Source organism: Ruegeria sp. ANG-R (assembly GCF_000813985.1).
Classification (GTDB): Bacteria; Pseudomonadota; Alphaproteobacteria; order Rhodobacterales; family Rhodobacteraceae; genus Ruegeria.
The window spans coordinates 1-55,634 of the sequence record NZ_JWLJ01000003.1 but is presented as its reverse complement, the minus strand read 5'-3'; the positions used below and the strand labels follow the sequence as shown (position 1 = coordinate 55,634).

At 56.6% G+C, this 55,634-nt stretch carries 65 protein-coding genes, 1 tRNA gene and 1 pseudogene (1 of these 67 running past the window's edge); 13 read left to right on the top strand and 54 right to left on the bottom strand.

Annotated elements, in window-relative coordinates; translation table 11 throughout:
• The 9 genes from RA27_RS10690 to RA27_RS10650 all read right to left on the bottom strand — a co-directional run.
• Positions 1-1,809 carry the 5' portion of a calcium-binding protein gene (locus tag RA27_RS10690; RefSeq protein ID WP_275451358.1) on the bottom strand. Its footprint begins 771 nt before the window's first position, so 1,809 of the gene's 2,580 nt are visible here — the first part of the coding sequence; the start codon lies at positions 1,807-1,809; its stop codon lies off the left edge, out of view.
• 77 nt (positions 1,810-1,886) lie between these two features.
• Positions 1,887-3,281 (bottom strand): UDP-glucose/GDP-mannose dehydrogenase family protein, encoded by a 1,395-nt coding sequence (locus tag RA27_RS10685; RefSeq protein ID WP_193746504.1) that lies wholly within the window; start codon positions 3,279-3,281, stop codon positions 1,887-1,889.
• A 182-nt stretch (positions 3,282-3,463) separates the two neighbouring features.
• Positions 3,464-4,882, bottom strand: coding sequence for a mannose-1-phosphate guanylyltransferase/mannose-6-phosphate isomerase (locus RA27_RS10680; protein ID WP_039539015.1), 1,419 nt, complete (start codon positions 4,880-4,882; stop codon positions 3,464-3,466).
• 99 nt (positions 4,883-4,981) lie between these two features.
• Positions 4,982-6,559, bottom strand: coding sequence for a glycosyltransferase (locus RA27_RS10675; RefSeq protein ID WP_039538370.1), 1,578 nt, complete (start codon positions 6,557-6,559; stop codon positions 4,982-4,984).
• Positions 6,552-7,988 (bottom strand): biotin/lipoyl-binding protein, encoded by a 1,437-nt coding sequence (locus RA27_RS10670; RefSeq protein ID WP_039538366.1) that lies wholly within the window; start codon positions 7,986-7,988, stop codon positions 6,552-6,554. Before RA27_RS10670 ends, RA27_RS10675 begins: the two co-directional genes overlap by 8 nt.
• A 719-nt stretch (positions 7,989-8,707) precedes the next feature.
• A tRNA-Arg gene (locus RA27_RS10665) sits at positions 8,708-8,784 on the bottom strand.
• Between the two features lie 64 nt (positions 8,785-8,848).
• Positions 8,849-10,231 (bottom strand): HAMP domain-containing sensor histidine kinase, encoded by a 1,383-nt coding sequence (locus RA27_RS10660; protein WP_039539012.1) that lies wholly within the window; start codon positions 10,229-10,231, stop codon positions 8,849-8,851.
• Between the two features lie 18 nt (positions 10,232-10,249).
• The gene (locus RA27_RS10655; protein WP_039538363.1) at positions 10,250-11,668 is read right to left on the bottom strand and encodes an FAD-dependent oxidoreductase; all 1,419 of its coding nucleotides are present in this window, start codon (positions 11,666-11,668) and stop codon (positions 10,250-10,252) included.
• Between the two features lie 3 nt (positions 11,669-11,671).
• Positions 11,672-12,403: a TVP38/TMEM64 family protein gene (locus RA27_RS10650; protein ID WP_039539009.1), complete on the bottom strand. Its 732-nt coding sequence runs from the start codon at positions 12,401-12,403 to the stop codon at positions 11,672-11,674.
• Positions 12,404-12,700: 297 nt separating this feature from the next.
• Between RA27_RS10650 and rpmH the strand changes: the two genes are divergently transcribed.
• The 11 genes from rpmH to RA27_RS10595 all read left to right on the top strand — a co-directional run bounded on the left by rpmH (position 12,701) and on the right by RA27_RS10595 (position 21,506).
• Positions 12,701-12,835 (top strand): 50S ribosomal protein L34, encoded by a 135-nt coding sequence (gene rpmH, locus RA27_RS10645; protein ID WP_005980833.1) that lies wholly within the window; start codon positions 12,701-12,703, stop codon positions 12,833-12,835.
• 25 nt (positions 12,836-12,860) lie between these two features.
• Complete coding sequence (rnpA, locus tag RA27_RS10640) at positions 12,861-13,283, top strand: ribonuclease P protein component (protein WP_039539006.1); 423 nt, start codon at positions 12,861-12,863, stop codon at positions 13,281-13,283.
• Entirely contained in the window at positions 13,280-13,507 is a 228-nt protein-coding gene (gene yidD / locus RA27_RS10635) for a membrane protein insertion efficiency factor YidD (protein WP_039538361.1), read from the top strand. Before rnpA ends, yidD begins: the two co-directional genes overlap by 4 nt.
• Before the next feature lie 44 nt (positions 13,508-13,551).
• A complete protein-coding gene (ttcA, locus tag RA27_RS10630) occupies positions 13,552-14,445 on the top strand; it encodes a tRNA 2-thiocytidine(32) synthetase TtcA (RefSeq protein WP_039538358.1) in 894 nt (297 codons plus the stop codon).
• A 70-nt stretch (positions 14,446-14,515) separates the two neighbouring features.
• A complete protein-coding gene (locus RA27_RS10625) occupies positions 14,516-16,057 on the top strand; it encodes a GGDEF domain-containing phosphodiesterase (RefSeq protein ID WP_039538355.1) in 1,542 nt (513 codons plus the stop codon).
• Positions 16,058-16,183: 126 nt separating this feature from the next.
• On the top strand, positions 16,184-18,007 hold the full coding sequence (yidC, locus tag RA27_RS10620; RefSeq protein WP_039538352.1) for a membrane protein insertase YidC: 1,824 nt from the start codon (positions 16,184-16,186) through the stop codon (positions 18,005-18,007).
• Complete coding sequence (locus tag RA27_RS10615; protein ID WP_039538350.1) at positions 18,004-18,741, top strand: MOSC N-terminal beta barrel domain-containing protein; 738 nt, start codon at positions 18,004-18,006, stop codon at positions 18,739-18,741. The genes yidC and RA27_RS10615 overlap by 4 nt, the downstream gene beginning before the upstream one ends.
• Positions 18,738-19,391: a ribosome biogenesis GTP-binding protein YihA/YsxC gene (yihA, locus tag RA27_RS10610; RefSeq protein ID WP_039538347.1), complete on the top strand. Its 654-nt coding sequence runs from the start codon at positions 18,738-18,740 to the stop codon at positions 19,389-19,391. The genes RA27_RS10615 and yihA overlap by 4 nt, the downstream gene beginning before the upstream one ends.
• A 60-nt stretch (positions 19,392-19,451) precedes the next feature.
• Positions 19,452-20,315, top strand: a complete 864-nt coding sequence (gene argB / locus RA27_RS10605) for an acetylglutamate kinase (protein ID WP_039538344.1) — start codon at positions 19,452-19,454, stop codon at positions 20,313-20,315.
• Positions 20,316-20,334: 19 nt separating this feature from the next.
• The gene (locus RA27_RS10600) at positions 20,335-21,012 is read left to right on the top strand and encodes a ferredoxin (RefSeq protein ID WP_039538341.1); all 678 of its coding nucleotides are present in this window, start codon (positions 20,335-20,337) and stop codon (positions 21,010-21,012) included.
• Entirely contained in the window at positions 21,009-21,506 is a 498-nt protein-coding gene (locus tag RA27_RS10595; RefSeq protein ID WP_039538338.1) for a histidine phosphatase family protein, read from the top strand. Before RA27_RS10600 ends, RA27_RS10595 begins: the two co-directional genes overlap by 4 nt.
• A gap of 44 nt (positions 21,507-21,550) precedes the next feature.
• On the opposite strand, the gene RA27_RS10590 is transcribed toward RA27_RS10595, so the two are convergent.
• From RA27_RS10590 to RA27_RS10410, 38 genes and pseudogenes are all read right to left on the bottom strand, one after another.
• A complete protein-coding gene (locus RA27_RS10590) occupies positions 21,551-22,342 on the bottom strand; it encodes an amino acid ABC transporter ATP-binding protein (RefSeq protein ID WP_039537380.1) in 792 nt (263 codons plus the stop codon).
• A gap of 12 nt (positions 22,343-22,354) precedes the next feature.
• On the bottom strand, positions 22,355-23,659 hold the full coding sequence (locus RA27_RS10585; protein WP_039538335.1) for an amino acid ABC transporter permease: 1,305 nt from the start codon (positions 23,657-23,659) through the stop codon (positions 22,355-22,357).
• 1 nt (position 23,660) lies between these two features.
• Positions 23,661-24,929, bottom strand: a complete 1,269-nt coding sequence (locus RA27_RS10580) for an ABC transporter permease subunit (protein WP_039538332.1) — start codon at positions 24,927-24,929, stop codon at positions 23,661-23,663.
• 129 nt (positions 24,930-25,058) lie between these two features.
• Complete coding sequence (locus tag RA27_RS10575) at positions 25,059-26,075, bottom strand: amino acid ABC transporter substrate-binding protein (protein ID WP_039539003.1); 1,017 nt, start codon at positions 26,073-26,075, stop codon at positions 25,059-25,061.
• Between the two features lie 206 nt (positions 26,076-26,281).
• Positions 26,282-26,989: an ATP12 family protein gene (locus tag RA27_RS10570; protein ID WP_039538329.1), complete on the bottom strand. Its 708-nt coding sequence runs from the start codon at positions 26,987-26,989 to the stop codon at positions 26,282-26,284.
• Between the two features lie 4 nt (positions 26,990-26,993).
• Complete coding sequence (locus tag RA27_RS10565; RefSeq protein ID WP_039538326.1) at positions 26,994-27,665, bottom strand: HAD-IA family hydrolase; 672 nt, start codon at positions 27,663-27,665, stop codon at positions 26,994-26,996.
• Positions 27,662-28,705 carry an RluA family pseudouridine synthase gene (locus tag RA27_RS10560; RefSeq protein ID WP_039538323.1) on the bottom strand — a complete coding sequence of 348 codons (1,044 nt, stop codon included), beginning with the start codon at positions 28,703-28,705 and terminating at the stop codon, positions 27,662-27,664. The genes RA27_RS10565 and RA27_RS10560 overlap by 4 nt, the downstream gene beginning before the upstream one ends.
• Positions 28,706-28,809: 104 nt before the next feature.
• A complete protein-coding gene (locus RA27_RS10555; protein WP_039538320.1) occupies positions 28,810-30,123 on the bottom strand; it encodes a replication-associated recombination protein A in 1,314 nt (437 codons plus the stop codon).
• A 3-nt stretch (positions 30,124-30,126) separates the two neighbouring features.
• Positions 30,127-31,512: a trypsin-like peptidase domain-containing protein gene (locus tag RA27_RS10550; RefSeq protein ID WP_039538317.1), complete on the bottom strand. Its 1,386-nt coding sequence runs from the start codon at positions 31,510-31,512 to the stop codon at positions 30,127-30,129.
• A gap of 197 nt (positions 31,513-31,709) precedes the next feature.
• Positions 31,710-32,132, bottom strand: coding sequence for a 50S ribosomal protein L17 (gene rplQ, locus RA27_RS10545; RefSeq protein ID WP_039538314.1), 423 nt, complete (start codon positions 32,130-32,132; stop codon positions 31,710-31,712).
• 130 nt (positions 32,133-32,262) lie between these two features.
• Positions 32,263-33,279 carry a DNA-directed RNA polymerase subunit alpha gene (locus tag RA27_RS10540; protein ID WP_010437127.1) on the bottom strand — a complete coding sequence of 339 codons (1,017 nt, stop codon included), beginning with the start codon at positions 33,277-33,279 and terminating at the stop codon, positions 32,263-32,265.
• 115 nt (positions 33,280-33,394) lie between these two features.
• Positions 33,395-33,784 (bottom strand): 30S ribosomal protein S11, encoded by a 390-nt coding sequence (rpsK, locus tag RA27_RS10535; protein WP_010437126.1) that lies wholly within the window; start codon positions 33,782-33,784, stop codon positions 33,395-33,397.
• Positions 33,785-33,799: 15 nt separating this feature from the next.
• Positions 33,800-34,168 carry a 30S ribosomal protein S13 gene (gene rpsM / locus RA27_RS10530; RefSeq protein WP_008757392.1) on the bottom strand — a complete coding sequence of 123 codons (369 nt, stop codon included), beginning with the start codon at positions 34,166-34,168 and terminating at the stop codon, positions 33,800-33,802.
• A gap of 201 nt (positions 34,169-34,369) precedes the next feature.
• Positions 34,370-34,945 carry an adenylate kinase gene (locus tag RA27_RS10525; RefSeq protein WP_039538310.1) on the bottom strand — a complete coding sequence of 192 codons (576 nt, stop codon included), beginning with the start codon at positions 34,943-34,945 and terminating at the stop codon, positions 34,370-34,372.
• Positions 34,942-36,306: a preprotein translocase subunit SecY gene (gene secY, locus RA27_RS10520; protein ID WP_039538307.1), complete on the bottom strand. Its 1,365-nt coding sequence runs from the start codon at positions 36,304-36,306 to the stop codon at positions 34,942-34,944. Before secY ends, RA27_RS10525 begins: the two co-directional genes overlap by 4 nt.
• Before the next feature lie 109 nt (positions 36,307-36,415).
• Positions 36,416-36,889: a 50S ribosomal protein L15 gene (gene rplO, locus RA27_RS10515; protein WP_039538304.1), complete on the bottom strand. Its 474-nt coding sequence runs from the start codon at positions 36,887-36,889 to the stop codon at positions 36,416-36,418.
• Between the two features lie 201 nt (positions 36,890-37,090).
• Positions 37,091-37,306, bottom strand: coding sequence for a DUF1127 domain-containing protein (locus tag RA27_RS10510; RefSeq protein WP_039538301.1), 216 nt, complete (start codon positions 37,304-37,306; stop codon positions 37,091-37,093).
• Positions 37,307-38,036: 730 nt separating this feature from the next.
• Positions 38,037-38,225 carry a 50S ribosomal protein L30 gene (gene rpmD / locus RA27_RS10505; RefSeq protein WP_039538297.1) on the bottom strand — a complete coding sequence of 63 codons (189 nt, stop codon included), beginning with the start codon at positions 38,223-38,225 and terminating at the stop codon, positions 38,037-38,039.
• A gap of 12 nt (positions 38,226-38,237) precedes the next feature.
• On the bottom strand, positions 38,238-38,807 hold the full coding sequence (gene rpsE, locus RA27_RS10500) for a 30S ribosomal protein S5 (protein ID WP_039538294.1): 570 nt from the start codon (positions 38,805-38,807) through the stop codon (positions 38,238-38,240).
• A gap of 115 nt (positions 38,808-38,922) precedes the next feature.
• A complete protein-coding gene (rplR, locus tag RA27_RS10495) occupies positions 38,923-39,282 on the bottom strand; it encodes a 50S ribosomal protein L18 (protein ID WP_010437103.1) in 360 nt (119 codons plus the stop codon).
• A gap of 11 nt (positions 39,283-39,293) precedes the next feature.
• Positions 39,294-39,827, bottom strand: a complete 534-nt coding sequence (gene rplF / locus RA27_RS10490) for a 50S ribosomal protein L6 (protein WP_039538290.1) — start codon at positions 39,825-39,827, stop codon at positions 39,294-39,296.
• Positions 39,828-39,839: 12 nt separating this feature from the next.
• Positions 39,840-40,232 carry a 30S ribosomal protein S8 gene (rpsH, locus tag RA27_RS10485; protein ID WP_010437099.1) on the bottom strand — a complete coding sequence of 131 codons (393 nt, stop codon included), beginning with the start codon at positions 40,230-40,232 and terminating at the stop codon, positions 39,840-39,842.
• A gap of 13 nt (positions 40,233-40,245) precedes the next feature.
• A complete protein-coding gene (rpsN, locus tag RA27_RS10480) occupies positions 40,246-40,551 on the bottom strand; it encodes a 30S ribosomal protein S14 (RefSeq protein ID WP_010437098.1) in 306 nt (101 codons plus the stop codon).
• A gap of 18 nt (positions 40,552-40,569) precedes the next feature.
• Positions 40,570-41,130 (bottom strand): 50S ribosomal protein L5, encoded by a 561-nt coding sequence (rplE, locus tag RA27_RS10475; RefSeq protein WP_039538287.1) that lies wholly within the window; start codon positions 41,128-41,130, stop codon positions 40,570-40,572.
• Positions 41,123-41,434, bottom strand: coding sequence for a 50S ribosomal protein L24 (gene rplX, locus RA27_RS10470; RefSeq protein WP_039538284.1), 312 nt, complete (start codon positions 41,432-41,434; stop codon positions 41,123-41,125). The genes rplE and rplX overlap by 8 nt, the downstream gene beginning before the upstream one ends.
• Before the next feature lie 2 nt (positions 41,435-41,436).
• Positions 41,437-41,805, bottom strand: coding sequence for a 50S ribosomal protein L14 (gene rplN, locus RA27_RS10465; protein ID WP_008757934.1), 369 nt, complete (start codon positions 41,803-41,805; stop codon positions 41,437-41,439).
• A gap of 77 nt (positions 41,806-41,882) precedes the next feature.
• On the bottom strand, positions 41,883-42,113 hold the full coding sequence (rpsQ, locus tag RA27_RS10460; RefSeq protein ID WP_039538279.1) for a 30S ribosomal protein S17: 231 nt from the start codon (positions 42,111-42,113) through the stop codon (positions 41,883-41,885).
• Positions 42,114-42,117: 4 nt separating this feature from the next.
• A complete protein-coding gene (gene rpmC, locus RA27_RS10455; RefSeq protein WP_039538276.1) occupies positions 42,118-42,324 on the bottom strand; it encodes a 50S ribosomal protein L29 in 207 nt (68 codons plus the stop codon).
• A gap of 166 nt (positions 42,325-42,490) precedes the next feature.
• The gene (locus tag RA27_RS10450) at positions 42,491-42,877 is read right to left on the bottom strand and encodes a hypothetical protein (RefSeq protein WP_152610692.1); all 387 of its coding nucleotides are present in this window, start codon (positions 42,875-42,877) and stop codon (positions 42,491-42,493) included.
• Between the two features lie 116 nt (positions 42,878-42,993).
• Entirely contained in the window at positions 42,994-43,614 is a 621-nt protein-coding gene (locus RA27_RS10445) for a 2OG-Fe(II) oxygenase family protein (protein WP_039538273.1), read from the bottom strand.
• 210 nt (positions 43,615-43,824) lie between these two features.
• Positions 43,825-44,238 (bottom strand): 50S ribosomal protein L16, encoded by a 414-nt coding sequence (gene rplP / locus RA27_RS10440; protein WP_039538270.1) that lies wholly within the window; start codon positions 44,236-44,238, stop codon positions 43,825-43,827.
• Positions 44,239-44,250: 12 nt separating this feature from the next.
• Positions 44,251-44,961, bottom strand: coding sequence for a 30S ribosomal protein S3 (gene rpsC, locus RA27_RS10435; protein ID WP_008758042.1), 711 nt, complete (start codon positions 44,959-44,961; stop codon positions 44,251-44,253).
• Complete coding sequence (rplV, locus tag RA27_RS10430; protein WP_039538267.1) at positions 44,961-45,341, bottom strand: 50S ribosomal protein L22; 381 nt, start codon at positions 45,339-45,341, stop codon at positions 44,961-44,963. Before rplV ends, rpsC begins: the two co-directional genes overlap by 1 nt.
• A 3-nt stretch (positions 45,342-45,344) precedes the next feature.
• Positions 45,345-45,623, bottom strand: a complete 279-nt coding sequence (gene rpsS / locus RA27_RS10425; RefSeq protein ID WP_010437056.1) for a 30S ribosomal protein S19 — start codon at positions 45,621-45,623, stop codon at positions 45,345-45,347.
• Positions 45,624-45,626: 3 nt separating this feature from the next.
• Positions 45,627-46,469 (bottom strand): 50S ribosomal protein L2, encoded by an 843-nt coding sequence (gene rplB / locus RA27_RS10420; RefSeq protein ID WP_039538264.1) that lies wholly within the window; start codon positions 46,467-46,469, stop codon positions 45,627-45,629.
• Between the two features lie 220 nt (positions 46,470-46,689).
• Positions 46,690-48,192 (bottom strand): ATP-binding protein, encoded by a 1,503-nt coding sequence (locus RA27_RS10415; protein ID WP_193746503.1) that lies wholly within the window; start codon positions 48,190-48,192, stop codon positions 46,690-46,692.
• A gap of 221 nt (positions 48,193-48,413) precedes the next feature.
• A pseudogene (locus tag RA27_RS23675) lies at positions 48,414-48,497 on the bottom strand (50S ribosomal protein L23); the annotation flags it as partial.
• A gap of 9 nt (positions 48,498-48,506) precedes the next feature.
• Positions 48,507-49,088 carry a YceI family protein gene (locus RA27_RS10410; RefSeq protein ID WP_039538258.1) on the bottom strand — a complete coding sequence of 194 codons (582 nt, stop codon included), beginning with the start codon at positions 49,086-49,088 and terminating at the stop codon, positions 48,507-48,509.
• 101 nt (positions 49,089-49,189) lie between these two features.
• On the opposite strand from RA27_RS10410, the gene RA27_RS10405 reads away from it, so the two are divergent.
• Positions 49,190-49,633 carry a MarR family transcriptional regulator gene (locus RA27_RS10405; RefSeq protein WP_241484046.1) on the top strand — a complete coding sequence of 148 codons (444 nt, stop codon included), beginning with the start codon at positions 49,190-49,192 and terminating at the stop codon, positions 49,631-49,633.
• Positions 49,634-49,805: 172 nt separating this feature from the next.
• Here RA27_RS10405 and RA27_RS10400 read toward each other — a convergent pair whose 3' ends face one another.
• From RA27_RS10400 to RA27_RS10375, 6 genes are all read right to left on the bottom strand, one after another.
• Entirely contained in the window at positions 49,806-50,840 is a 1,035-nt protein-coding gene (locus RA27_RS10400) for a fatty acid desaturase (RefSeq protein ID WP_052265254.1), read from the bottom strand.
• Between the two features lie 168 nt (positions 50,841-51,008).
• Positions 51,009-51,305: a 50S ribosomal protein L23 gene (locus RA27_RS10395; RefSeq protein WP_010437040.1), complete on the bottom strand. Its 297-nt coding sequence runs from the start codon at positions 51,303-51,305 to the stop codon at positions 51,009-51,011.
• Positions 51,302-51,919, bottom strand: coding sequence for a 50S ribosomal protein L4 (gene rplD / locus RA27_RS10390; protein ID WP_010437039.1), 618 nt, complete (start codon positions 51,917-51,919; stop codon positions 51,302-51,304). The genes RA27_RS10395 and rplD overlap by 4 nt, the downstream gene beginning before the upstream one ends.
• The gene (gene rplC, locus RA27_RS10385) at positions 51,916-52,641 is read right to left on the bottom strand and encodes a 50S ribosomal protein L3 (RefSeq protein ID WP_039538255.1); all 726 of its coding nucleotides are present in this window, start codon (positions 52,639-52,641) and stop codon (positions 51,916-51,918) included. Before rplC ends, rplD begins: the two co-directional genes overlap by 4 nt.
• 18 nt (positions 52,642-52,659) lie before the next feature.
• Entirely contained in the window at positions 52,660-52,974 is a 315-nt protein-coding gene (gene rpsJ / locus RA27_RS10380; RefSeq protein ID WP_008756422.1) for a 30S ribosomal protein S10, read from the bottom strand.
• Between the two features lie 196 nt (positions 52,975-53,170).
• Entirely contained in the window at positions 53,171-54,124 is a 954-nt protein-coding gene (locus tag RA27_RS10375) for a DUF2971 domain-containing protein (RefSeq protein WP_039538253.1), read from the bottom strand.
• A gap of 341 nt (positions 54,125-54,465) precedes the next feature.
• Between RA27_RS10375 and RA27_RS10370 the strand changes: the two genes are divergently transcribed.
• Positions 54,466-54,807, top strand: a complete 342-nt coding sequence (locus RA27_RS10370) for a RidA family protein (protein WP_039538251.1) — start codon at positions 54,466-54,468, stop codon at positions 54,805-54,807.
• A 168-nt stretch (positions 54,808-54,975) separates the two neighbouring features.
• On the opposite strand, the gene RA27_RS23145 is transcribed toward RA27_RS10370, so the two are convergent.
• Positions 54,976-55,326, bottom strand: coding sequence for an ion channel (locus RA27_RS23145; RefSeq protein WP_193746502.1), 351 nt, complete (start codon positions 55,324-55,326; stop codon positions 54,976-54,978).
• Between the last annotated feature and the right edge of the window lie 308 nt (positions 55,327-55,634).

Here is a 55,634-nt window from a genome sequence, read left to right as displayed (position 1 = left end):
GTCAGCTTCGGATCCACCGCGGAGTGTGTCATCGCCCAATCCACCGATAAGAATGTCAAAGCCTGAACCACCGTCCAAAATATCATTGCCGATCCCACCATCCAGCATGTCGTGCCCAGCCGAGCCCATCAGGTGATCGTCGCCCTGCCCGCCGAACAACGCGTCGTCGTCTTCTGTAAGAACATTGCCAAACTGGTCGTACCGCACACCGTCTTCGTCATATTGCGAGACAATGCCGCTGTTGGCGCCGACGCCGGCTCCACCGTGCAGCAGGTCGTTGCCGTCATCCCCTTCGAGCACGTCCCCTGAACTACCACCCGTCAGGGTATCTGTGCCAATCCCACCGTATAGGGCATCGCTACCTTCATTGCCCGAAAGGTCATCATCGTAGCTCAACGCGCCTTCGGTGGTCGCGACCAGTGTTAGATCCTTAACCAAAACGCTTGCATCCAAATCGACGGGCGCAAACGGACTGGTTGCTGTCGGGTCGGCGGCACCATCATTCGAATACGATTTCGGAGCTTCTTCGATAAGGTGCAGGCTGGCGTCACCCGTCACATCATCTACGATAACCTGGAAAATGGCGCCTGTTGCAGGTGTCGAGTCATCCATGTCGTGATCGCCTGAGTTACCACCAACAAACAGGTTTCCATCTGCGTCAATGATTGCAGCCCCAAAAGTCATCAACGGGACTCCGCTCAGGACTTCGCCGTTGATCACTGTCGATGTGACTGAAACCGTTCGAAATTCGGGTTCGCCCGAAGAGATGTCGACGATCAACATAACCGTAGCTGCACCTTCGGAACTTGGGCGAGAGACACCGTAGAACGACTGTGAGGCCGCGTCGAACGCAACATCGTAGACTTTAAAATCCACAAGATCGGATGGCAACTTGTACACTGTGGTTACCGGGTTTCCATCCACATCGACCTGATCAACATCAATGACTGCGATACGGTCCATACTGGATTGAAACGACCAAAGGTTTCCCTGATCATCAAAGTCTCCGGTCCAGGACCGATATGGCGTGCTGCCAACACGGTAGCTATTCCCTTCGGCGTCCAGCATCACCAAATCAGAGCGGCTAACCACCTGCCCCAGTGAATCCACTCCGTCGCCTACTGCGATGGCATACAGAAGGTCGTCTTCCGTATTGTAACCCATTGAGTTCACATTGACCGTGCCCTCGACGCCCGCCATTTCATAGGCTTGGGTTTCGACATCAAACACGTGCAGTGTTCCATTTAGAACCTGATAGAGATTTGATTGCCCATCGGCGAATGCGGAAACCGTCACGGTTTGCCCACCAATCTCGATATCCTTGTCATAGTGAAACGCAGGACCGGACATATCAATTGTTGGACCGTTGCCTGACACATCAATCGATCTGATCGATATGGTCGAGCGATCATCATCAGCTGTGAATTGAACGGAATGAGATCCGAAGGCACCGCTTTGAGAAGAAAACTCTGCCACCACCTCACCATCGACCAGCACTTCGACGGCAGCACCAGAACGACCTGCAGCAAAATTTGTCGCGAGCTCCAGGTTCAGTTCATAGACCCCGCCCGCTTCGGTCGTAATCTGCTGCTCCATCTGCTGGTGGCCGTTTGCGAGATCAACCAATCCCCATTCGCCGTTCTCGGCGTAGTCGGAAAAACTGACAGCACCTTCTGTGCCTTCCAGCAAGTTTGCCTCGGCATAGTCACCGTGCAACACATCATCGCCAGCTTGCCCATGGATCTCATCGTTTCCTGCAAGCCCTACCAGGGTCTCCTGCTCACTTCCGCCAACAAGTTGATCAGACAAACCCGTTCCTAAAATTACATTTGAAGATACCGCAGGCATCATTTCACCTCTTACTTTCAGCTATTTGGAGCAAAAATTTACCAACCGATGCCGTCGATCCGACGGTTCACCGGGTTCTGGGGGAACAAGCGCACCACATCCACGACCGGCATCTCTGGTTTGCTGGAAACGGCGTTCTGATAAGCGGGGTTGCGGTGGCAGACGATGACAGCCTCGGCCTGTTCCATTACATCTTCTATGCTGTCGCAAAGCATAGACTTGATGGAACCCGCGAGGGTTCGAATGCCAGAGCCCGCGTGATGCATGTAGGCTTGCAACCCGCTCAGAGGGGTTTCTTTTGTCACCGCTGGATCATGCAGGACCAACTCCACCCCCTCGGCATGGAGCTCGGCCATGACTTCCAGGATAGGGCTTTCGCGCAGATCGTCGGTGCCGGGTTTGAAAGCCAGCCCCAGAACGCCAACACGCTTGGCCCCCGTCTTTCGCAGCATCTCGGTCGCTTGATCGATCTGTTCCCGGTTTGAGCGGTCAAGGTTGCCGATCATGGGCAGTTCGACACCCAATTTTTCAGCTATGTGTGTAACCGCGCGCACCTCTTTCGGCAGGCATGAGCCACCATAAGCAAAGCCCGGCTTCAGATAGTAAGGTGAGAGGTTCAGTTTGGTATCTTGGGTAAAGACATCCATAACTGCGTGGCTGTCCACGCCCAGCGGCTTGCACAAGCGGCCGACTTCGTTGGCAAAGCAAACCTTGGTCGCGTGCCATACATTGTCGACATATTTGATCGTCTCAGCCACTTCGACCGTTGTCAAAATAGGATCTGGATCAACCGGTGCGAAGATGCGCTTCATGACTTCCGCCGTGCGAAAATCGTTGGTGCCAAGCACTGTTTTCGGAGGGTTGTGGAAGTCATCTATGGCGACGCCTTCCCGTAGAAACTCAGGATTGAAGCACACCCCAAAGTCCTGGCCCATCTTCTTTTCTGAAAGCCGCTCAAGGATCGGGACCAAAACGTTCATCGTGGTTCCGGGCGGGATCGAGCACCGCATGGCAAAGATGTGGAATCCATCTTTCTGACGAAGGCCAACTGCCATCGAGCGAGCCGCCTGTTCAATATAGCTATAGTCGCAGCCCCCGTCCGGAGCGGTTGGTGTTCCTACCGACACAAAGGTAACGTCGGTTTCACGTACAGCTGCGCTCAGATCGTCCGTTGCAGAGATCAGCCCCTTTTGAACGCCTTGCTTGAGAGTTGAACCAAGATTTTCTTCGTGGATCGGGCTCTCTCCACGCGCGATCTGGCTCACTTTGTCAGGGTCGATGTCAACACCTACGACCCGATGCCCAAGTGACGCCAAACATGCGGTTGAAACAGCGCCGACATAGCCCAGCCCGACAACACTGATCCGGGGTTTTTGCGAAGACGTCGGTATGACAATTTCGGCGTCTTTCTGAGTAATTTTTCTGAGTTCCATAGATTTACCTCCGATTTAAATCCAAGGTAACGCGCTGATAATTTTGATAAATGTATCGGCAGACTATCTGGAATGCGCAAATGACGCCGGATATATACGAATGGTCATCAAACCCATACGACAGAAAAAACCCGCGTGAAAATCCACGCGGGCCAGTCTTCAGGAGGGTGGTGCAAGTGAATCTAAGCTACAGCGACACGGTCATAGATATCCTCGTATCTCACGATGTCGTCTTCGCCTAAGTAACAACCGGATTGAACTTCGATCAGATGCAAAGGCAGTTTCCCCGGGTTCTCCAACCGATGGACAGCACCCAGCGGGATGTAGGTCGATTCATTCTCGGAAAGCAGGCTGACTCTGTCACCAACCGTCACGGTTGCTGAACCACTGACAACAACCCAGTGTTCGGCTCGGTGCATATGGCTTTGCAGGGACAGCTTGGCACCAGGCAGAACCATGATCCGTTTGACCTGAAACCGAGAACCCAGCGACAGCGTTTCGTAGTAACCCCAGGGACGATGGCACCGGCGGAACATCTCGGCCTGGTCGGAGCCTTCGTTGCGCAACGCGTCCACTACCTTGCCGACTTCAGCACTGTGCGACATGTCCGCGACCAGAATTCCATCGTCGGTCGCGACTGCAACGATGTCCTTCAAACCCAGTCCGACCAACTTGATATCCGGGTTTTCCGACCTCAGCAGGCTGTCGCGGCAATCAATGGCTGTCGAATTTCCAGAAGTGACATTCGCCCCCTCATCCAGCTGCCCCTGATCCTTCACCGATTTCCAACTGCCCAGATCGGACCACCCGCAGTCCAATTCAAACGCTACGACACCTTTTTCGACATGCTCCATTACCGCATGGTCAAACGAGAGGCTCGGACAGCGAAAAAAGGCGTTTTGATCGAGTCGGTAGAAACCCAGATCCTTTTGACCGAGAGCCACCGCGGCTTCGACCGGCGCAGACATCTCAGGGGCGTGCGCTTCAAACGCCTTTAGCACAGTATCGACCCTGAACATGAACATCCCTGCATTCCACAGCCAGTCACCGCTTTCCAGCATGACCTTTGCGGTTTGAGCATCGGGCTTCTCGGCAAACGTAGAAATCAGCAACGCCCCTTGGTACCCGCCCGCAACCCTCAGGTAGCCGAAACCAGTCGCGGCATGATCGGGTTTGATCCCAAAGGTGACGATCTTGCCGCGTTTGGCTGTTTTTTCAGCGCGCACCATAGTCCGGCGAAATGCCGACACGTCCTCGATCGCGTGATCGCTGGGCAGGACAAGCAGGATCGTTTCCGGCTCTTCCTTGTACCGCAACGCGGCTGCCAGAACCGCAGCGGCGGTATTGCGGCCAACAGGTTCCACGATCAGTTCAGACTTTTCGGCATCAACATCTGCCAATTGTTGTTGGGCAATGAACCTGTAGTCTTCGCCCGTCACGATCAGTGGTGCCGAAAATCCAGGCTCGGCCACACGTTCAACTGTTTTCTGAAACAGGCTGTTGTCGCCATCCAGTTCGACGAACTGCTTTGGGTAACTCTTACGAGAGACGGGCCAGAGACGGGTGCCGGAACCACCAGCAAGGATAATTGGCTGAATCATGTGAAACCTCATCATTACAAGTCTGATTTCAGATTATCGGCCCCCGCCCTTATTGCTGCGTGTCATAGGCTTAAGCTCGCTATCGAAAGGATAGGTCTATTAGCCGAACGGCATCTCGATCAGACCGACATAGATCAGGATGGCGGTTAAAAACGTCAGGATAGCGGTGACCATCTGGAACTTGGCAAATCCGCTTTTTAGTGTCTCGGCAAAGCCCGATCCACCGCCTGAGCTTTGGTTGCCTCTGTTCGACCATTTCTGTTTGGACAGGTGAAAGATCATGTAGATCTTGACCGTCGCGTTGATCACTTGATTGAGATACAGGATGAACGGCCAACTCATATCCGCGCGCCTGCTGTATCCGAACAGGAACAGGCACAGCACGATCCGTGAAAACAGCACCCAGATTATGCAGTTCCAGAAGTAACCCGGCGCAATCAGGCTGCCGACAACGGCCATGACCGGACTGACCATCATGGTCCACATGGCGATCCTTTGATCAACGACACACCACCAGATGAAAAACGGCATTGCGGTCGGACCAAGAGCGATTGCGCGGCTGCCATTCCGCAGCATGTTGCCCGACCAACGGCGGAAGTTCTGAACCATCCGCATGAGGCCGTTTTCCTTGATGACCTCAATCGTGTAGACCGTGGCATCCGGCACGTAGGTCATTTTCGCACCCACGCTCAGCAGGCGATACCAGGTTGATTTGTCATCCCCGGACAGAAACCGGAAATTACCCCAAAGCCAGTGATGCAGGTGATCCGCCTCGATCGTGCGAATGAATTTCTCGTCCAGGATATGGCGCGCGCGAAACACGCTCATTCTCCCCGTCAGCGTCAACACACGACCCGACAAAGCATGGCTTTGCATCGCAAGACGACGCTGGGCGAACCGCATGTCCAGCCATTTGGCGATCCAGGCCGGGCCATAGCATATGACCTCTTCATCTGTGGTCAGCGCCTGTAATTCTGGATCGCTTGCAAACATTGGCAGGGTTTTACGTAGAACATCCCCGCCAAACAGGGCGTCTCCGTCCATGAAAATCACCAGATCATCAGGCGACGCACCGGATCGGCAGATCGCCCGCAGGATCAGACCAATCGCCATTCGCTTGCCCGGCTGGTTCTGACGGATGAATACAAGCGTCGCCAGATCATCCGGGATATCTTGCGCATAGGTTTCGACAAAGTCGCGAATGATCTGCTCATCATATGCACTGCCTGTACCGATATAGATCGTCGTCGGTATCCGTTCACGGCGGATTTGTCCAAGGATGGACCCCACAACACGTTTGGTGATGGAGGGTTCCTCAAAATAGGTCGTCATCTGAATATGAAGGCGTTTGGGGCGCCAGCCCGCATCCCAAATTGCATCCGCCCGGCGCCGCACGCCCGGCCATTTGCCTTTCGCATAAATCTGAGCCCTTAACGCATGGGTAAACCACCAACCAAATCGCCAGAACCCAAGTGTTCCAAGGACCATCGTGATGTGCAAAACACTCGGGTTGAAGAACCGGTTCGGTACGTTCGCCAACAGCCAGAGCAGCCCCATAAACAAGAGCAAGAACAAGGTGAACTGCGGTACTGACCACTTGCAAAAATAGTTGGGAACATCTGTTTGCAGCTCCCTTAACCGCCGCGCCAGATCTTTGTCGAATTCGTATTCAGTCATGGATTCGGCCCACACGCGGGTCCATGGACTTTAACCACGCATGGAAGCGTGTCCCCAACTGCCGCTTTGCTTCCAGATTCACCGGGGCTCCCAACCGCAATTGGCTTTTTGTTTGTTTCGAGGACAGGCCAATTGCGCGAACCGTAACAATGATTCCGAACTCTCCGGGTCGTTCAGGATTGTCCCCTGCGCGCACGTCCCAGACCTCACCGGGAATGGTGATCTTCTTTCCCTTCTCATTGAAGCCGATCGTTGCGGGCATGCCAATGTAAATCGTTTCAGCAAACCGTTCCGACACCCATCCGATCGTCATACGAGGCTCAGCCGTTTCAAAGACCAACTCGTTTGCCGTACCACCGAACGGCTGCCCCTTCCGAACGATGAAGTCCTGAACAATCCCGTCTGTTGCTGCGCGAACGTGATTGTTTTCAATTTTCTGTTGCTGAGCTTCTTTTGTTGCTTCCAACGCCTTTACCGCGGAGGCGCGATTGCGTTCTTCGGCTTCCAGCAAGTTTGTTACGATCAATACTGGATCGACCGACTGCGCCAGCTCAGGGTTGCGTTCACGAAGGCTAAGCCATTGGCGCCGTAGATCGTCAAACCCGCCGTCCTGCACAAACTCTACATAGAAGCGCATGGCTGCCGCGACGCGTTCGGATAATACCTCCGAGTTTGATAGGGACCGAAGTTCTTTCAAAGCCTCGGAGATTTTGACATCCTCGGTGCGGGCAAGCGCCAGTTCCGCCTCGGTGCGTTTGAGCGCCGCCACAGCTTCCGCATCGTCCATCAAGAATAGAAGATCACCCTCGCGCACCTCCTGCCCAGCCGTGACTTCAATGTGTTCGATATAGCCGTTGGCTGAAGGGAAAGAAGAGATCATTGGGGCCAACACGCGCCCGTGTTGGATGTCAATTCGGTCCAAATTGGTGAAAATGTTGTTTCCAATAACGCCAATCACCGCCGCTGCGATCAGCAGATAGGTCGCCACATTGAGTAAAACACGCAAAGATCGTGGAAGAAATCTCGCAGGTTTTCGGGATTGTTCGCCTTCCGTTTCCTCCATCGGCACCAAGTCAACCGGAGTGTCGAGACTGGTTATCACATCTGCGCTGCTGGCCATTCGCCCAGACAACAGAGAGCGATAAAACAGAGCCAACGTCTCGCGTTGCCGACCGCTTAGACCTTCCAGCTGCACTGTGGAATTGGGACCTGGCTTCGACAAACGTACCGGGAAGCGGATATCTACGCCTTGAAAAGGGACGCTAAGTGTCGCGGTTTTGGGGCATTCAGGCGCGTCGTCCGGCCATTCCAGCCCCGCAAGCGACCAGCGTTCAATCGCGACCACCGCGCCAGAGGGGGTTTCCACGACCAGCGGTGCTTTGACCTTCCAATCCAGGTCCGGCCCCGGTGTTTCGTGCAATATACGCAATGTCGCCTCAGAAACTGTTGACAGGACTGAGGTAGCAACAAATCACAGCTTCTGACGGACACACGGACGCATATTTGTACGCAAATAAGATCGCTTCCGATACTAAAGTATATCGGGAAAATCTTCCTGGACCGCGCCAGAGCCTCTTATTGTGTTCTCGAACTTCTGCATTTGCGCTTTAGTTCAGAGGCGCGAGAATACAGCCTTGAGTTGAAACGCTTCACAACAACAAACCGCAACCACCCTTGAAGCGGTTTTATGTGAAGCGATCTCTGGTTGAGTGGTCAACTGACCTGTGTCTCCAACACACTTTCATTTAGTCTGTCTGGCAGCAGAAGTTGACCCTGCGTTCAGCGCAGCCATTGCATTTCGCCGGTCCGCACCCCGCGATCCTAAAGGCTGGCTACTCGACTACGTGCTAGTGCCGAATGACAAAATCGTATTTGGGATTGGCGGCGCGGCGATTGCGTCACTGCCACCAACCGAACTGGAAGAAGAACGACTTGCGCTGGGCACATTCGCCGCGCTTGCTCGTCCCTTCTACGACATGCAACCTGAAGTCTGGCGGCAATGGCAGTCGGTTCAGGCCGGGGGGTGGGGTGCGACATTCCGACTCAACCGGACATCAGGCGGAAGAACCGGCAAGCGATTTGATTTTAGTGGCAGATCAGGGGCAGGAAAACGTTGATGGGAATTTATTCAATGTTTTCAGCACCAAGTGGCGGACCGAGGAGGATTCGAACCCCCGACCCCTTGATTCGTAGTCAAGTACTCTATCCAGCTGAGCTATCGGTCCGCGTTGGTGAGGCGGTATTTAGACCCGGGACCAAGTGCGCGCAAGCCGATTCTTCAAAAAAACTTCAAAAAGTCATATCGCCGCGTGGAAGCCTTATTTCAAAGGCGGTTCCGTCAGGCCCTGTATCTTTCAAAAACAGGTCTCCGCCATGGCCACGTACCAGTTCTTGCGAAATCGCCAGACCGAGTCCCGAGCCCCCTTTGCGTACCCCCCCCTGGAAGGGAGTGAACAGATTGTCCCGCGCTTTGGGTGGCAGGCCCGGGCCTGTATCGCTGATTTCGATGCACCAATCGGCCTCCTGCTCGGATGCGGATACGGCAACGCGGCCCGGTTTGCCCGCGGACATGAGGGCCTGCCGGGCATTGCGCACGAGATTCATAACGACCCTGAATATCTGCTCTGGATCGGCACGGATCACGAGATCCTCGGGGACTTCGTTTATGATCTCGATACATGCCTCTGCGACGGCGAGTTGCTCACTGGCGACGACGTCCGCAGCGACATCCCGCAGCCGGACCATCGTCAGTGTCGGAGCGGGCTCTTCGGCGCGCCCGAAGGCCAATGTACTTTCGCACAATGAGACCGCCCTGGTGATCGAATTGACGAGCTTTGGCGCCATGCGCGCCACCAGTGGATCATTGCTGGCCTCTATCCGGTCGGTGAACAATTGCGCCGAGGTCAGGATATTGCGCAAGTCGTGGCTGACCTTGGCGACTGCCCCACCCAATTGCGCCAGACGTTCGCGTTGCTTCAGAGCCTGGGTCAGATCGGTTTGCAACATCTGCAAGGCTTCTTCGGCTTCGCGCAGCTCTGTAACTTTTGAATTCGGAGAGATAATGCCTCGCGCATCTTCGGGTGCGCTGGCGTACCGCTGCATGTAACCCACTACGCTTTTGATCGGTCGCACCAGCACTACGCGCACGGCCAGAAACAACAATGAAGCGGTAATAATCGAAATCACAAAGGAAAGACCCAGAATACGCAGCCCGTAATCTGTCATCGCCATACGCAACGGATTGCTGTCCATCGTAACTTCGATCAGCAGCCCGGCGTCTTTGACCGGAGCGCCGATCACTCGGATCACCTCGTTCTCGGGCGTAAACAAACGCTGAGTCGCATCGCGGATCAGCACCCACGCGCTGGCGCTGCGCAGATCGTAGGTCCTGGTGATCTGGTCCGGAATTGGCGACGACAGCATCAGCTGGCGCACTTCGTCGCGGCGCAGGACAACGTTGTAAACACCCGCATTGGCCAGCAGTTCAGCCTCAAGCTCATCGGCCAGCATGTCGTCGGCCAACAATGCCAATGAGGCGATCTGCGCACGTTCCAACCGATTAAGCAGGAAATCTTCGCGAAAGCGCGCAATTGAAGGCACAAAGATCAGAATCTCGGCCAACATGACGAAGACCGTCGTCAGGATCAGAAATCGGCCCGACAGCGAGTTCACTTTGCGCACCTCCTTGGGTCAGGGAATCCAGCGCTGGACGAACCTGACCACTCGTTTAACCGTTTGATTCTCAAACAGCCTTGGCGAGAAATAGGCACCCGCCACACGTTTGTTAAGCTCTCCGACCGTCGGGTAAGGCGAAACCATCGCAGCGATCTGGCCCATCTTGAGGTTATTCGCCAGCGCCAGCGACCACAAGTTGATCAGCTCTCCGGCCTGATACCCTACGATTGTCGCCCCTATGGGTCGGCCTTTTAAAACCATCACCTTGATGAAGCCCTTCGTCTTCCGTTCCGCGATGGCGCGGTCATTGTGGTGATAGTCGAACCGGGCAACTTCGAGCGCATCGCCGTGCCGTTCGCGCGCCTGTGCTTCGCTCAGACCGACCTGCGCCAGTTCCGGGTCGGTATAGGTTGCCCATGGGATATGGGCGGTTTTCGCCTTGGCAGGCAGCCCGAAAAGGGCCGAGCGGATGATGACCCCGGCCTGATACCCCGCGACATGGGTGAACTGCATTCCGCCTGCGACATCTCCGATGGCATAGACCTTGCGATTTGTGGTGCGCAACGAGTCATCGGTCCTGATCCCCGTGCGCGTTTGCTCGACCCCGGCCGCCTCGAGGTTCAGCCGCTCGATATTGGCCTTGCGCCCAACGGCCAGCAACAGGTGAGAGCCCGTGTAAATCTCACCGTTTTCAGTCACGACCTCAACAGCACCTGCATTGCCCCGAATCTGGGCGACCATAGCGGTCTCGCGGATTACCACGCCTTCGGTCTTCAGGCTGTCCAGAACCACCGAGGCCGCCTCGGGATCGTCCTTGCCCAGCGCTTTCATCCCTTCAATCACCGTAACTTTACAGCCCAGACGTATATGCGCCTGCGCCATCTCCATACCGATGGGGCCTCCGCCGATGATCAGCAGATGTTCGGGCTTGTCGCGCAGCTCGAATATGGTCTCGTTGGTATAATACGGCACCTGATCCAACCCCGGCAAAGGCGGTATCAACGGCGAGGACCCGGTGGCCACGACAACGCGGCGAGCGGTGATGAGGTGATCTCCGGCCTGTACTTGGGTGGGGGAGACAAAGCTGCCGTATTCCCGGATCACCTTCACACCGAAACCTTCGAAACGCTCTTGGCTGTCCATGGGCTCGATCTGAGCGATCACGTCATGCACGTGATCTTTCGCAGCAGCGTAATCAACCTGAGGCGTCACGTCCGAGATACCGTAGGCGGACGCATGTGCCTGCCCGTAGGCGACCTTGCCGCTGGCGATCAAGGCTTTCGAAGGGACACAGCCAAAGTTCAGGCAGTCCCCTCCCATCTTGTGCCCCTCAAGCAGAACAACATCCGCACCCATCTGGCTGGCCCCGGCTGCCACGGACAACCCTCCCGACCCGGCACCGATCACCAGGATATCGGTTTTCAACTCTTGCATGAATCAGGCGTCCTTTCGGCCACGAATGGATTTGATGACAATCGGCAAAGCGGCCAGCACGCACAAGCCGATGATCGGGCCAATCACAAACGGCTCCCACAGCAGCGAGACGTCGGGGGTCTCGCCCCGGTCGAACACACCGCCCAGCCCGACACCGATCCAGGTGTACACAATGCCGCCGGGAATGATCCCCAGCGCCGTTGTGATCAAAAAGTTGCGGAACTTGACCCCCACCAGCGCAGGCACCAGATTGGCCACGAAAAAAGGCACGACGGGCACCAGGCGCAGCAGGAACAGAACCGAGATTTCGTTCTCGCGCAGCCCATCTTTCAGTTTCTTGATCGCCCCTTCCGAGGATTCCAGCCGGGCTGTGAGGGATTCTCCCAGCCCCCAGCGTGCGGCCAGAAAGATGGCCGAGGCGCCAATGGTTGCCGCGACGACATTGAACACTGTTCCGGCGAACAGACCGAACAGAAACCCCCCGGTCATCGAAGCCACGGCGGCGCCGGGCAGCGAAAAGGCGACGATAATGATGTAAAGCGCCATAAACGCGGCAGCCATCGCCCAGTAGTTGGCATCTCGCCAAGCCAGCAGCGCCTCGCGATTGTCGCGCAGAGTCTCGAAAGACAGATAGTCGCCCAAGGTGAAGAACCCCACCGCCGCCACAGAGAGAATCACCAGCAATGGAATATGGCGCGCAAGCCCGCTGCGCGCAGACTGGGTTGTATCACTCATCACGTTGTCCGGTTTGGTACGTTTCATTCTGGCTACAACATGCGACGCCAGCGGGTCACACAACAGGGGCCTCACGCGGCGTTGATGTTTATGGCAGAGAATGTGAGGGATTCAGGGCCTACAACCGGCAATTTGAAACCTTTTGCTGGTGCCGGTTACAGAATTGTTGCAAAAGGCGTCAAAACCCCCACCTAGGGGTTTGACTTAACTCCCGCGACCCAGTAGAGGACGGGCTTCGAACACTAGGGCCAGGCGAATCCGCGCCGCACCCGACCGCTATAGATTGGAGACGGAGCGATGAAACGCACCTATCAGCCTTCGAACCTGGTTCGCAAACGCCGCCACGGTTTCCGCGCACGCATGGCCACCAAGGCCGGCCGCAAAATCCTGAACGCGCGCCGCGCACGTGGCCGCAAGTCGCTGAGCGCATAAACCGCTCACTGATCAGGTTATGAACATGACGCCGCCGGAGGCCCCTGAGGATGGTAGCAACCAGCCGAGGGTAAAGCCCCCGGCGGCATCCGTTTGCATGGGTGAAACCCTGACCGTTTTGCAGAACCGTTCGGATTTTCTGAAGGCCGCGCGGGCGAAACGGCAGGGTACGGCCTCGATGATGGTACAGGCGCGCAACCGCAGCGACGGCGAAGCAACCGGTATCCGCGTCGGGTTCACCTGCTCCAAAAAAGTTGGCAATGCCGTGGCCCGCAATCGCGCCAAACGCCGCCTGCGCGAGGCAGCCCGCGCTGTTCTTACCAGTCAGGGCCGAAACGGATGGGACTACGTCCTGATCGGCCGCGCCGAGGTCACCGCCGCCCGCCCGTTCGAGGCGCTGAAAGACGATCTGCGCTATGCCTTGCGCAAAGTGCATGGCGGCAAATGACTCCGCTTGCCCATATCCTCGCCTTGCCAATCCGGGCCTATCGGCTGATCTTCAGCCCATGGGTCGGGTTCAACTGCCGCTATCAGCCAACCTGCTCAGCCTATGCGCTGGAAGCGCTTGAAAAGCACGGTCCGTTCAAGGGAACATGGCTGGCCGCACGTCGCATCGGGCGCTGCCACCCGTGGGGTGGTGACGGATACGATCCGGTGCCCGAGGACAAATAACGCCCACCCTTGCCCGGTTTACCCAACTGAGATAGGCCCGCACCATGTTCGATGAAGCTGACGATATCCATCCGCTGTTTGCGGGCGCACCTTCGACCACCGAGTTCAAGAAGCTGCGCAAACGCATCGTGCGCCAAACGCGCGAAGCGATCGAACAGTACGGGATGGTCAACGCCTCTGCTCATGACAAGAAGGCCAAACCGCCGCGATGGCTGGTGTGCTTATCTGGCGGCAAGGACAGTTATACCCTTCTGGCGGTGCTCTACGAGTTGAAATGGCGCGGGCTGCTGCCCGTCGATCTGTTGGCCTGCAATCTGGATCAGGGCCAGCCGGGGTTTCCGGCGACTGTGCTTCCCGAGTTCCTCGAACGCATGGGTGTGCCGCATCGGATCGAGTATCAGGACACCTACTCCGTTGTGATGGACAAGGTTCCGCAAGGCCGTACCTATTGTGCCCTGTGTTCTCGCCTGCGCCGCGGGAACCTGTATCGTATCGCCCGCGAGGAAGGCTGTTCGGCGGTGGTCCTGGGTCATCATCGTGACGATATCCTCGAGACATTCTTCATGAACCTGTTTCATGGCGGTCGCCTGGCGACCATGCCACCCAAGCTGGTGAATGAAGAGGGCGATCTGTTCGTCTATCGCCCGCTCGCCCATGTGGCCGAGGCGGATTGCGAGAAGTTTGCAAATGCGATGAACTATCCCATCATTCCCTGCGATCTGTGTGGCAGTCAGGACGGGCTGCAGCGTCAACAGGTCAAGCAGATTCTCGATCAATGGGAAAAGAACGCGCCCGGGCGGCGGCAGGTGATGTTCCGCGCATTGACCAATGCCAGACCATCGCACCTGCTGGACCCGAAGCTGTTTGACTTCGTGAACCTCACGACCGAGCAGATTCAAAAAGACGAAAATTCAGACGAAATTCCCCGGCTGCGTTAACGACTGACTCAGATTGGTTTCCTACGGTTGGCTTGCGCGATCCTTGCCCAAGCCGAAGGCCGTAAAACCAATGCGGAAATTTTTCTCTGTTGACCGACTTCTCGACACACTGCGGATGGTTCTAACCGGGCCGCAGGTTCTGGCCTTTGTGCCGGCCGCCTGTCTGGCCGCGTTCTGGTTGGGCGGCGAAAGCGCCCTTGTCACCACGGCGCTGGGCTTACCGCTTGTTTTTGCCGCAACCGGCATATGGGGCAGTCGGTCTTACACCGCAAGCAGTTCAGGAATACGCCCCAGCGGCGCGGTCACGTATGATATTTTCCAGTCCGAAATGCGGGTTCTGAGTGAGACAGCAACGAACAATGGCGAGAATGCCGCATGTATCGCTATGGCATTGGACGATTACGCCGATCTTCAGGACCTGCACGGGCAAGCGGCGGCAAATCATATAAAGCAGCAATTCAGTGATCGCATCCTTTCGATCATCCGAAGCCATGACATCTTTTCTCAGATTGACCAGAATCGGTTTCTCATCGGCCTCCACCCGTCCCCGCATCTGGATCTCGAAGCCTGCATCCAAATGTCGGGCCGCATTCAAAGCGCTGTGGAAGAGCCACTCTTGCTGAATGGTGCGGGTGTTTATCAATCCTGCTCTATCGGATTCTGCCTGCACTCCGACCTGCGCCAAACCGAGGCTGAAGAGTGGATCGGCGCCGCTACCGCTGCGCTCGCCGAGGCGCAGAGAAGCGGACCGTCCACGATACGGGCCTATTCAACAGCAACGCGTCGGCGTTCGCTGGTCCGGGCCAACCTGCGAAAAGAATTCGAAGCGGCACTGGACAGCGGAGACATCCGGCCCTGGTTTCAGCCACAGGAGTCTACGGACACGGGCAAGATTACCGGGTTTGAAGCACTGGCACGGTGGGAGCATCCGATCAAGGGCGTTCTGGGCCCGCAGGTGTTTCTGCCCTTTGCCGAACAGGCCGAACTGATGGAGCGACTGGGTCAGGTCATGCGTCATCACGCGTTCGAGGCCATGCGCGCCTGGGATCGGGCCGCGCTTTTCATTCCCCGGATCGGCATCAATTTCTCCTCGGATGAACTGCGCAACCCGGGTCTGATCGACCGTCTGAAATGGGAACTGGATCAGTTTGAACTCACACCGGACAGACTGGCGGTCGAGATATTGGAGACGGTATTCTCACGTCGTCCCGACGACGTGATCACCCGGAATGTGACCGGCATGGCGGCGCTTGGGTGCTGCATCGATCTGGATGATTTCGGCACCGGCCATGCCTCAATTGCCTCAATCAAGCGGTTTGACGTGTCCCGCATCAAGATCGATCGGACGTTTGTGGCAAAATCCGATCAGGACCCCAGCCAGCAGCAGCTCGTCAGCGCCATTCTGACCATGGCTGAACGACTAAATCTCGAGACGCTCGCGGAAGGGGTTGAAACCCCCGGTGAACATGCGCTGATGGCGCAGTTGGGCAGCGATCATGTACAGGGTTTCGGGATTGCCAAACCAATGCCGTTCGAACAGACGCTGGACTGGATCGCGGCTCATCAGGCAAAGCTCAGGGGCACGCCCAAAATCAGTCGCAAGATGGGATGAAATCGGCAGTTTCGTAGCGGCGATTCCAGTGTTGGGGCGATTTGAGGGGCGATTCCGCTTGACCTTTGGGGCTGCACTCTGTTGAACCCACCGGGTGTGTTTCACTGCTCAAGGTGGCTGTCCCCGATGGACGATCAGAACAAAAATCTCATCCTAGCAACCGTACTCAGCTTTATCGTGATCCTTGTATGGTTCGTGTTGTTCCCACCGCCGGAGCAACCTACCACGCTGGAAGAAGCAGAGATTGCGGCTCTGGAAGGCGATGACGTGCAAACCCCCAGCGCCACCAGCACAGTGGGTGAGGCAACGACCGCCGCCGAGGAAACTCTGCCGGAAGAACAGGCACCGCGCGTCGATATCGACACTCCCCGTCTGAAGGGCAGCCTGTCCCTGTCCGGCGGGCGGATCGATGAGCTGTTTCTCAAGGATTACAAGGTTTCCATCGAAAAGGGCGCACCAATTGTCGAACTGCTCTCTCCGGTCGGATCGGAATCGGCCTACTATGCCATTTACGGCTGGGCGCCGGGTGCGGGACTTGCGGGGGCGGATGTTCCTGGTCCCAACACGCTCTGGACCTTGGAACAGGGAGAGGTTCTGGGCGTAGACAGCCCCATCACGCTGGTTTGGGACAATGGCAAAGGGCTGACCTTCCGCCGCAACATCTCGGTTGATCAGGACTATATGTTCACCGTTACCCAATCGGTTGAAAACGCGACCCAATCCGAGGTTGGCATGGCCCCCTACGGCATTCTCGCCCGGCACGGCCTTGGTGAGGATGGCGACCTGCCGGGTTTGAAAAACTTCTTCATCTTGCATGAGGGCGTGATCGGAATGGCGGACGGCACGCTGTCCGAAGTCGACTATGGCGATGTACGCGATTTTGACATCGACCCGAATGAACGTGCACAAGCCGAGGTCTATCAGGTCAAAGAAGATGGCTGGATCGGATTTACCGACCATTACTGGATGGCCACACTGATCCCGGAACCGGGTTCGACGTTCAAAGCGGCAGCAAAATATGATTCACGCCGCAAAATCTATCAGACCGAAACGGTTCTGCCGACACTGACCGTCGCCCCCGGAGAAGCCGCCGAGGTGACAACGCGCCTGTTCGCAGGCGCCAAGGAATGGGAAACGATCCGAAAATATCAGTCTGAAGGTGTCCAGAAATTTGTTGATAGCATTGACTGGGGCTGGTTCTTCTTTCTGACCAAGCCTATCTTCTGGCTGCTGCACAATATCAACGCCCTGATCGGCAATATGGGCTGGTCGATCATCGGGCTGACGCTGATCATCAAGGCGATTCTGTTCCCGTTGGCGTTCAAGTCCTATGTCTCGATGGCGAAAATGAAAGAGCTGCAGCCGCAAATGGAAGCTCTGAAAGAAGCGGCAGGCGATGACCGCCAGAAGATGCAGCAGGGCATGATGGAGCTGTATAAGAAGGAGAAGGTGAACCCGGCTGCGGGATGTCTGCCGATTCTGATGCAGATTCCGATTTTCTTCTCGCTCTACAAGGTGATTTTCGTCACGATTGAATTGCGTCAGGCCCCTTGGTTCGGCCCCTTCCGCGACCTCAGTGCGCCTGATCCGACTTCGATCATGAACTTCTTTGGCTGGCTGCCCTGGGCAGGCCCCGAGCCCGGTACGCTGATGGCGACCATCTTCCTTGGCATTCTGCCGCTGCTTCTGGGGATTTCGATGTGGCTGCAGCAGAAGCTGAACCCGGCACCAACCGACCCGACGCAAGCGATGATCTTTGCCTGGATGCCGTGGGTGTTCATGTTCATGCTGGGCAGCTTTGCCAGTGGTCTGGTGGTCTACTGGATTGCGAACAACACGATCACTTTCACCCAGCAATACCTGATCATGCGCAGTCAGGGGTATACGCCGGACGTGTTCGGCAACATAAAATCGGGTTTCAAGCGAACGCCCAAGACGGATGACAAATGACCGGAACAGTCACCAGCCTTTGGCGGCACCCGATCAAAAGTCACGGGCACGAGTCCCTCGACGACGTAACTTTGACCCCCGGGCAGACAATGCCCGGGGATCGTGTTTGGGCAATTGCCCATGAGGCGTCAAAGACAGACGGGTCGGAATGGGCGCCCTGCTCCAATTTCAGCCGATGCGCGAAGGCGCCTCAACTGATGGCAATCTCGGCGCAATTGCAGGGCGACAGCGTCACGCTTCAACATCCTGACCGTCCCCCGCTTAGCTTTCAGCCCGATACGCAACAGGACGCGTTTCTGGATTGGGTCAAGCCATTGATGCCCGCAGACCGCGCGGCGTCAGCGCGCATCGTCCGCGTCCCCGGGCGCGGGATGACCGACAGCGATTTCCCCTCGATCAGCCTGTGCAACATGGCCTCGCACCGCGCGGTCGAACAGAAACTGGGTCGTGACCTGTCCATCAAACGCTGGCGGGGCAACATCTGGTTCGATGGCCTTGCGCTGTGGGAAGAGTTCGATTGGCTGGGCCGCGACATTCGCATTGGCGAAGCCGTGTTCCACATTCGTGAGTGTATAACGCGCTGCATGGCGACAACCGCCAACCCTGAAACGGGCGAACGCGATGCCGACACGCTGGGGGCGTTGAACAGCTGGGATCATCAGAATTTTGGTGTCTACGCCGAAGTACTGGAGGGCGGCACCATACAGACCGGAGACAAGGTTCAGGTACTATGACTGCGCTTCCATTCCCATTGGCCGAGGCACCGGATGAGTTTGCCGCCGAAACCGGGCGCAAGCTGTTTGCCGGGCCGTCGGAATTCGTCAAGGGCGTGGTAGCCATGAATGGCCTGCCCGCTCCTGACCGGTTAGAGGTGTGCTTTGCCGGACGCTCGAATGTCGGCAAGTCCAGCCTGATCAACGCGCTGACCGGGACCAAGGGACTGGCGCGTGCATCTAACACACCAGGCCGCACGCAAGAGATCAACTTTTTCACTCAGGGGCCTGATCTCTATCTGGTTGATCTGCCGGGCTATGGCTATGCCAATGCGCCGGTCAAGGTTGTTGAAAAATGGCAGCGACTGCTGAAGCAATATCTCAGCGGGCGCCAGACGCTGCGCCGTGCCTTCGTCCTGATTGACTCGCGCCATGGCGTGAAGCCAGTGGATGCGGAAATCATGAAGCTGCTGGACACCAGTGCCGTCACTTTTCAGTGCGTCCTGACCAAAGCCGACAAGGTCAAAGAAAAGGACCGCAAGAATGTGTTGGATCAGGTGCGCAGTGCGCTGGCCAAACACCCTGCAGCCTTCCCCGAGATCGTGCTGACATCGTCCGAGAAAGGCGATGGCATTCCCACCTTGCGTTCGATCATTGCGCATTTGGAGTAGCTTGGCTCTTGGCAGCGCCACTCAAAGACCCTAACACGGGTGCCCAGAGGGACCTCAGCCATGAAGACAAGAGACATGAACCGGGATTGGATCGCCACCGCCGCCACTTTGAACAGCGCTCTGCCCTATCTGCAGCGTTATGACGGGGCAATCGTCGTCATAAAACTGGGCGGACACGCCATGGGCAGCGACGAGGCGATGGAAAGCTTTGCACGTGATGTCGTCCTGATGCGGCAGGTGGGTGTGAACCCGGTGGTCGTGCATGGCGGCGGACCGATGATCAACGCGATGCTGGATCAGCTGAATATCCAATCCGAATTCGTCAACGGCAAACGTGTGACCGACAAAGCCACGGTCGAAGTGGTCGAGATGGTTCTGTCAGGCCTTGTGAATAAACGCATCGTGCAGGCGATCAACGGTCAGGGCGGTTCGGCGGTCGGTCTGTCGGGCAAGGATGCGAACCTGATGGTCTGCGATCAGGCCGATCCCTCTCTGGGATTTGTCGGGTCTCCGTCCGAGATGAACCCGGCGATCCTGCACAATCTGTTCTCACATGATGTGATCCCGGTGATCGCACCTTTGGGCGCGGGCAAGAACGGCGAGACCTTCAATATCAATGGCGATACCGCAGCCGGGGCTATCGCATCCGCGCTCAAGGCAGACCGGTTGTTGTTGCTGACGGACGTTTCGGGCGTCAAAAACGCGGGCGGCGAGGTCGTAACCGAACTTAAGGCCGGCCAGATTCGCGAAATGACGATGGATGGAACCATAGCGGGCGGCATGATCCCCAAGACCGAAACCGCGCTGGACGCGCTGCACAGCGGGGTCCGGGCGGTGGTTATTCTGGACGGGCGCGCACCAAATGCGGTGTTGTTGGAACTGTTCACCGAGCACGGCGCTGGATCGTTGATCCGGCCGGACTGAACCATCCGACGGAGGAGACATGACCGGATACCCACCGACCTCCTCTCTAGAAACCTATGACCGCGTGGAAAATGCGGCAAGGGATGCAGGGCTGATCGTCATGGGTGCTCAGCATCCACGACGTACGGGCGCAAAACAACTGGACGGGGGCACCCTGATCCTACTTGGCGCAGGCGGGGCATTTTGGCCCATCTTGAAATCCTCACCCGAATGGCAAGGCGCCCACCCGGTCGACCGGTGGTCATCGCGCGTGGTCGGTCAATTGGCGCGGGATTTGGGGGCCGAGGCGCATTTCCCGTTCGGTGGCCCACCCTATGCGCCCTTCATCGACTGGGCGTTGAAATCCGGCCGTACCTTCAGCAGCCCGGTGGGCGCGCTCGTGCATGATACGGTCGGTATGATGATCTCATTCAGGGGGGCACTGCACTTTGCTGAGGAGTTTGCCGTCCCCGAGGCTTCAGGAATCTCTCCCTGCACCACATGCCCTGCCCCCTGTACCCAAACTTGCCCGGTCGGAGCGCTGAACAGTCAGAGTTTTTATGATGTGGACGCCTGCCACGGTCACCTGTCCACCGCCGCAGGGCAAACTTGCATGACCGGTGGTTGTCTCGCCCGGCTGTCCTGCCCACTCAGCGAGGGCGCGGGGCGTGATCCGGACCAATCCGCCCATCATATGAAAGCGTTTCACCCGTCATGACCCGCACCCTGATCCTGACCCGCCACGCGAAATCCAGCTGGAATGACTTTTCTCTCGACGATCACGACCGACCGCTTAACAACCGCGGGCGTAAATCGGCTCTGGCGGTTGCCGCGTGGTTACGCAACAATGGCTGGCTACCCGATGAAGTGCTGAGCTCAACCTCGACCCGTACCCGTGAAACTTGGGATCGTATGGGGCTGCGCGCTGACAAAGTGAGTTTTCATCGCGCGCTCTATCACGCGGGCTCTGAGGACATGTTGATGGAATTGTCGAGTGCCACCGAGCCGGCTGTTCTGATGTTGGGACATAACCCCGGCATCGCTGCCTTTGCCAGCCGCATTGTGCGCCAAGCCCCCGATCACCCCAGGTTTCACGACTACCCGACATGCGCGACGACTGTGATCCGGTTCGACATTGACGACTGGGCGCATGTCCAATGGCACAGCGGCATCGTTCAGGGGTTTACCATTCCACGCGAGTTGCTGGAATGAAAAAAGGCGGGGAAAGCCCCGCCTTTTCGTTAGCTTCTCGGAACTCAGTGTCCCAGGATCTGGCTGAGGAACAGCTTGGTCCGCTCTGATTGCGGGTTGTTGAAGAACTCTTCCGGTTCGTTCTGTTCCACGATCTGGCCTGCGTCCATAAAGATCACGCGGTTGGCGACTTGGCGGGCAAAGCCCATCTCGTGGGTCACGCACAGCATGGTCATGCCTTCCTCGGCCAGCTCGATCATGGTGTCGAGCACCTCTTTGATCATCTCGGGGTCAAGGGCTGAGGTCGGCTCGTCGAACAACATGATCCGCGGCATCATGCAGAGCGAGCGGGCAATCGCCACACGCTGCTGCTGACCACCCGAAAGCTGACCGGGATACTTATCGGCCTGCTCGGGGATTTTCACCTTTTCCAGGAAATGCATCGCGCGCTCTTCGGCCTCTTTCTTGGGCGTCTTGCGCACCCAGATCGGGGCCAGCGTGCAGTTTTCCAGAATGGTCAGATGCGGGAAAAGGTTGAAGTGCTGGAACACCATGCCAACCTCGGACCGGATCTTGTCGATGTTCTTGAGGTCATTCGACAGCTCGGTCCCGTCCACGACGATCCTGCCCTGCTGGTGTTCTTCCAGCGCGTTCAGGCACCGGATGAGGGTGGATTTACCCGACCCCGACGGCCCTGCGATCACGATCCGCTCGCCTTGATTGACGGTCAGATTGATGTCGCGCAGCACGTGGAAGGCCCCGTACCACTTGTTCATGTTCGAGATTTCGATGGCGACCTCGTCGCTCACCTGCATCTTCGAGCGGTCGATTTCGCGTTCAATTGCAAGTTCAGACATGTGTTGAACTCCTTAACGGTGGCCAGTCTGAAGCTTGCGCTCCAGATACATGGAATAACGGGACATGGAGAAGCAGACGACAAAGAACAGCGCCGCGATGAACGCGAACAGTTCCCAGTAGATGCCGTTCCAGGCGGTGTCAGCGCGGATGGCGGATGCCAGTCCGATTACGTCGAACAGCCCGATGATCGACACCAGCGTCGTATCCTTGAAGATCCCGATGAATGTGCTCACGATGCCCGGAATCGAGATTTTCAGGGCTTGCGGCATGATGATCAGCCGCTGTGCCTGCCAGTAGTTCAGGCCGAGACTGTCGGCACCTTCATACTGACCCCGTGGCAAGGCAGCCAGACCGCCCCGGATCACTTCGGCCATATAAGCAGCCGAGAACAGGGTCATCATGATCATCACCCGCAGGATGATGTCAAAGTTGGTGCCCGGCGGCAGGAACAGGTTCAGCAGCAGCGATGCCACAAACAGTAGCGTGATCAGCGGCACACCGCGAATGAACTCGATAAAGCCCACACACAGGTATTTGACGATCAACAGGTCCGACTGACGGCCCAGCGCCAGAACGATGCCGATGGGCAACGAGACACCGATTGCGACAACGCCCAGAAGAACCGCCAACATGAAGCCACCGAACTGACGGCTTTCAACCGCTTCCATCCCGATTGGGATGATTGATGCCATCGCACTGGTGAAGTAGCTGGAAATGAACAGCCACCATATTACCGAGGCCAGAACTCCAAGTATGATGCCGAACAGGCCACTGAGCTGTTTGCTGACGATGGTGTAAACACCCCAGCCAACAACGAAACCCAATGCTGCCGAGATCGGTCCCCAGATGGTTCCGCCCCACATCAGCCAAACCATCAGGAATGGGTAGATCGCGGAAAAGATCAGCATCTTGGTCGGTACCCGATCCGAGTACAGAACCGGTGCCAGCGCCACCAGCAGAAGAATCAAGGCCAAGATCGGACGCCAGTACAGATGGCTCGGGTAGAACCCGAACAGCAACTGCAACCAGCGATCGTTGATCACCGCCCAGCAGGCGTGCCCATGGGTGGACCCCCAGTTCTCAAGCATGATCTCGCGGCATTGGTTCAGCGAGTCGGCATTCCAAACGGACTGGAATGTCCACGGTAGAATGCCAGACAGCACATAGTAGACCGCATAGAGCGAGATGATCGTCAGGATCGAGTTGAGCCAGCTTGAGAACAGATTGTGCTTAATCCAGCCCAGCGCGCCGACCTCGGATGCGGGTGGCGCCTGTTCCGGCAGCATCTCTGTGCGGACAAATGAAACATCACTCATATTACCGCTCCACCAATTTGACACGGTTGTTGTACCAGTTCATCACCGCCGAGATGCTCAGCGAGATGCACAGATAGACCAGCATCAGCAGCAGAACGCATTCCAGCTCGCGGCCGGTCTGGTTCATGGTGATGCCACCCAAGGTACCCGTGATGTCCATATATCCCACCGCAATCGCCAGTGACGAGTTCTTGGTCAGGTTCAGATAGTTCGAGATCATCGGTGGGATGATCACGCGCAGCGCCTGCGGCAGGATCACCAGACGCATGGTACGACCCGGGCGAAGACCCAGCGCAGATGCGGCTTCGGTCTGGCCTTTCGAGATGGCCAGAATACCAGCGCGCACGATCTCGGCGATGAAGGCCGCTGTATAAAGCGACAAGGCCAACCACAGGGCGATCAGCGAATTGCGCATGTGGGTTCCGCCCTTGAAGTTGAAGCCCTTCAACTCGGGGTAACCCAGGTGGAAGCCCAGAACGGTCAGGAGGATGATCATCGGAACGAACAAAACACCCAGTTGGATGTGCCAGATTGTCGGACGATCGCCGGTCGCTTCCTGCTTGGCAGCGGCCCAGCCTGAAATCTTGCGCATCGCAAAGATGCTACCGCCGAGCACTACCAGAAAGGCGACCAGATCCAAGGAAACATTGAACCGAATGCTCGACGCTCCGAAAAGGTGAATATCGCCCAAGCCCCGTGAGAACAGGAATTCCGGAATGTAGACACCGCGATTGGTGACGGCCACGGAATTGAACAAGTCCATCGTCGCGGTCGGATTGTCACCTCTGAAGGCATTCGGTGCCGGAAGGCCCTCGATCAGGATGGCCATGGCCAGAACGATCCACAGCAGGACGGGCACATTGCGGAACATCTCGACATAGACAGTCATGATCCGCGCAACCAGCCAGTTGTTCGACAGGCGCAAAACACCGACCAGAACACCGACTATCGTTGCCGTGATACAGCCCAGAACCGCAACAACGAGCGTATTCAGCAGACCGATGAAGGCCGCGCGCAGATGGCTGTCGCGCGATGTATATTCCAACAGGCGCTGGTTGATATCATAGCTCGCCGGTTCGCCGAAAAAGCCGAACTCGACCGGTTTTCCCAGGGCCTCAAGATTTTGAATTGTATTGGAAATGATCCAGGCTGCCAGAAGCATGAAACCGATCAGGGCAATGACCTGAATGGTCGCAGATCGGTACCGCGTATCATAAAGGAGCATGGACAGCCGGAAGTGCTCCTTCGGCGGGTCAGTGAGAGTCGTCATGACCTATGTATATCCCCGTGCATCCCGACGTTAGGACGGCAGAGTTGATCTCTGCTCAGTCTGTTCGGGCGTGATTCTTATTTATGGAGAAAGGGCGCAGGTTTCCCCGCGCCCTTGCCCCTTGATGTCTTAGCGGAACGGCGGCGAATACAGCAGACCGCCATCGGTCCATTGTGCGTTCAGGCCGCGTGCCAGACCGATCGGAGTTTCCTCACCGATGTTGGTGGCGAAGATTTCACCGTAGTTGCCACCTGCTTTGATGGCGTTGGCTGCCCAATTGGCGTCCAGACCCAGCATCTCGCCGAGCGTACCTTCGGTACCCAGCAGACGGTTTACTTCCGGGTTGTCGGTACCGGCTGACATCTCGTCGATATTGGCCGAGGTTACGCCCAGCTCTTCCGCCGAAACCAGCGCGTTCAGAGTCCAGCGGACAACGTCGCCCCACTCGTGATCGCCGTGGCGGACCAGCGGACCCAGCGGCTCTTTCGAGATGATTTCGGGCAGCAGAACGTGCGCCGACGGATCTTCGAAGGTGGCGCGGGTAGCGGCCAGACCCGATGCGTCGGTGGTGTAAACGTCACAGGCGCCAGCCAGATACTGCTGCTGCGCTTCGGCGTTAGTCTCGATCGGAACCGGCTCGTAGCTGATGTTGTTCGAGCGGAAGAAGTCCGCCAGGTTCAGCTCGGTAGTGGTGCCGGTCTGGATGCAGACAGTCGCGCCGTCCAGTTCCTTGGCCGAGGTCACGCCCAGCGCTTTGGGAACCATGAAGCCCTGACCGTCATAGTAGTTAACGCCAGTGAATTCGAACTTCAGGTCAACGTCACGGCTGAAGGTCCATGTGGTGTTCCGGGCCAGCATGTCGATTTCGCCCGAAGCCAGAGCGGTAAAGCGTGTCTTACCGGTGGTCGGAACAAACTCGACAGCGCTTGCGTCGCCCAGAACGGCTGCTGCAACAGCGCGGCACAGCGATACGTCAAAGCCTTTCCACTCGCCATTGGCATCGGGAGCAGCAAAGCCGACCAGACCGGTGGTCACGCCGCAGTTCAGCTTGCCGCGGGCTTTGATATCGTCAACGGTCCCCGCCGCAGCCGCACCAGCAGCTAGGCCGGCAACTGTTGCCATGCCCAAGATTACGGATTTTTTCATTTTTACCTCTTCCTGATTTTCCATCCCTAGATGAGACGGTTCGATCCGGCACATCCGCGCCAGAAAGGTTACCCAAAAGGTGTCTCCCCTTTAGTGGCCCGAGTTTGGGCGTATTCATCGCCAAACGTCAAGGGCTGGATCACGGAAAACGATAGGTCGTTTCAGGCAAAACAGGGGTCAAAATCACGATTTTAGGCCATTTGGTCTCATATCGAGAGGTCATAGAACCGCTTGGCGTGCAGGAAGGCTGATTTTTTCACTTCGGCGGCGGCGTGTGCCTCATCGTCATGGCCCCATTGCTCAATCTGCCAAAGCTCGTCCAGCCGAGAAATGCGCCATATCTCGTCCGGTTTGCGCCAATCCTGCGTGGCGGCAAAACCGAGAACCAACGACCCCGACAGGCTTACCAGATCATGGAATGCCGCCAATTGGAACGCGTTCAGCGCATGTACCCGATTGCGCAGCGTTTGCAGTGCTTCCGGAGCCTGCGGTTGATGAACCACGCCCGCAAGCGGAACCAGCCGCGCATCCAACGTTTCGGCAGCCCAATCCAAAGCGGGGTCCCAGGCTTCGGATTGCCGCTTTTGCAACGCTTCAGGATGTGTCGCCCGATAGCAGAGCAGATCCGAGTCACCGTAATCAGCCAGCAGGTCGGCGACCTCTCCATGCTGATGTTGTACCTTGTCGATGGCCGCGTTAGCCGAACGGGTAAAGGGCATCGTGGCCGGATCAATCTCTTTTTCCTGCGCATCCCATTCCTCGGCCACCGCCTCGGCCATGGCGCGTGTGGGCAACGACAAAGCGACCTTGGCGGGTGTTTTGACCCGTCTGCCGTCCAACTCGATCGTGTAACCACCGTCAGACTCAACGACTGCGCTTTCGGTCCAGAAACGTTTCGGTTTCCAATCGCTCATCTCTTCAGCCCCAGATATTGGCCAGTGCTCCTGGCAATTGTTCGAAACTCTCGATGACCTGCCGCGCTGCAGACAACGCCGAGCGGTCATGATATCCCCAGCTGACCCCAATCCCGGCAACCTGCGCCGCCGCGGCCATATCCATATCAAAGCTGGTATCACCCACCATGACCGCTGCCGTGGCAGTTACACCGGTCTCGGCCAAAGCCGTTTCTACCATCGACGGGTGAGGCTTGGATGGGTGATGATCTGCGACCTGCCGGGTTATGAAATACCTGTCAAGCCCATGCGCCTCAAGCAGCGCATCCAGCCCGCGCTGAGATTTACCCGTCGCGACACCCAGAAGCACCTCTGGCCTGGCATGAAGCGCCTCGATCACCTGACGCGCACCGGGATAAAGTGGTGAGCTTGCTGCGCCCTGTTCCAACCGCTGTGCGTGGTAGGCCTGTTTATACCCGTCAACCAGCGCCTGCTGCACCCGCTCAGGCTGATCCGGCGCGAGGCGAGCCATCGCATGGGGCAGAGACAAGCCAACGATGGACAGGATAGCGTCACGACCCGGAACTGGCAGCGACTGCGCCTGAAAACAGGCGGACATGGCCGACACTATGGCCCCCTGACTATCGACCAGAGTGCCATCCACATCGAACAGAACAAGCCGCAAGGGGGCGTTCATCGCAGCGCCTCGAACGGGTCGTCGGCCGCCAAATCCTCGGTCCAGCCCAAAGTATCCCAGCTCTGCTTCATATGGCCGGGAAGCGGGGCAACGATTGAAACGGCTTTATGAGTCACCGGGTGCTCGAATGACAGCCGCCGGGCGTGCAAATGAAGCTTCTTACTGATGATACCGCCCAGTTGAGCGCCCCAGCCATCGCCGAGATTCTCCTGCCCCGAGCCGCCGTATTTTCCATCTCCGATGATCGGGTGACCAATCGCTGCCATGTGAGCACGCAGCTGATGCGTTCGACCTGTCACCGGCTCCATCGCAACCCAGGCAGCGCGTCCCGCGACACGATACAGCGTTGCGTAAAGCGTGTGCGCACGTTTTGCGCCCGGAGTATCGTTTATTTCACTGGGATGAACGGCGATCATTTTCTCGCCTTCGCCCTGCTTACCGTGCCCCGGCGCCTTGACCAGCCCCGTCTTGATCTCGCCCAGATAGGGAGTCGGCACCCCGGCAACAAGCGCCCAGTAAATCTTGCGCGTATTGCGATGCCGAAAGGCGGCGGTCAGCCCCTTTGCGGCCTCGCGCGTACGGGCCATCAACAGAACGCCGGATGTGTCTTTATCAAGCCGATGCACAAGGCGCGGGTTCTCATCATACCCGAACCGCAACGCCTCGGACAGGCTGTCCACATGGCGGGTCTGACCGCTTCCACCTTGGACGGGCAGACCGTGCGGTTTGTTCAGCGCCAGTACATGGTCGTCCTTATAGATCACACAAGATTGAATCATCTTTGCATCCGCATCCGAGACACGGTGCTTTACGACAGCGGGCTTATGGTCCGCGTCGGGCAGAGGCGGCACGCGCACGGACTGCCCTACCTCTAACCGGGTCGAGGCCTTCACCCGCCCGCCATCGACGCGCAGTTCGCCCTTGCGGCACATCTTCTCGATCCGACCCTGGCTGACATGCGGGAACAGTCGACGCAGCCAACGATCCAGTCGCTGGTCGCCATCGCCCTCTGCTATGGTGATCACCTGTACGCCGCTCATGCCATTGCCCCTTGTTCCGCACGGTCGATCCGCCCGGATTGTGCTTGTTTCAGTGCCTTAGAAATCATGCGCGTCTGTCGCGCGCATCGGGTGCAGAGTCAAGCCTACCCCGGATTGCGCTGTGTCCTCAGCTTGGCGAAATACTCAAGCCGCTTTTTTAGTTCGCGTTCAAAGCCACGCTCGACCGGCTGATAGAGAACCGGGCGCTTCATCTCATCCGGGAAATAGTTCTGGCCCGAGAACCCATCCTCGGCGTCGTGATCATAGGCGTAACCTGCGCCATACCCCTGATCCTTCATTAAAGATGTCGGTGCGTTCAGGATATGTTTGGGTGGAGGTTCGCTGCCAGATTGCTTGGCCAGACGCATCGCCGCCTTGTATCCCACGTAAGCTCCGTTCGATTTCGGAGCGAGCGCCAGATAGACGACTGCCTGCGCCAAAGCCAACTCGCCCTCGGGCGATCCCAACCGCTCGTAAGTTTCCCAGCTGTGCAGACAGATGGACTGCGCTTGAGGATCAGCCAAACCGATATCCTCGACCGCCATCCTGGTGATCCTCCGCGCCAGATAGCGTGGGTCTTCCCCGCCGGTCAGCATCCGCGCGAACCAATAGAGTGCGGCGTCCGGGTCCGATCCGCGGACCGATTTGTGCAACGCCGAGATCAGATTGTAATGTTCATCTCCCGATTTGTCGTACTTTGCAGCCCGCCGCATCAGGCGCGTCGATAATGCATCCGGGTCCAGAGCGGCATCCACTTTCCAGGCAGCAACCTGTTCGATCAGGTTCAACAGTGCACGCCCGTCACCATCCGCCATCTCCTGCAACGCGTCGCGGGCCGCAGGGGTCAGGGGCAATGCCCGGTCCAGCTCTTTCTCGGCACGTTGGGTCAAACGCTCAAGATCGGCGAGGCTGAGCCGCTCCAGCACCAACACCTGAGACCGGCTGAGAACCGCTGCGTTCAGTTCGAACGAGGGGTTTTCAGTGGTCGCCCCAACCAGCAAGATCGTACCGTCTTCCATATGAGGCAGGAACCCATCCTGCTGCGCCTTGTTGAACCGATGGATTTCGTCAACAAACAACAAGGTACCCTGCCCGTTCTGCCGACGGATCTTGGCGGCCTCGAACACCTTCTTGAGGTCCGGGACACCAGTGAAGATCGCGCTGATCTGAACGAAATGCAGATCGGTTTCCTGCGCCAGCAACCTGGCAATGGTTGTCTTGCCCACGCCGGGCGGGCCCCAGAAGATCAGGCTCGACAAGCTGCCCGAGGCCAGCATCACCCCCAACGGCGCATCCGGCCCCAACACCTGCTCTTGCCCGATCACCTCGGGCAATGATTGTGGGCGCAAGCGATCTGCCAGCGGCCGATGCGGCGACGCGGTGGCTTCGGCGGGCCCGGTATCGAACAGATCACTCACGGGTCACAGCCGGAACCGCAAGGAAACTGAACGGCCGGCCCGTTCAATCTCGACCCGAACCCGGCGGCCCGGCTCGGTGAGGGCCTGCAGGACATCCGCGGGAGTGTCGACATCGGTGTCGTCGATATTTTTCAAAACATCGCCCGCGCGTAGTCCGGCCCTTGCGCCGTAGGGGCCGGGGTCAACAACGACAACCCCGGTTTGAGACAATGTCAGACCAAGCCGCACGATGACCGCCGGATTGATCCCGGACACTATCAACCCAGGCAGCGCCGTATCCTCATCCAATGTGGTTTCGTCGGCAGCCGGTGTTTCAGGTGCTTTGATCAACGCCACTTCGATGTCCGAGCGATCTTCGCCACGCAGCCGGGTCAGGACCGACTTTCCACCAACTCCGGCGACCACCATACGGAATTTCATCTCGGCCGGAGAGTTCACCTCACCCCCGTCCACATGGGTGACAACATCCCCGACCCGCAGGCCTGCTTCGGCCAGCGGGCTCAGTTCATGCAAGTCGGAAATCACGACGCCCAAGGGGATGACCATACCCAGCGACTCGGCAATATCCGCGCTCATGTGCTGGCCGGCCATTCCCGCCCAGGGACTGATGAAATTTTCGTTGCCCGCCTGCGCCTGACGCAGGAACTCGGCCACCAGATTGGCGGGGATGGCAAAACCGATCCCGTTCGACCCGCCCGACCGTGTCAGGATTGAGGTATTAATGCCGATCAGGTCCCCATTTACATCGATCAGCGCGCCACCGGAATTACCTGGGTTGATCGCCGCATCTGTCTGAATGAAGTACCCGCGCGCGTTTCCGGTTGCGGTTCCGGTGCGCGCAAGCCCTGAGATAATGCCCGATGACACGGTCTGCCCCACGCCGAACGGGTTGCCGATGGCCAGGGTCAATTCACCGACCTCAACCTGATCGGAATCGCGCATCTGCAGGAAAGGCAGGTCGTTGGCCTCGTTCAGCCGCAAGATCGCAATGTCGCTTTCCTTGTCACCCAGAACCACAGTGGCCGAATACTCCCGCCGGTCGGTCGTCACCACCCGAATTTCGGTCGCGGTGCCAACAACATGGAAGTTTGAGACCACATACCCATCTGCAGACAGAACCACCCCGGACCCCAGCGAGTTCTGCACCCGAGGACGGGATTCGCCAAAGCCGCGACCCAGAAAATCCCGAAAGAACGGGTCCGAGAAAAATGGATTGGCCCGTCCTTGCCGAACGATCTTGGCATAGATGTTAACGACGGCAGGCGAGGCCTGCTTGACCACCGGAGCAAAGCCAAAGCTGATTTCAGCCTGCGACTTGGGCACGCGGGTTTCTGCCGTGGCCATGGATGCGCACACTAAGAGAAAGGCAAAAAGGGACGCACGTAACATTCGGACCTCAAACTAAAAGGACCCGATGGATATGCGTCCACTCGCCCAGCAATGCAAGCGCGGCTTTCGTCCTGAGAATCCACTGGAACATGTTCAAATACGACATCAGGCTAACCCTGCCCGTTCTGCCATGCCCAAAAAAGAAGAACCCCCGCGCCGAAGGCGCGGGGGCTAAATTCGGAAAGCCGCGGGCTTTCTTATTCTTCGTCTGCGGCCTCTTCGGCGGCAACGCGGGCTTTGTCAGCCGCGCCTTTGGCGTCGACGTCACGATCAACGAATTCGATGATCGCCATCGGTGCCATGTCGCCATAGCGGAAGCCTGCTTTCAGGATGCGGACATAACCGCCCTGACGCTCGGCGTAGCGGGGGCCCAGAACTTCGAACAGCTTTGCGACGTCTTTGTCTTCTTTCAGCTGTGCTGCGGCCTGACGGCGGGCGTGCAGGTCGCCGCGCTTGCCCAAAGTGACCAGCTTTTCGATGATCGGGCGCAGTTCTTTTGCCTTGGGCAGAGTTGTTTTGATCTGCTCATGTTCGATGAGCGAGCCAGCCATGTTCGCAAACAGAGCTTTGCGGTGCTCATGAGTACGGTTCAGGCGGCGATAACCACGTGCGTGACGCATTTTCTAGTTCCTTCTTTCGCGTTTTGCTTTGTCTGGCCGGCGATGCGTGTCACCGGCTCTCCTTGGGGCGGAAGTGCCCATACGGTCCCCGGATAGTCCCAATTCGGGCCGGGCATTTGGGAAGACGCGCTTAGAACGCGTCTTCGAATTTCTTCGCCAGATCTTCGATGTTGTCGGGCGGCCAATCCTCGACATCCATGCCGAGGTGCAGACCCATGCCGGACAGCACTTCTTTGATCTCGTTCAGCGACTTGCGGCCAAAGTTCGGAGTGCGCAGCATCTCGGCTTCGGTCTTCTGGATCAGGTCGCCGATGTAAACGATGTTGTCGTTCTTGAGGCAGTTTGCCGAACGGACCGACAATTCCAGCTCGTCCACTTTCTTCAGCAGCAGCGGATTGAACTCCAGACCATCGTCTTCGTCCTGACGGCCAGCCGATTCCGGCTCGTCGAAGTTGACGAAGATCGACAGCTGGTCCTGCAGGATACGCGCGGCGAAGGCCAGAGCATCTTCGGGCGTGATCGAACCGTCGGTGTCGATCTTCAGGGTCAGCTTGTCATAGTCCAGAACCTGACCTTCACGGGTCGGCTGGACGTCATAGGCAACCTTTTTGACCGGCGAATAGATCGCGTCGATCGGGATCAGGCCGATGGGTGCATCTTCGGGCTTGTTCTTCTCAGCCGAGACGTAGCCTTTGCCGGTGTTGACGGTCAGTTCCATGAACAGGTCAGCGCCATCATCCAGGTGGCAAATGACGTGATCGCGGTTCAGAACCTCGATGCCAGCGCTTTCGCTGATGTCGCCAGCGGTGACGACGGCAGGGCCTTTGGCATTGATCGACAGGCGCTTGGGGCCTTCGACTTCCATGCGCAGCGACACGCCTTTGAGGTTCAGAATGATGTCGGTGACGTCTTCACGTACGCCCGCCACGCTCGAGAACTCGTGCAGGACGTTGTCGATCTGAACGCTGGTGATGGCCGCGCCTTGCAAGCTGCTCATCAGAACGCGGCGCAGCGCGTTACCCAGAGTCAGACCAAAGCCACGCTCCAGCGGCTCGGCAACCAGGGTTGCCTGACGTGCAGGGTCGTTGCCCGGCTTGCCGTCAAGCTGGGTCGGCTTGATCAATTCTGCCCAATTCTTGTGGATCATGTAATCCCTCCATTCCTGTCCGCGCCCCATGACCAACAAGGTGCAGACGCCCGAGGTTCAAAATGACGTGCTGGGGCCGTGCGAAAACGCGGGCCCCAGCTGAATTCAAAATCGCTTAGACGCGGCGGCGCTTCGGCGGACGGCAGCCGTTGTGAGCGATCGGTGTCACGTCGCGGATCGACGTGATGTTGAAGCCCACTGCGGCCAGCGCACGCAGAGCCGATTCACGGCCCGAACCGGGGCCCTGAACTTCGACTTCCAGCGTCTTGACGCCATGGTCCTGCGCCTTTTTGCCTGCATCTTCTGCAGCCATCTGAGCGGCGTAGGGTGTCGATTTCCGCGATCCTTTGAAGCCCATGGTACCGGCAGACGACCACGAAATGGCGTTGCCCTGTACGTCCGAGATCAGGATCTTGGTGTTGTTGAAGGTCGAGTTCACATGGGCAACGCCCGATGCGATGTTCTTGCGCTCTTTGCGCTTGATGCGAGTCTTATCGCGTGCCATCGGTCAGACCCTCCCTTATTTCTTCTTACCGGCAATGGCCTTTGCGGGGCCTTTGCGGGTACGAGCATTGGTGTGGGTACGCTGACCGCGAACCGGCAGGTTGCGGCGGTGACGCAGACCGCGATAGCAGCCCAGGTCCATCAGGCGCTTGACGTTCATCTGAACTTCACGACGCAGGTCACCTTCGACGGTGAAGTTCGCATCGATGTGCTCGCGGATGGCCAGAACTTCGGCGTCGGACAGTTCGTTGACGCGACGGTGCGCTTCAATGCCTACGGCTTCGCAGATCGCTTTGGCCGAGGTGTTTCCGATACCGGTGATATATGTGAGGGCGATTGGTACCCGCTTTGCAGTCGGGATGTTTACGCCGGCAATACGTGCCACGTGTCACTTTCCTTTTCGTTGCGGTTCCGTAACTCCAGAACCTTTTTTCACAACGCTTTACCGTGGCAGTGTGGCCAGAGGGTTCAGCATTATTCGAGGTGGTCGGGGCGTAGGGGACGAATCCCGCACGCGGTCTTGATTCCCTTTAGGGATGGGGGTCGATATGGGCTTTTGGTGGGGCCGTCAAGCCCCAACCTGAAGTCAGCCCAGAATCGCCTCGATCGAGGCGGTGACTTCTTCGATACTTGCCAGACCATTAACCGGGCGCAGGTCGCCCTTGGCGTGGTAGTACCCGATCAGTGGAGCGGTCTTCTTGTAATACTCCATCAATCGGATTCGCACGCTTTCTTCATTGTCATCCGCCCGCACAGGTTTCCCCGCAGCGCGTGCTTCTTCGGCCCGGTTGACGATGCGTTCTACCAGAACGTCGTCCTCGACTCGCATCTCGATGACCGTGTGCAACGATTGGCCCAACTTGGCCAACAATGCAGCCAGAGCATCCGCCTGTGCCAGCGTGCGGGGGAAGCCGTCAAAGATGAAGCCGGCGCCTTTTTCGGTCATCAGCTTCTCTTCGATCAGACCGATCACGATCTCATCCGTGACCAGCTTGCCTGCATCCATGATTGCAGCAACCTTCTGGCCCATCTCCGTACCCGAGGTTCTGGCCTCGCGCAGCATGTCGCCGGTGCTCAGCTGCACCATGCCACGGGTTTCAACCAAGTGCTGGGCTTGCGTGCCTTTGCCTGCCCCCGGGGGGCCGAGAAGAATGATGTTCATCGACGAGCAGCTCCCTTTCTGCCGCGTTTCTTGCTTTTGCCGCGCAGCTGGGACTTTTCAATCAGCCCTTCGTATTGATGCGCCAGCAGGTGGCTCTGGACCTGTTGGATCGTATCCATGGTCACCGAGACGATAATCAGAACCGATGTGCCGCCGAAATAGAACGGAATGGCAAACTGGCCCCGCAGGATTTCAGGCAACAGACAGACGGCGGCCAGATAGGCCGAACCCAGAACCAACACGCGGTTAACCACGTATTCCAGATACTCGGCAGTTTTCTTGCCCGGACGGATACCCGGCACAAAACCGTTCTGCTTTTTCAGGTTGTCCGCCACGTCGTCCGGTTTGAATGACACGTTGAACGTGTAGAAATAAGCGAAGAACACGATCATCGAAGCGAAGAACAGCAAGTACAGCGGCTGTCCGGGTCCGAAGTTGGCCAGAAGCCACGACATCACCGGGCCATTGGTGGCACCTGAGGAGAAGGTCGAGATCGTTACCGGCAGCAACAGCAGCGAGCTGGCAAAGATCGCCGGGATCACGCCCGCCGGGTTTACCTTGACCGGGAGGTGGCTCGAGCCGCCCTCATAGACCTTCATACCGGCCTGACGGCGCGGATATTGGATGTGGATCTTGCGCAAGGCACGTTCCATGAACACCACAAAGGTAATCACGGCGATCACCATCAAGATCACGCCCACAATCACGGCGGGGCTGATCGCACCGCTGCGTCCGCTCGCAAAGAACTGCGCCAGAGCAGCCGGAACCTCGGCAATGATGCCGACGAAGATGATCAGAGAGATGCCGTTACCGATGCCGCGCGCGGTAATCTGCTCACCCAGCCACATCAGGAACATGGTGCCGCCAACCAGAGTGATCATGGTCGACATGCGGAAATAGAGCCCCGGATCAGTCGCCAGATCGCCCGATTCCAACGACACGGCCAGACCATACGCCTGAACTGTGGCCAGCGCCACGGTGCCGAAACGGGTGTATTGATTGATCTTCTTGCGGCCCTGCTCACCCTCTTTCTTGAGTTGCTCAAGCGCGGGGACCATCGATGTCAGCAGCTGCACGATGATCGAGGCCGAAATGTAGGGCATGATGCCGAGGGCAAAGATACCCATCCGCCCCAGCGCCCCGCCGGTGAACATCGAAACCATGCCGCCGATGCCCTGCCCCGCCTGCTCCATGAACTCGCGCAGGGCTTGCCCGTCGATACCTGGGACCGGAATGAAGGTGCCCAGGCGATAGACGATCAACAAACCCAGCGTGAACAGGATGCGGTTGCGCAGATCGGTGGCTTTGCCCAAAGCAGCCCAGCTTGTGTTGGCTGCCATTTGTTCTGCTGCTGATACCATAAATCGGTCTCTCTTATGCAAACACCGCCCGGAACCGTTTTCCGGCTCGGGCGGCGTCTTGGAAAACTCTGAGGTCTATGTAAGCGGGTCTTGGCCCGCTCACAAGCGCTTACTCTGCCGCAGCAGCTTTTGTGACCGTCAGTGAACCGCCCGCTTTCTCGACTGCCTCAACGGCAGCTTTCGAAGCACCTGTCACTTCCAGGTTCACTTTGGCGCTGATTTCGCCTTTGGCCAGAACGCGGATACCGTCCAGCTTGCGGCGGACCAGTCCGGATGCAACCAGTGCGTCCTCGGTGATCGCAGCTTTGGCGTCCAGCTTGCCGGCGTCGACGAATTTCTGGATCAGGCCCAGATTGATAACAGCGAATTCCTTGCGGTTCGGCTTGTTGAAGCCACGCTTAGGCAGGCGCTGGTACAGCGGCATCTGGCCGCCTTCATAGCCATTGATGGCCACACCCGAACGGGATTTCTGGCCTTTGATACCACGGCCACCCATTTTACCTTTGCCGGAACCAGGACCACGGCCAACGCGGGTGCGTTTCGGTGCGGCGCCAGGATTGTCGCGCAGTTCGTTCAGTTTCATTTCGCTTCTCCTAAGCCGGATGTGACCCCCGAAGCGTGATGGGCCAAACACGGCATTTCTTGATTTTGATTCTCGTGGCTAAAATGCCACCGGAGCGCTGTACAGCGTTGTGCCCACAGTTGCAAGGTTTGTTGTCGCGCCTCACCGGAAACCAAAAGAGGCGCCCGATTGGCGCCTCTCTGTCGGTGAGTGGTGGGAGTGTTATGAGCAGTAGGCGTGCTCGCGCGCGATGTCGGCGATGTCGCAACGGCGGAGGCCGATATCATCCAACTCGCGATTGCTCAGACGCTGAAGCTCGGTATAGGTGCGGTTGTATTCCGCAGCCTGGGCGCGATTTACTTTCACGCGCTCAATCAGGTTCGCAATACGAGCGGTCAGGTTGAAGCCGCCATGTGTCAGTGTAGCTGTATGTGCCATATCTCTATTCCTTTCGAATGTCGGGGCGTATTCCCCGAGGTCACTTGTTTGTTCCTTCATTGGACAAGTGCGAGATAGGCGCAGACGATACCGCTAACAACGCGCGTTTTGGTCTAGCAGATATGCAAAGGGGGAATAACTCAATCGGTGTCTGCCTCAACAAGCGGGGAATGATCACTTGAAACGATCAAACTTGATTTCACTTCAATCTAGACGTGCAAGCAAACATCAAATACTCGTTAAAAACTGAGTATCTAAAGCACTTTACATGGTGACCATATATGAATTCTTCGAAGCTGCTCGTTTCGCTTCTTTTTTCAGCTGCTTGTGGATGCGCTGCGCCGAATTTGGACTTCGGTTCTGAACCCACGACTACAAGTTATACTGAGGCAAGCACTTCTGGGCTTTGGCCATTGAGACCCTACCCCACTTCTGAGGATGTCTGTGAAGTAATCAAAGAAAACCCCGCTATTCGCGAGCCTGCTACCGATAAATCATTCCTAATTGCTTGCCCAAAGCACGAAAAGGGCGCGCTGGCCGACCGACAAAGAGAAGGGGCCAAAGTCATCGCCAACGCGCGACATTGGACGATACTGGTTGTGCCCGGAAATTGAAGTACATCCGATTTGCTAAGCTGAATTGAGTGCGGCCAAATCGAATTTTAGGGCTCTCAAACGAAAACGCCCCCGATTTTGTCGGAGGCGCCTTGAAGCTTGCAGCGAATTCTCGCTTAACCGCGTTCTTCGATGATCTCAACAAGATGCGGGATCTTGTTGACCATGCCGCGGACCGAAGGGGTATCTTCCAGCTCGCGTGTGCGGTTCATCTTGTTCAGGCCCAGACCGATCAGGGTTGCGCGCTGTTCGGCGGGGCGACGGATCGGGGAGCCGATCTGCTTGACGACGATGGTTTTTGCCATGGGTCGCTCTCCTTATGCTTCTGCTTCAGCAGCAGCTGGTGCTTCGTCCCGCTTGGGCAGGATGTCAGCAACCTTTTTGCCACGACGTGCGGCAACCGAACGCGGGCTCTGCTCTTTCTGCAGGCCGTTGATGGTGGCGCGGATCATGTTGTACGGGTTCTGTGAGCCCAGCGACTTGGACACAACGTCCTTCACGCCCAGCATTTCGAACACGGCACGCATCGGACCACCGGCGATGATACCAGTACCTTCAGGTGCGGTGCGCATGACCACTTTACCAGCGCCGTGACGGCCCTCGATGTCGTGGTGCAGGGTACGACCTTCGCGCAGTTGCACGCGGATCATCTGACGCTTGGCTTGTTCGGTCGCCTTACGGATGGCCTCAGGTACTTCTTTCGCTTTACCTTTGCCAAAGCCGACGCGGCCTTTCTGATCGCCGACAACCACCAGAGCGGCGAAGCCAAAGCGCTTACCACCTTTTACGGTTTTCGACACACGGTTGATCGCAACCAGACGATCTGCGAATTCCGGTGCTTCGTCGCGGTCACGACCACGGCCCCGGCGGTTTTCACGTTCTGCCATTTGGCATCCCTTTTCTCATGTGGCGCCATTAGCGCCGTTTGTTCAATCCAAGTGAGCCCCGACTAGTGCCGAGGCCCCCGGATCATCGGGGCAGCTGCAAAGCTGCCCGCAAGTCTTAGATCTTCAGACCACCTTCACGCGCGGCGTCGGCAACTGCCTTCACCTTGCCGTGGAACAGGAAGCCACCACGATCGAAATAGGCCTCTTCGACGCCTGCCTTCTTGGCACGCTCGGCGATGGCTGCGCCCACTTTGGTGGCCGCTTCGACGTTGTTCTTGCCAACAACACCCAGATCTTTTTCCAAGGTCGAGGCCGACGCCAGGGTCACGCCACGTACGTCGTCGATCAGCTGAACAGAGATGTTCTTGTTCGAACGGTGTACGGACAGACGCGGACGACCCGCGTTGACCTTGCGAAGTTTGTTCCGAACGCGCAGGCGGCGCTTCAGAAACAGGGTTCTTTTGCTGTTTGCCATTGTTTGCGTCCTTACTTCTTCTTGCCTTCTTTGCGGAAGATGAACTCGCCCTTGTAGCGGATGCCCTTGCCTTTGTACGGCTCGGGACGGCGCCATTCGCGGATTTTGGCCGCGACTTCGCCCACCTGCTGCTGGTCGATACCTTCCACAACGATCTCGGTTTGCTTCGGCGCGGTGATGGTGACACCTTCCGGAGCAGTGAAATCAACATCGTGGCTGTAGCCCAGGTTCAGCTTCAGGGTGTTGCCCTGCATCTGAGCCCGGTAACCAACACCCTGGATCTCCAGCTCTTTTTTGAAGCCGTTGGTGACGCCTTCAACCAGATTGGCAACCATAGTGCGGCTCATGCCCCACTGCTGGCGCGCACGCTTGGACATGCCACGGGGGTCGATCTTGACCACGTTGTCTTCAACCGACAGCGTTACGTCATCGGTTGCGGTGAAGCTGCGGGTGCCTTTCGGACCTTTTACTTCGATGGTCTGACCCGACACAGAGGCGGAAACGCCGCTGGGCAGCTCGACCGGTTTTTTACCAATACGAGACATTGACAGACCTCCTTAGAAGACGGTGCAGAGCACTTCGCCGCCAACATTGTTGGAGCGAGCGTTTGCGTCCGACATCACACCTTTCGGAGTGCTGACAATCGACACGCCCAGACCCTGACGGACCTGCGGGATGTCATTGACGCCCATGTACACGCGACGACCGGGTTTCGAGACCCGCTTCAGTTCGCGAATAACAGGGGTGCCTTCGTAGTATTTCAGGCTGATTTCGATGGCCGGATGACCGTTTTCACCGGTCGTCGCTTCGTAGCCACGGATGTAACCTTCGTCCGCCAGCACGTCCAGAACCCAACCGCGCAGCTTGGATGCGGGGGTGGAAACAGTGGACTTGCCGCGCATTTGCGCGTTGCGGATACGGGTGAGCATATCGCCGATAGGATCGTTCATATCTATGTCTCCCTTACCAGCTCGATTTCACCATGCCGGGGATCTGACCAGCAGAACCCAGCTCGCGCAGCGCGATACGGCTGACCTTCAGCTTACGGTAGTAAGCGTGAGGACGACCGGTCAGCTGACAGCGGTTGTGCAGACGGGTAGCCGAGCTGTTGCGCGGCAGTTTCGCCAGTTTCAGACGCGCTTTGAAACGCTCTTCCATCGGCTTGCTCTCGTCATTCGCGATTTCTTTCAGCTCGGCACGCTTTGCGGCATATTTGGCCACCAGGCGTTCGCGCTTCTTCTCGCGTTCGATCATTGCTTTTTTAGCCATGTCTTATCCTCCCGGCGCTTACGCGTTGAACGGCATGTTGAATGCTTTCAACAATGCCTTTGCTTCAGCGTCGGTGTTCGCTGTGGTGGTGATGATGATGTCCAGGCCCCAGACCTCGTCGACCTTGTCGAAGTCGATTTCCGGGAACACGATGTGCTCTTTCATGCCCATGGCAAAGTTGCCACGACCATCGAAAGATGGTTTCACACCGCGGAAGTCACGAACGCGCGGCAGCGCGATGGTGATCAGACGATCCAGGAATTCGTACATCCGGTCACCACGCAGGGTCACTTTCGCACCCAGCGGCATGTCTTCACGGACGCGGAAACCCGCGATCGACTTCTTCGCCTTGGTCGCAACGGCCTTCTGGCCAGCAATCGCAGTCAGATCCTCGACAGCAGCTTTCGCTTTCTTCGAGTCTTTGACGGCCTCAGCACCGCAACCGATGTTCAGAACGATTTTTTCCAGCTTAGGCAGCTGCATGTCGTTCTTGTAGCCGAACTCTTCTTTCAGAGCGGCACGGATTGTTTCAGCGTACTGAGTTTTCAGACGCGGGGTATAGTTTGCGGTATCAAGCATCGATCACGTCCCCCGTGGTCTTGGCGAAGCGCACCTTCTTGTCGCCTTCCATGCGGAAGCCAACACGGGTTGCTTTGCCGTTTTTGTCCAGCAGTGCCAGGTTCGACAGCTCGATCGGGTTTGCCTGAGGCAGGCGACCACCTTGCGAGCTCTGGGTCTGGCGGGTGTGGCGGATGGCGATGTTGATGCCGTCGACAACAGCTTTACCGGCTTTCGGGTCAACCGAGGTGATAGTTCCCTCTTTGCCCTTGTCCTTGCCGGCCAGCACGACGACCTTGTCGCCTTTGCGGAGTTTAGCAGCCATGATTACAGCACCTCCGGAGCCAGCGAGATGATTTTCATGAAGTTCTTGCCGCGCAGTTCGCGAACAACGGGGCCAAAGATACGGGTACCTACGGGCTCGTTGTTGTTGTTCAGGATGACGGCGGCGTTGCGATCGAAACGGATCGCGGTGCCGTCTTCGCGACGGACTTCCTTGGCGGTGCGTACGACGACGGCCTTGCGGACGTCACCTTTCTTTACGCGGCCGCGCGGGATGGCTTCCTTCACCGAGACGACAATGATGTCGCCAACGGAGGCGTATTTACGCTTGGAACCACCCAGGACCTTGATGCACTGAACTCGGCGTGCGCCGGAGTTGTCAGCGACATCCAGATTGGTCTGCATCTGGATCATGTGGTTTCTCCCGACCTGTGGGGGCTGGTCTTGTTAAATCCCCCAGGGTTTCGACAAATGGAAAAATCCCGAAAAGCTTACGCTTCCAGAACTTCCCAACGTTTCGTCTTCGATTTCGGCGCGCATTCGATGATGCGTACGGTGTCGCCGACCTTGAAGGCGTTCTTTTCGTCATGAGCCCGGTACTTCTTGGACTTACGAACGGTTTTGTGCAGCAGCGGGTGCTTGAAACGGCGTTCAACCGAAACAGTCACGGTCTGCTCGTTGGCGTCGCTGGTTACGATTCCGGACAGGATACGCTTGGGCATCTGATTACTCCTCGGATGCCGCAGCAGCGGCCTTTTGGTTCAGAATGGTTTTGACGCGGGCGGCATTGCGGCGGGCCGCTTTGATGCCGGCAGTGTTTTCCAGCTGACCGGTTGCCTGTTGAAAGCGCAGGTTAAAGCTTTCTTTCTTCAGGTTGGCCAGTTCCTCGCGGAGCTGGTCCGGGGTCTTGTCACGCAGTTCTTGGGCGTTCATCGCCTTTTTCCTTTGCTCAAAACACCAGAAGGCCCCGTACACGGGTCACCTTTGACCTGGTGGATGAATGATAGACATACGAATCGCCCGACACAGCCGGGAGATCGCAGGATGCCGCTCTATAGGGGGTTAGAGGGTGGGTGGCAAGAGGAAGTTTGGCGCAATGCTACGCCGTTGTCTTTTTGATCGTTCGACGAATGATGTCTTCAAAATGCCAAGCGTCCGGCAAACGAGGCAACCACAGTTTGATGCGTGCGCCACGTAGCAAAAGGGCCGTTCTTGATCCACGGAAGTTCTTTATGTCGGATAGGCACATTTCACTCACCACTCCTCCAGCGTCCAAAACAACCACACGCTGCGTGGTGATTACGTAAATAGTTCTTCGAAAGATAAAATGTATCATCACCCACGGAAACATCATGAGCGTCGGCGCGATAACCGCGATCAATATTGCGTCTGACAGAGAAGGTAACAACCGCGCTCGAACCGCATAGACGGGTTGTTCGTTCTCGCCCAAAACGAGCAGTTCGATTTCTTCACGAAGGACAGTCAATGTCGCGACAATTACCTAAAATACAGTTAAATAGATGTGCTTCCATTCGGGTGGGCTCCGCCCGTTCGCCCCCTCAATCGCTCCACCGGAGCGATTGCCGCTTCGCGGATCGGGGCTTACTCCCACTTATAGTTAAAGCTTACCGAAATCCGCTCATCCTCGGCCATGTTCATCGGCACCTCGTGGCGCAACCAACCCTCCCACAGCAGAACGTCACCCACCTGCGGCTTAATGTAGATGAACGGCTGCAATTCCCGCCGCCCGCCTTTCAAACGCGTCGGCGCAGCCATCATCCGGCCAGAGCGGGGGTCTTCCAGCTTGAGGGCGCTCGCCCCTTGGGGCATTGCCACATAGGTTGTACCGGAGATGACGCTGTGCGGGTGAAGATGGCTTGAGTGCATTCCGCCCTCGGGCAGGATGTTGATCCACAAATCCTCTAACTTCAACGCGCGGTCGTCCAGATCAAACTCCAAATCCTTGGCAAAAGCAGCGACGTGCTGATCCAGGACTTTGACAAGATCGGCAAATATCGGAAACCGCCAAGGCAAATCGGTCAGCGACGCATAGCTGGTGTAGCCGGGATATGCATTCGCTTCACACCAGTCCTGCCCGGCCTCATCATCTTCAGCGATGACAAGGCAAGAGCTCTCCAGCTCCTCCGCGTCGATCCTGGGATCAAATTCAGACAGGGTTGCACGGTAGAGCCTGGTAACGAAAAGTGATTCAATCTGTGCCATTCTCGTCTCTTAGACCAGGCTTGCGGTAAAGGCGATGGGGGTTTTGCGAGGCTCTGCCTCGCGCTCCGGGATATTGTTAGCCAGATGAAGAACCGGACTCTGCTTCGTTCGGTCAAAAACACTGCCGTGGGGCAGCGCGCCCATGTTAAAGCCCCCGCCGATTTCCCGACGGGGGCTTATCTTGTCACGAACGGGGTCACCCCCAACCGCTTACCAGTCTTCGCGAACCACGACGCGGGTCTTGATCGGCAGCTTCATCGCGGCCAGGCGCAGGGCCTCGCGGGCGATGTCGTCATTGACGCCGTCGATCTCAAACATCACACGACCGGGCTTTACCTTCGCGGCCCAGAAGTCAACGGAGCCTTTACCTTTACCCATACGGACTTCGGTCGGCTTCGAGGTCACGGGAGTATCCGGGAAAATCCGAATCCAGACGCGGCCCTGACGTTTCATGTGACGGGTCATGGCACGACGTGCAGCTTCGATCTGACGCGCAGTGACGCGCTCGGGCTGCAGTGCTTTCAGACCGTAGGTGCCAAAGTTCAGATCGGAACCGCCTTTGGCGAGCCCCTTGATCCGGCCTTTGTGCATCTTGCGGAATTTAGTACGCTTTGGTTGAAGCATATCTTTCCCTCCTTAGCGACGACCGCCACCAGCACCACGAGGTGCAGGGCCGTCCTGGAGTTCCTGTGCTTTACGGTCACGTGCCTGCGGATCGTGCTCCATGATCTCACCTTTGAAGATCCAGACCTTGATCCCGATGATCCCGTAGGGAGTCATCGCTTCGGCATGTGCGTAATCGATGTCGGCACGCAGGGTGTGCAGAGGCACGCGGCCTTCGCGGTACCACTCGGTCCGTGCGATTTCGGCGCCGCCCAGACGACCAGCGACGTTCACCCGGATACCCAGGGCGCCCATGCGCATGGCGTTCTGAACCGACCGCTTCATTGCGCGACGGAACGAAACACGACGTTCCAGCTGCTGAGCGATGGACTCGGCAACCAGCTGCGCGTCAAGCTCGGGCTTGCGCACTTCGACGATGTTCAGGTGCAGTTCGCTGTCGGTCATGCGAGCAAGCTTTTTGCGCAGAACTTCGATGTCTGCACCTTTCTTGCCGATGATGACACCGGGACGTGCTGTGTGGATCGTAACGCGGCACTTTTTGTGCGGGCGTTCGATGATCACACGGGCAACACCGGCCTGCTTGCACTCTTTGTTGATGAACTCACGGATCTTGAGGTCTTCCAGCAGAAGATCACCGTAGTCCTTGGTGTCGGCGTACCAGCGGCTGTCCCAGGTGCGGTTGACCTGCAGGCGCATGCCGATCGGATTTACTTTATGACCCATTAGGCTTGCTCCTCAACTTGACGCACCTTGATGGTGATCTCCGAGAACGGCTTCATGATCTTGCCGAAACGGCCACGGGCACGCGGACGACCACGCTTCATGACCAAGTTCTTGCCAACCCAGGCTTCGGCGACGATCAGCTCGTCAACGTCCAGGTTGTGGTTGTTCTCGGCATTCGCGATTGCGGACTGCAGGCACTTTTTGACATCCTGCGCGACACGCTTGTTCGAGAAAGTCAGGTCGGTCAGAGCCTTCTCAACTTTCTTGCCGCGGATCATTTGCGCAACCAGGTTCAGTTTCTGCGGGCTGGTGCGAAGCATACGGGTTTTCGCCATTGCTTCGTTTTCAGCCACGCGGCGGGGGTTCTTTTCCTTGCCCATGACTTACTTCCGCTTCGCTTTTTTGTCTGCGGCGTGGCCATAATAGGTCCGGGTCGGCGAGTATTCACCGAACTTCTGACCGATCATGTCTTCCGAGACGTTGACGGGGATATGCTTATGGCCGTTGTAAACACCAAAGGTCAGACCCACGAACTGGGGCAGAATGGTGGAACGACGCGACCAAATCTTGATGACTTCGTTGCGGCCCGACTCGCGCGCTGCTTCGGCTTTTTTCAGCACGTAAGCATCGACGAAAGGACCCTTCCAAACAGAGCGAGACATAGATTAACGTCCCTTCTTCTTGGCGTGCCGCGAGCGGATGATCAGCTTCTGGGACGCTTTGTTCTTGTTGCGGGTACGCTTACCCTTGGTGTCCTTACCCCACGGTGTAACCGGTGTACGGCCACCCGAGGTACGACCTTCACCACCACCGTGCGGGTGATCGATCGGGTTCATTGCAACACCACGAACCGACGGACGAACGCCCTTGTGGCGCATACGACCGGCTTTACCGAGGTTCTGGTTCGAGTTGTCGGGGTTGGACACGGCACCAACGGTGGCCATGCATTCCTGACGGACCATGCGCAGCTCGCCCGAGCTCAGACGGATCTGAGCGTAGCCGCCATCGCGACCAACGAACTGAGCGTAAGTACCGGCCGCACGTGCGATCTGACCGCCTTTGCCAGGCTTCATCTCGATGTTGTGGACGATGGTACCGATTGGCATACCCGAGAACGGCATTGCGTTGCCCGGCTTGATGTCGGCCTTGGCGGATGCCACGACTTTGTCACCAACAGCCAGACGCTGCGGAGCCAGGATGTATGCCTGCTCGCCGTCCTCGTATTTTACCAGTGCGATGAATGCGGTCCGGTTCGGGTCATATTCGATCCGCTCGACGGCTGCCGCGACATCAAATTTGTTTCGTTTGAAGTCAACGATCCGGTAGAGACGCTTTGCGCCACCGCCGCGGCGGCGTGAAGTGATCCGTCCGGTGTTGTTCCGGCCGCCCGATTTGGTCAAACCCTCAGTGAGAGACTTGACCGGACGTCCTTTCCAAAGCTCCGAACGGTCGATCAGCACCAGCCCGCGCTGGCCCGGCGTCGTCGGCTTGTACGACTTGAGTGCCATGCTTTCTGTCTTCCGTTTAGCAAGTGCAGGGGATTTCCCCGCTATGTGATAGGCCCCCGTAGGTGCCAAGGGTATAGGGCCCCGAAGGTCCCCGGTTACAAATATCAGAGGCCCCGGAACGAATCCGAGGCCGCAAGATTGGGAGCATGTAACAGGGTTGGGGGTGGGTGTCTAGCCCCGTACACCCCGCAGTCAAAAACTCTGTTGGGCTAGACGAGCTTCAGAACTTAAGATTGAAAAGCGAGCCAAGTATTTGCTCGACGATCGCGCGATAATCTTCCAGTTCAACGTCAGTAATCTGGACAGTTGCTCGCTCATGAACCAACTTGTTTCTTCTATCGTAGTAGTGGCGAACTTTATTCCAAACAACATCATCTAAACTCAGGTGGGGTTTAACTAGGTTGATGACTTCGTGCCGTCTTTTGAAAAGCTCTAGAAGCTTCGCATCACCGTACTTGTCGGGTCGGAACAAATCTGCCCTGTGAACGATGAATTCTTTTAGCGCAATTTCGAGGTTGCTATCCAAGATCACAAGTGACAATCGATTTTTTGTCTGAATTTTCTTTCTTGAAATCGTGTCAGCGACACCCATCGCTTCGACAAGGCCAAGAGTCCAAGGCTGTTTTTGAATCGTTTCCGCGTTAGCTTCTATTAGCCTATCTGGATAAGACTTCCTTCTACCTCGGGGCAATGGCAAGTCTACTACCCTTTTGGCAGTACCATCTCCTTCCAAATCTATGACGTCGACCTCGCCCGTCTGATGGGCAAAAACCTGTTCGTCTCGAACATTCTTCAATCGGCGCGATACTTTGGTGAAATAAGTATTCAGAGCGATGATCCTATCCCTAATCGCAAGATAAGTTGGATGACTCCAGTTGAGCCCGCTCTTACTTGACGTCCAAGGCATAAGCTCTGGCGGCCCTGACAGCTCCACAATGGTTCTGGCCAACGAGGCGTCTGGGTGAGGGACACCAGCTTCACCTTTATAAAAACCTACTTCGTAAGACTTTTCATGGGCGACAATTAAGCGATCGTTGCAGTAGACGTATACTCCATAGTTTTCCTCGATCGGGTTTCGGTCTTGAAGCAAGCCAGCTGTAATCCTGACCGCGACGGCTTGATCATCGCTTGGGTAGATGTTGAATTCGGAAAGTTTCGGTTTGTGTTCTGGCGGGTATGCCCAAACGTCAAACTCAGTTTTTCCGACACTAACACCATTTACTCTGATGTCACATCCGTTGCCGATGAACTTGGAATAGACTTCAGATATGTGCCTTTGAAGTGTCTCGACATCCTGGTGCGAAAAGCCTTGCCGCAAGCTGGAGATCGAAACGTTGGTAGTACCCGGATTGATGTCGTTCACATGCTCAACTTCAACGTCCCAGGCGTCTTTAGCTAGCCATTCATCAGAAAGTACAAAACGGAAAGTTTCGTTTGTCTCATAACGCGAAGAGACCTCCACGCGTTGACCTAACGCAACACCCGCTCGCTTGCCACCAACACCAAAGTTCCCAATAAAATTAAAACCAACTTCATCGCGTGAAGCTCCAGGTGACACAAGTAGTTGAATGTCGTCTCGTGGCACTCCACCTGCATTGTCTCGAACGGTGATCAATTGGCGATCTACGTTGAGAAACAGGTCAATCTGAACCGGGTTACGACGCTTTCGCGCAGTCCAATGATCAATTGCATTGTCGATCAACTCACAGACCGACGTGCTCAAGCCATAGTCCGCTATTATTGATCTAAAAAGACGTTTCTGCGGAGTACCGTCAATAGAAAACGATTTTGCTGACATATCATGTTGATACTAGCCTAAGATTGAGTAGAGAAGATACATCTACAATTTAAGGTTCTTTGCGATATTGCGTCACATAGTTATCACGCAACAAAAAAACCCCCGCTTTCGCGGGGGCCTTTTTCTCTCTCCAAAGACGGGTCCGATCAGAGACCGGTGCTCACGTCGATGGTGTTCCCCTCTTCCAGGGTCACATATGCTTTCTTGACGTCTTTCCGACGACCCAATTCGCAGCATTCTTAGCCGTCAGCTTTCATCTCGGTATCGATCATGATGGTGATCGGCCCGGTTGAGAATGGTCCCACTCCAAATTCCGTGTGATCGATCTCACCCGTCGCCGAAAAGGCCACCCAATCGCCTTTGTAATATTCGATGGCGCCACCCAGCGGGTGCTCACCCTGATGGGTCAGCGTCGCATTCAGGGTTACTGGTTTGGTCACGCCATGGATGGTCATATCTCCGGTCACATCCGCTGTGGTATCACCGGTCCGTTTTATCTCGGTGCTGACGAAGGTGATCTCGGGATAGGTTTCGACCTCGAAAAAATCAGCCGATTTAAGGTGGTCATCCAGAGGGCCAAAGCCCGAAGCCAGGCTGTTCGTGTCAATCGTGACGTTCAGTGTCGAGGCCTCCACATCGTCGGCATCCAGATCCAGCGTGCCGTCTACTTTGGTGAACTCGCCAGTTTGGTTCGAAACACCTGCGTGGCTCCAACCGAACCGAACCTCGGTATGCCCCTGATCGGTCTTGTAGGTCTGCGCAAAGGCCGGTGTCACGGCGACGGTCAAGGCAGCGGCGGCAATCATAGACTTAAAGGTCATGGTCGTGTTCCTTTCATCCGATAGGCACTGGAATGTAGATGAAATTTCATCTAATTAATTCAAACCAAGACTGCAATCAGAAATAAGGCAAACACGAAGTTGTGAAGAACGATCTGCCAACGAAATTTGAGACAGAAATCTGGGTCGCAATGAACCGGGCCACGCGGCGTATCCAGTCGGACATCGGCGCGGCTTTGAAAAATGCGGGCCTTCCGCCATTGAAATGGTACGATCTGCTTTGGTCACTTGAACGGCACGGGGGCCAGTTGCGCCCCTACGAGCTTGCTCAGGACACCATATTCGAACAGTCAAACCTGTCCCATCTGAGCAAACGGCTGGCAGCAGAGGGACTGGTGGAGTTTGTCGAATTTGGCAGCGACCGGCGCGGCAAAGTTCTGAAAATCACGTCAGAAGGTCGCGACCTGCGAAAACGCATGTGGTCCATCTACGGCCCCATGCTGCACGAAAGACTGCGCGCGTTTCGCAAGGTGGACGGTTGGCAGGCATTCATCGAAGCGGAGCAGGATCAAGCTAATCCGGACTGAAAGGCCCCGCGCATCGGAACACAAGAAAGCCTCTTCCGAGGGCCCTTAATATCTTTTCAAAGGCGGGTCCAACCAGTGACCGATGGGCACATCGATGGTGTTTCCCTCTCCAAGGTTAACGAGCTTTTTTTGAGGTCTTTCAGATTGACCGACAGGCAGCGAGACCTAGCCCTCACCCATAAAGCCTGCGGGCTTCTGCAAAGGACAAAAGGCGACGGCTCTTCTCATCCCACAGGTGCAGGCGCGCGTTGGCGAGGCTTTCTCGGATGGTCATGCGGTTGCTGTTTGCCAGCTCATCATGATCACGCAGCACCTCGGTCAGGCGGTAGAACGGGATGCGGCTGTACAGGTGGTGTACGTGATGGATGCCGATATTGGCGCTGAACCATTGTAGCACCGAGGGCAGGATGTAGTGGGAACTTCCGTGCAGGGCGGCCTCGTGCAGTTGCCAGCTCTCATCAGGGCTCCAGTGCGTGCCCTCGAATTGGTGCTGTACGTAGAACAGCCACACTCCGGCTGTTGCAGCGATCAGGGTTGAAGGCAGAAAGATCAGCAGCATCGGCATGAGACCGCCAAAATAGTAGATAAGACATAGTGCAGCAAGAATGGCGGCATTTGTCACCATCGCACTGATCCAGAATTTCAGACCACCCATCAGGCCCAGTGGCAGACGGTTTTGAAGCAGGAACAGATAGCCGGGGCCGAAGACGAACAGAGTGATCGGATGCCTATAGGCGCGGTACCAGATTTGGTTTATTGGGCTCAGCGCTCGATACTCGGTGACTGTTAACGTATGGATGTCTCCCATCCCCCGTTTGTCCAAATTACCCGAGCTGTTGTGATGCGAGGAATGTGTTCGGCGCCAAACATCATATGGGGTCAGTGTCAGCACACCAATTGCTCGCCCAACCCAATCGCTGACGTCCCGGTTCTTGAAAAACGCCCCATGTCCGCAATCGTGCTGAATGGCAAACAAGCGCAGCAGGAACGCAGCGTTGAGTACAGAAATCGCAAAGGCCAACCAATAGCTAACGGACAAAGACATCCAAGACAGCGCCCAAAGCGCAAAGAAAGGGACAAGACTGACGCCCAACTCAAATGAACTGCGCCACTGGTTCGGTTCACGGTATTTGGCAAGAGTCGATACCCAATCCCGTGCGGCGTTCACATCCGGATTTTCCCGGGTCAAGTGTGAGGGTTGAGTCATACGCCTGCCATGTCTTTTATTTGTTGGGAACCGGATAGACTACCGACCCGACTTAGCAAGCGATTTGTGCAAAACATGGTTGTTCTGCGCTCAATTTTCTGTGTCGCCGCTAAAGAAAAACCCCCGCTTTCGCGGGGGCCTTCAGCTCATTCCAAGGACAATTCCCGATCAGAGACCGGTGCTTACGTCGATGGTGTTCCCCTCTTCCAGGGTCACATATGCTTTTTTGACGTCTTTCCGACGGCCCAGTTGGCCGCGGAACCGCTTGACCTTGCCTTTGGTCACGGTGGTGTTCACCGCTTTGACCTTCACACCAAACAGCGCCTCAACGGCCTCTTTGATTTGCGGCTTGTTGCTGTCGATCGCCACTTCAAAGACAACCGCGCCGTTTTCGGACGCCATGGTCGACTTTTCGGTGATGACCGGCTTGCGGATCACGTCGTAGTGTTCTGCCTTCGCGCTCATTTCAGACGAGCCTCCAGTGCTTCGACAGCCGCTTTGGTGAGCACCAGGGTGTCACGCTTGAGGATGTCATAGACGTTTGCGCCCATCGACGGCAGGATATCCAGACCTTCGATGTTCTTGGACGCTTTCAGGAACCCTTCGTTCACGGTCGCGCCGTCGATGACCAGAGCGCGTTTCCAGCCCAGGTTTGCAACCTGTTTGGCCAGAGCGGCGGTCTTGCCTTCGGCTTCGGCATTCTCGATCACAACCAGTTCACCTGCCTTGGCTTTTGCCGACAGAGCGTGGCGCAGGCCAAGCTTGCGGAACTTCTTGGGCAGGTCGTGACCATGCGAACGAACCACGGGGCCTTTGTAGATACCACCACCACGGAAGATCGGCGCATTGCGGTCACCATGGCGTGCGCCACCGGTGCCCTTCTGGCGATAGATCTTCTTGGTCGAGTAGCTGGTTTCCGAGCGGGTCTTGACCTTGTGGGTGCCGGCTTGCGCGTTGTTGCGCTGCCAACGGACCACACGGTGCAGGATGTCCGCGCGCGGCTCGAGGCCGAACAGGTCTGCATCCAGCTCGATGTTGCCGGCTTTGCCGCCGTCCAGTTTGATTACATCAAGTTTCATGCTTCACCACCTTCCGCGGGAGCTTCTTCCGCAGGTGCTTCAGTTGCGGCACCTTTTACGGCTGCCGGGAACGGCAGACCTTCGGGTGCTTTCTTCTTGACGGCGTCCTTGACGGTGACCCAGCCCGATTTTGGTCCGGGAACGGCGCCTTTGATGAAGACCAGGTTCCGGTCGGCGTCGGTTTTGACGACTTCCAGGTTCTGGGTGGTAACACGGGCAGCACCCATGTGACCGGCCATCTTCTTGCCTTTGAACACCTTGCCCGGGTCCTGACACTGACCGGTCGAACCGTGCGAACGGTGGCTGATCGAAACACCGTGCGAGGCGCGCAGACCACCAAAGTTCCAACGCTTCATCGCACCGGCAAAGCCTTTACCGATCGAGGTACCCGAAACGTCAACTTTCTGACCTTCCAGGAAGTGTTCTGCCGAAATCTCGGCGCCCACATCGATCAGGCCATCTTCGGAGACGCGGAACTCGGCCAGCTTACGCTTGGGCTCAACCTTTGCAGCGGCATAGTGACCGCGCATGGCTTTCGAGGTGCGTTTTGCCTTGGCAGCACCGGCGCCCAGCTGAACGGCGGTGTAGCCGTCTTTGTCAGCGGTGCGCTGTGCAACAACCTGCAGGTTGTCCAGGTGAAGAACGGTCACAGGGATCTGCTTGCCGTCTTCCATGAACAGGCGGGTCATGCCAACTTTTTTTGCGATAATACCAGAGCGCATATTCTATACCCTCCGATCTTACGACTGCAGTTTGATCTCGACGTCCACACCAGCAGCGAGGTCGAGCTTCATCAGCGCGTCAACGGTCTGGGGGGTCGGATCAACGATGTCCAAGAGGCGCTTGTGGGTGCGGATCTCGAACTGGTCGCGGGATTTCTTGTCAACGTGAGGGCCACGGAGAACCGTGAACTTCTCAATCTTGTTCGGCAGCGGGATCGGGCCGCGCACGTTCGCGCCGGTCCGCTTGGCAGTGTTGACGATCTCTTGCGTGCTGGCATCCAGAACGCGATAGTCAAATGCCTTCAGCCGAATACGGATGTTTTGGCTTTGCATAGATACAGCCTTTTATCAGGCGTTGAGGTTGAGAGGAGGACAAGCGCGCATCGCCAACCCTCTTCGAACCCAAAAGGCGGGAATCACCCCGCCTCGATGTTCTTACTGAGAACTCGCGCGTATTAGTGGGGTTGGTGGGGTTTGGCAAGGGGTATTGTTTGGGCTCGCTTCATTCGACGTCAAACATCGTTGCCGACTAACCAGTTCGCAACGGGATGTCCGAAGCTATGACTTTACAATCGCTGTTTTCCACTCCGATGACCGTCAAGGCGCTTACGAAGGCTCGCTGGCTGACGTAAGGATATTCAGTCGGTCCAATCACCACTCTTTCGAGAAGAGTTGGAACATCAGCGCTGAACAATCCTTGTTCGGGATCATTCTTGAGTGGAAGTGAGTAAACGATTTGCGGGACGCCTCCCAAGACTTCTATGCGCTCAATCATTGCTGAGCTTCTCTGAGCATTGGGGCGATAGAACAAACGCCATTCTCTTTCCTCAGAAAAACCCGGGTGTTTTGTCGAAATAGCACTTAGAAACAACATGTGTTGAATATGTTCAACCATTGCTGGCTGGCCTAGCGATTTAAGGTACCTGCGGTTTATTAGAATAGAGTCCGTGGTCTTGTCCAAGCGATCTCGGTACTCATCTAAAGACAGGTATTCAACGGGAATCGAGTACACACCTAGAAGGTCTGTGACCGCCATTAAAGGGGTGTTGTTGATTACGAGCGCCGTATCTCCGTAGGCTCGCCACATCGATAGTCGACCGCTACGGTCTTCTGTTTTATCATGTTCGGAAATACAAGCGATATATGTTTCCAATCGCCAATCATCCACCCATCCATCGAGGCGTTCGTTAACTAACGCAATCGTACCTTCAAATATGTCTTCGACTGACTCTTGGAAACGCTGCCCTGCAGGTCCTGTCAATGCTTGGCGCATCAATTCTAAGCCGTACGAAATTTCCGAGAAATCGTTCAATACAGTGGCATTGCGAAACCAAAGCTCTTGGTTTCGTATGATTTTCAATGCAGTATCTGCATTCGTATAGTAGGCGAACCTTTGACTACTTGCCGCTACTTTGCCCACCCTTTCAAGATAGCCGGGTTGGAAAATTTCAGCAAATTTCAATGTATCTGGATCAAGTTGCATCTAAATGAAGAGCCTCCACGCTCAATAAGACAGGCACTGGTTCATTTCTTAAACCCTGTATTGGATGAAACCCACCAAAAAGGCCGCCCCATTTTGGGGCGGCCTTCTTTAGTCTCACCGATGTGCCGGGCTGAAGCCCGGCCTACCGTGATTACTCGATGATTTTCGACACAACGCCGGCGCCGACGGTGCGGCCGCCTTCGCGGAATGCGCGCCCATATCACATCACTTCTCAGCCGCTTCAAATTCTCTGAATACCGCTCAATCTGTTTTCGTTTGCCAAGGTCTAAAACTTGTGACCATGAACAATCACATCAAACATTCAAAGCGAGAGTTTCCCCATGATTGAACGCATCGACACCGGTGAACGGTCCTCGAAAATCGTGAAGCACAACGGCGTGGCCTATCTGACCGGGCAGGTCGCCGAAGGTGAGACGATTCAGGAACAAGTCCGAATATGTCTCGAGAAAATTGATGCACTGCTCGAACAGGCCGGTTCATCGCGTGAAAAGATGCTGCGCGTGACGATTTGGCTGGCCGATATGAAAGATTTTGCTGGGTTGAACGAGGTCTGGAACGCCTGGGTTCCAACAGGCCATGCCCCCGCGCGCGCTTGCGGTGAGGCCAAACTGGCGCGTCCCGAGTTGAAGGTCGAGTTCATCGTAGACGCGGCTTACGACTGATCTCGCAGTTCGTGTCGCTTTCGGGTTTTGATCGGAACCCAAACTAAAGAAGGCCGCCCCTTGTGGGGCGGCCTTCTTTAGTTCAACGCTGTGGGCTCTCATTGCTCTCTCAGAGCAAGGGCCATTCGCCAAATATTAGATCAAGCATCTGTTTCGAAAGCCTTCTGCCTATCTGTCGCGATGTTTCAGCGCTTTACGTCGGATATTGTTCAATACATCCGTCAGCATCGCGGTCATCATACCGAACATCAAAAAACCGTTGGCCGCAGTCATACCCCCGAGGATTCGTAGCGCTTTCGGAAGTTCCGACTCGCCCAGACCCAACGTCGTGTAGGCAATCAACGTATAGTAAGTGGCGGATTCAAGATCCGGGAAAACAGCCAGAAAATGATACACAACAGCCCACATCCAAATCCCGATTGTCATCATCCCCATCGCGGTCGAAATTGCCAATACAATAACCAGCAAAGACTGTCCGCCCCGATGGATGCGTGTTGCGCGGTGATTGACCTTCGACAACAACCAACTCAGACACCACCATAAACAAGCCGCAATGACCAACGATGTGTGGGTCAGAATTGATCCAATGACAATTTGAAAAAGCATAGGTTATAGCTCGCCAATTTCCTTGAAGATGTGACTGCACTGCAAGGGCACGCGGCACTTTGTGTCTAGGTCGCGCAAATACAAGTACCGCTTGTCTGTTTTCTTTCGAGAGACTCTATAGCGCCCGGACGCATCGCTGAAAATCTCCGAAGAATCCTCGCCGAGAGCTCGCCACCTGCACCCTGATAAACTTGTGATCAAGAGTTGAAATCAAAGGCCGC

Excerpts from the sequence above, each read along its gene's own strand:
- rpsS (WP_010437056.1), bottom strand. The coding sequence starts at position 45,623 with ATGTCTCGCTCTGTTTGGAAGGGTCCTTTCGTCGATGCTTACGTGCTG.
- rpsH (WP_010437099.1), bottom strand. The coding sequence starts at position 40,232 with ATGAACGATCCTATCGGCGATATGCTCACCCGTATCCGCAACGCGCAA.
- RA27_RS10590 (WP_039537380.1), bottom strand. The coding sequence starts at position 22,342 with ATGTCTGAACTTGCAATTGAACGCGAAATCGACCGCTCGAAGATGCAG.
- rnpA (WP_039539006.1), top strand. The coding sequence starts at position 12,861 with ATGACGCCGCCGGAGGCCCCTGAGGATGGTAGCAACCAGCCGAGGGTA.
- rplD (WP_010437039.1), bottom strand. The coding sequence starts at position 51,919 with ATGAAACTTGATGTAATCAAACTGGACGGCGGCAAAGCCGGCAACATC.
- rplE (WP_039538287.1), bottom strand. The coding sequence starts at position 41,130 with ATGCTTGATACCGCAAACTATACCCCGCGTCTGAAAACTCAGTACGCT.
- rpmD (WP_039538297.1), bottom strand. The coding sequence starts at position 38,225 with ATGGCAAAAACCATCGTCGTCAAGCAGATCGGCTCCCCGATCCGTCGC.
- rplR (WP_010437103.1), bottom strand. The coding sequence starts at position 39,282 with ATGGCAAACAGCAAAAGAACCCTGTTTCTGAAGCGCCGCCTGCGCGTT.
- rpmC (WP_039538276.1), bottom strand. The coding sequence starts at position 42,324 with ATGAACGCCCAAGAACTGCGTGACAAGACCCCGGACCAGCTCCGCGAG.
- RA27_RS10575 (WP_039539003.1), bottom strand. The coding sequence starts at position 26,075 with ATGAAAAAATCCGTAATCTTGGGCATGGCAACAGTTGCCGGCCTAGCT.
- RA27_RS10510 (WP_039538301.1), bottom strand. The coding sequence starts at position 37,306 with ATGGCACATACAGCTACACTGACACATGGCGGCTTCAACCTGACCGCT.
- RA27_RS10570 (WP_039538329.1), bottom strand. The coding sequence starts at position 26,989 with ATGAGCGATTGGAAACCGAAACGTTTCTGGACCGAAAGCGCAGTCGTT.
- RA27_RS10445 (WP_039538273.1), bottom strand. The coding sequence starts at position 43,614 with ATGGCACAGATTGAATCACTTTTCGTTACCAGGCTCTACCGTGCAACC.
- rpsQ (WP_039538279.1), bottom strand. The coding sequence starts at position 42,113 with ATGCCCAAGCGTATCCTGTCCGGAATCGTAACCAGCGACGCCAACGAG.
- rplO (WP_039538304.1), bottom strand. The coding sequence starts at position 36,889 with ATGAAACTGAACGAACTGCGCGACAATCCTGGCGCCGCACCGAAACGC.
- rpsC (WP_008758042.1), bottom strand. The coding sequence starts at position 44,961 with ATGGGTCATAAAGTAAATCCGATCGGCATGCGCCTGCAGGTCAACCGC.
- rplQ (WP_039538314.1), bottom strand. The coding sequence starts at position 32,132 with ATGCGTCACGCACGTGGTTATCGCCGCCTGAACCGTACTCATGAGCAC.
- yidD (WP_039538361.1), top strand. The coding sequence starts at position 13,280 with ATGACTCCGCTTGCCCATATCCTCGCCTTGCCAATCCGGGCCTATCGG.
- RA27_RS10560 (WP_039538323.1), bottom strand. The coding sequence starts at position 28,705 with ATGAGCGGCGTACAGGTGATCACCATAGCAGAGGGCGATGGCGACCAG.
- RA27_RS10685 (WP_193746504.1), bottom strand. The coding sequence starts at position 3,281 with ATGGAACTCAGAAAAATTACTCAGAAAGACGCCGAAATTGTCATACCG.
- RA27_RS10650 (WP_039539009.1), bottom strand. The coding sequence starts at position 12,403 with ATGAGTGATACAACCCAGTCTGCGCGCAGCGGGCTTGCGCGCCATATT.
- RA27_RS10595 (WP_039538338.1), top strand. The coding sequence starts at position 21,009 with ATGACCCGCACCCTGATCCTGACCCGCCACGCGAAATCCAGCTGGAAT.
- rplC (WP_039538255.1), bottom strand. The coding sequence starts at position 52,641 with ATGCGCTCTGGTATTATCGCAAAAAAAGTTGGCATGACCCGCCTGTTC.
- rplP (WP_039538270.1), bottom strand. The coding sequence starts at position 44,238 with ATGCTTCAACCAAAGCGTACTAAATTCCGCAAGATGCACAAAGGCCGG.
- rpsJ (WP_008756422.1), bottom strand. The coding sequence starts at position 52,974 with ATGCAAAGCCAAAACATCCGTATTCGGCTGAAGGCATTTGACTATCGC.
- RA27_RS10400 (WP_052265254.1), bottom strand. The coding sequence starts at position 50,840 with ATGACTCAACCCTCACACTTGACCCGGGAAAATCCGGATGTGAACGCC.
- RA27_RS10675 (WP_039538370.1), bottom strand. The coding sequence starts at position 6,559 with ATGACTGAATACGAATTCGACAAAGATCTGGCGCGGCGGTTAAGGGAG.
- RA27_RS10625 (WP_039538355.1), top strand. The coding sequence starts at position 14,516 with ATGCGGAAATTTTTCTCTGTTGACCGACTTCTCGACACACTGCGGATG.
- RA27_RS10585 (WP_039538335.1), bottom strand. The coding sequence starts at position 23,659 with ATGAGTGATGTTTCATTTGTCCGCACAGAGATGCTGCCGGAACAGGCG.
- ttcA (WP_039538358.1), top strand. The coding sequence starts at position 13,552 with ATGTTCGATGAAGCTGACGATATCCATCCGCTGTTTGCGGGCGCACCT.
- secY (WP_039538307.1), bottom strand. The coding sequence starts at position 36,306 with ATGGTATCAGCAGCAGAACAAATGGCAGCCAACACAAGCTGGGCTGCT.
- yidC (WP_039538352.1), top strand. The coding sequence starts at position 16,184 with ATGGACGATCAGAACAAAAATCTCATCCTAGCAACCGTACTCAGCTTT.
- RA27_RS10615 (WP_039538350.1), top strand. The coding sequence starts at position 18,004 with ATGACCGGAACAGTCACCAGCCTTTGGCGGCACCCGATCAAAAGTCAC.
- argB (WP_039538344.1), top strand. The coding sequence starts at position 19,452 with ATGAAGACAAGAGACATGAACCGGGATTGGATCGCCACCGCCGCCACT.
- RA27_RS10525 (WP_039538310.1), bottom strand. The coding sequence starts at position 34,945 with ATGAACATCATTCTTCTCGGCCCCCCGGGGGCAGGCAAAGGCACGCAA.
- rpmH (WP_005980833.1), top strand. The coding sequence starts at position 12,701 with ATGAAACGCACCTATCAGCCTTCGAACCTGGTTCGCAAACGCCGCCAC.
- RA27_RS10410 (WP_039538258.1), bottom strand. The coding sequence starts at position 49,088 with ATGACCTTTAAGTCTATGATTGCCGCCGCTGCCTTGACCGTCGCCGTG.
- RA27_RS10655 (WP_039538363.1), bottom strand. The coding sequence starts at position 11,668 with ATGCAAGAGTTGAAAACCGATATCCTGGTGATCGGTGCCGGGTCGGGA.
- rplF (WP_039538290.1), bottom strand. The coding sequence starts at position 39,827 with ATGTCTCGTATTGGTAAAAAACCGGTCGAGCTGCCCAGCGGCGTTTCC.
- RA27_RS10600 (WP_039538341.1), top strand. The coding sequence starts at position 20,335 with ATGACCGGATACCCACCGACCTCCTCTCTAGAAACCTATGACCGCGTG.
- RA27_RS10370 (WP_039538251.1), top strand. The coding sequence starts at position 54,466 with ATGATTGAACGCATCGACACCGGTGAACGGTCCTCGAAAATCGTGAAG.
- yihA (WP_039538347.1), top strand. The coding sequence starts at position 18,738 with ATGACTGCGCTTCCATTCCCATTGGCCGAGGCACCGGATGAGTTTGCC.
- RA27_RS10580 (WP_039538332.1), bottom strand. The coding sequence starts at position 24,929 with ATGACGACTCTCACTGACCCGCCGAAGGAGCACTTCCGGCTGTCCATG.
- RA27_RS10540 (WP_010437127.1), bottom strand. The coding sequence starts at position 33,279 with ATGATCCACAAGAATTGGGCAGAATTGATCAAGCCGACCCAGCTTGAC.
- rplV (WP_039538267.1), bottom strand. The coding sequence starts at position 45,341 with ATGGGCAAGGAAAAGAACCCCCGCCGCGTGGCTGAAAACGAAGCAATG.
- rplX (WP_039538284.1), bottom strand. The coding sequence starts at position 41,434 with ATGGCTGCTAAACTCCGCAAAGGCGACAAGGTCGTCGTGCTGGCCGGC.
- RA27_RS10395 (WP_010437040.1), bottom strand. The coding sequence starts at position 51,305 with ATGAGCGCGAAGGCAGAACACTACGACGTGATCCGCAAGCCGGTCATC.
- rplN (WP_008757934.1), bottom strand. The coding sequence starts at position 41,805 with ATGATCCAGATGCAGACCAATCTGGATGTCGCTGACAACTCCGGCGCA.
- rpsE (WP_039538294.1), bottom strand. The coding sequence starts at position 38,807 with ATGGCAGAACGTGAAAACCGCCGGGGCCGTGGTCGTGACCGCGACGAA.
- rpsN (WP_010437098.1), bottom strand. The coding sequence starts at position 40,551 with ATGGCTAAAAAAGCAATGATCGAACGCGAGAAGAAGCGCGAACGCCTG.
- RA27_RS10550 (WP_039538317.1), bottom strand. The coding sequence starts at position 31,512 with ATGTTACGTGCGTCCCTTTTTGCCTTTCTCTTAGTGTGCGCATCCATG.
- rplB (WP_039538264.1), bottom strand. The coding sequence starts at position 46,469 with ATGGCACTCAAGTCGTACAAGCCGACGACGCCGGGCCAGCGCGGGCTG.
- RA27_RS10375 (WP_039538253.1), bottom strand. The coding sequence starts at position 54,124 with ATGCAACTTGATCCAGATACATTGAAATTTGCTGAAATTTTCCAACCC.
- RA27_RS10680 (WP_039539015.1), bottom strand. The coding sequence starts at position 4,882 with ATGATTCAGCCAATTATCCTTGCTGGTGGTTCCGGCACCCGTCTCTGG.
- rpsK (WP_010437126.1), bottom strand. The coding sequence starts at position 33,784 with ATGGCACGCGATAAGACTCGCATCAAGCGCAAAGAGCGCAAGAACATC.
- RA27_RS10565 (WP_039538326.1), bottom strand. The coding sequence starts at position 27,665 with ATGAACGCCCCCTTGCGGCTTGTTCTGTTCGATGTGGATGGCACTCTG.